Origin of the sequence: Rheinheimera baltica DSM 14885, assembly GCF_000425345.1 — a bacterium.
GTDB lineage: Bacteria > Pseudomonadota > Gammaproteobacteria > Enterobacterales > Alteromonadaceae > Alishewanella > Alishewanella baltica.
The window spans coordinates 1-41455 of sequence record NZ_AUDG01000036.1; the positions used below are offsets into that span (position 1 = coordinate 1).

32 protein-coding genes, 1 tRNA gene and 1 pseudogene are annotated in these 41455 nt (G+C 44.7%); 19 read left to right on the forward strand and 15 right to left on the reverse strand.

The window, feature by feature from the left end; genetic code table 11:
- The coding region (locus tag H595_RS0112450; protein ID WP_027671509.1) for an IS66 family transposase at positions 1-288 on the forward strand (288 nt) is incomplete at its 5' end.
- 1 nt (position 289) lies between these two features.
- Here H595_RS0112450 and H595_RS0112455 read toward each other — a convergent pair.
- A pseudogene (locus H595_RS0112455) lies at positions 290-1305 on the reverse strand (IS3 family transposase); the annotation flags it as partial.
- A gap of 624 nt (positions 1306-1929) precedes the next feature.
- Between H595_RS0112455 and H595_RS0112470 the strand changes: the two are divergent.
- The gene (locus H595_RS0112470; protein WP_027671511.1) at positions 1930-3042 is read left to right on the forward strand and encodes a DUF3592 domain-containing protein; all 1113 of its coding nucleotides are present in this window, start codon (positions 1930-1932) and stop codon (positions 3040-3042) included.
- A 298-nt stretch (positions 3043-3340) separates the two neighbouring features.
- Here H595_RS0112470 and H595_RS23495 read toward each other — a convergent pair whose 3' ends face one another.
- The gene (locus tag H595_RS23495) at positions 3341-4153 is read right to left on the reverse strand and encodes a LytTR family DNA-binding domain-containing protein (protein ID WP_027671512.1); all 813 of its coding nucleotides are present in this window, start codon (positions 4151-4153) and stop codon (positions 3341-3343) included.
- A gap of 130 nt (positions 4154-4283) precedes the next feature.
- Between H595_RS23495 and H595_RS0112485 the strand changes: the two genes are divergently transcribed.
- The 3 genes from H595_RS0112485 (at position 4284) to H595_RS0112495 (ending at position 5673) form a co-directional block, all read left to right on the forward strand.
- Positions 4284-4910 carry an outer membrane protein gene (locus H595_RS0112485; RefSeq protein WP_169338553.1) on the forward strand — a complete coding sequence of 209 codons (627 nt, stop codon included), beginning with the start codon at positions 4284-4286 and terminating at the stop codon, positions 4908-4910.
- 150 nt (positions 4911-5060) lie between these two features.
- The gene (locus H595_RS0112490; protein ID WP_156885979.1) at positions 5061-5435 is read left to right on the forward strand and encodes a nuclear transport factor 2 family protein; all 375 of its coding nucleotides are present in this window, start codon (positions 5061-5063) and stop codon (positions 5433-5435) included.
- A 19-nt stretch (positions 5436-5454) separates the two neighbouring features.
- Entirely contained in the window at positions 5455-5673 is a 219-nt protein-coding gene (locus H595_RS0112495) for a DUF6500 family protein (RefSeq protein ID WP_027671515.1), read from the forward strand.
- Here H595_RS0112495 and rraA read toward each other — a convergent pair.
- The 6 genes from rraA to H595_RS0112525 form a co-directional block, all read right to left on the reverse strand.
- Positions 5657-6139: a ribonuclease E activity regulator RraA gene (rraA, locus tag H595_RS0112500; RefSeq protein ID WP_027671516.1), complete on the reverse strand. Its 483-nt coding sequence runs from the start codon at positions 6137-6139 to the stop codon at positions 5657-5659. The two genes, H595_RS0112495 and rraA, sit on opposite strands and share 17 nt — an antisense overlap.
- Positions 6140-6395: 256 nt before the next feature.
- A complete protein-coding gene (locus tag H595_RS0112505; RefSeq protein WP_027671517.1) occupies positions 6396-7808 on the reverse strand; it encodes an FAD-dependent oxidoreductase in 1413 nt (470 codons plus the stop codon).
- A 9-nt stretch (positions 7809-7817) separates the two neighbouring features.
- On the reverse strand, positions 7818-12278 hold the full coding sequence (gltB, locus tag H595_RS0112510; protein ID WP_027671518.1) for a glutamate synthase large subunit: 4461 nt from the start codon (positions 12276-12278) through the stop codon (positions 7818-7820).
- Positions 12279-12669: 391 nt separating this feature from the next.
- Positions 12670-13848 (reverse strand): beta-aspartyl-peptidase, encoded by a 1179-nt coding sequence (iadA, locus tag H595_RS0112515; protein ID WP_027671519.1) that lies wholly within the window; start codon positions 13846-13848, stop codon positions 12670-12672.
- Between the two features lie 30 nt (positions 13849-13878).
- Entirely contained in the window at positions 13879-15363 is a 1485-nt protein-coding gene (gene yfcC / locus H595_RS0112520) for a putative basic amino acid antiporter YfcC (RefSeq protein ID WP_037054717.1), read from the reverse strand.
- 52 nt (positions 15364-15415) lie between these two features.
- Positions 15416-18325, reverse strand: coding sequence for a TonB-dependent receptor domain-containing protein (locus tag H595_RS0112525; RefSeq protein WP_027671521.1), 2910 nt, complete (start codon positions 18323-18325; stop codon positions 15416-15418).
- Positions 18326-18696: 371 nt separating this feature from the next.
- On the opposite strand from H595_RS0112525, the gene H595_RS0112530 reads away from it, so the two are divergent.
- Both H595_RS0112530 and H595_RS0112535 read left to right on the forward strand, forming a co-directional pair.
- Positions 18697-20547 (forward strand): cyanophycinase, encoded by a 1851-nt coding sequence (locus H595_RS0112530; protein ID WP_027671522.1) that lies wholly within the window; start codon positions 18697-18699, stop codon positions 20545-20547.
- Between the two features lie 23 nt (positions 20548-20570).
- Entirely contained in the window at positions 20571-22859 is a 2289-nt protein-coding gene (locus H595_RS0112535) for an ATP-binding protein (protein WP_051219878.1), read from the forward strand.
- Between the two features lie 3 nt (positions 22860-22862).
- On the opposite strand, the gene arcA is transcribed toward H595_RS0112535, so the two are convergent.
- Both arcA and H595_RS0112545 read right to left on the reverse strand, forming a co-directional pair.
- Complete coding sequence (arcA, locus tag H595_RS0112540; RefSeq protein ID WP_027671524.1) at positions 22863-23570, reverse strand: two-component system response regulator ArcA; 708 nt, start codon at positions 23568-23570, stop codon at positions 22863-22865.
- Between the two features lie 194 nt (positions 23571-23764).
- Positions 23765-25393 (reverse strand): sensor histidine kinase, encoded by a 1629-nt coding sequence (locus H595_RS0112545; RefSeq protein WP_027671525.1) that lies wholly within the window; start codon positions 25391-25393, stop codon positions 23765-23767.
- A 144-nt stretch (positions 25394-25537) separates the two neighbouring features.
- On the opposite strand from H595_RS0112545, the gene H595_RS0112550 reads away from it, so the two are divergent.
- Positions 25538-25936, forward strand: coding sequence for a DUF3293 domain-containing protein (locus H595_RS0112550; protein ID WP_051219879.1), 399 nt, complete (start codon positions 25538-25540; stop codon positions 25934-25936).
- Here H595_RS0112550 and H595_RS0112555 read toward each other — a convergent pair.
- Genes H595_RS0112555 through trmB form a run of 3 tightly spaced genes read right to left on the reverse strand, consistent with a single transcriptional unit; the run spans position 25933 to position 27996 of the window.
- Positions 25933-26241 carry a hypothetical protein gene (locus tag H595_RS0112555; RefSeq protein ID WP_027671527.1) on the reverse strand — a complete coding sequence of 103 codons (309 nt, stop codon included), beginning with the start codon at positions 26239-26241 and terminating at the stop codon, positions 25933-25935. The genes H595_RS0112550 and H595_RS0112555 overlap by 4 nt on opposite strands.
- Positions 26242-26250: 9 nt before the next feature.
- Complete coding sequence (locus tag H595_RS0112560) at positions 26251-27270, reverse strand: methyltransferase (protein ID WP_027671528.1); 1020 nt, start codon at positions 27268-27270, stop codon at positions 26251-26253.
- Positions 27271-27996, reverse strand: a complete 726-nt coding sequence (gene trmB, locus H595_RS0112565) for a tRNA (guanosine(46)-N7)-methyltransferase TrmB (RefSeq protein ID WP_027671529.1) — start codon at positions 27994-27996, stop codon at positions 27271-27273. It lies immediately after the preceding gene.
- A 128-nt stretch (positions 27997-28124) separates the two neighbouring features.
- On the opposite strand from trmB, the gene mutY reads away from it, so the two are divergent.
- From mutY to rlmM, 6 genes are all read left to right on the forward strand, one after another.
- Entirely contained in the window at positions 28125-29222 is a 1098-nt protein-coding gene (gene mutY, locus H595_RS0112570; RefSeq protein WP_027671530.1) for an A/G-specific adenine glycosylase, read from the forward strand.
- Complete coding sequence (locus tag H595_RS0112575; RefSeq protein WP_027671531.1) at positions 29219-29491, forward strand: oxidative damage protection protein; 273 nt, start codon at positions 29219-29221, stop codon at positions 29489-29491. Before mutY ends, H595_RS0112575 begins: the two co-directional genes overlap by 4 nt.
- Before the next feature lie 82 nt (positions 29492-29573).
- Entirely contained in the window at positions 29574-30509 is a 936-nt protein-coding gene (locus H595_RS0112580) for a transcriptional regulator GcvA (RefSeq protein WP_027671532.1), read from the forward strand.
- Positions 30502-31128 carry an alpha/beta family hydrolase gene (locus tag H595_RS0112585; protein WP_240474889.1) on the forward strand — a complete coding sequence of 209 codons (627 nt, stop codon included), beginning with the start codon at positions 30502-30504 and terminating at the stop codon, positions 31126-31128. The genes H595_RS0112580 and H595_RS0112585 overlap by 8 nt, the downstream gene beginning before the upstream one ends.
- Positions 31103-31477, forward strand: a complete 375-nt coding sequence (locus H595_RS0112590; protein ID WP_027671534.1) for a DUF423 domain-containing protein — start codon at positions 31103-31105, stop codon at positions 31475-31477. Before H595_RS0112585 ends, H595_RS0112590 begins: the two co-directional genes overlap by 26 nt.
- Before the next feature lies 1 nt (position 31478).
- The gene (gene rlmM, locus H595_RS0112595) at positions 31479-32561 is read left to right on the forward strand and encodes a 23S rRNA (cytidine(2498)-2'-O)-methyltransferase RlmM (protein ID WP_027671535.1); all 1083 of its coding nucleotides are present in this window, start codon (positions 31479-31481) and stop codon (positions 32559-32561) included.
- 26 nt (positions 32562-32587) lie between these two features.
- On the opposite strand, the gene H595_RS0112600 is transcribed toward rlmM, so the two are convergent.
- Positions 32588-33712, reverse strand: a complete 1125-nt coding sequence (locus H595_RS0112600) for an endonuclease/exonuclease/phosphatase family protein (RefSeq protein ID WP_051219881.1) — start codon at positions 33710-33712, stop codon at positions 32588-32590.
- Positions 33713-34089: 377 nt separating this feature from the next.
- Between H595_RS0112600 and H595_RS0112605 the strand changes: the two genes are divergently transcribed.
- The 5 genes from H595_RS0112605 to H595_RS0112625 all read left to right on the forward strand — a co-directional run bounded on the left by H595_RS0112605 (position 34090) and on the right by H595_RS0112625 (position 40385).
- A complete protein-coding gene (locus tag H595_RS0112605; RefSeq protein WP_027671537.1) occupies positions 34090-37233 on the forward strand; it encodes a TonB-dependent receptor in 3144 nt (1047 codons plus the stop codon).
- Between the two features lie 114 nt (positions 37234-37347).
- The gene (gene udk, locus H595_RS0112610; RefSeq protein WP_027671538.1) at positions 37348-37980 is read left to right on the forward strand and encodes a uridine kinase; all 633 of its coding nucleotides are present in this window, start codon (positions 37348-37350) and stop codon (positions 37978-37980) included.
- A gap of 20 nt (positions 37981-38000) precedes the next feature.
- On the forward strand, positions 38001-39209 hold the full coding sequence (locus tag H595_RS0112615) for a NupC/NupG family nucleoside CNT transporter (protein ID WP_027671539.1): 1209 nt from the start codon (positions 38001-38003) through the stop codon (positions 39207-39209).
- Positions 39210-39225: 16 nt separating this feature from the next.
- Complete coding sequence (locus H595_RS0112620) at positions 39226-40176, forward strand: isopenicillin N synthase family dioxygenase (protein ID WP_027671540.1); 951 nt, start codon at positions 39226-39228, stop codon at positions 40174-40176.
- 123 nt (positions 40177-40299) lie between these two features.
- Positions 40300-40385: transfer RNA gene (locus H595_RS0112625), tRNA-Leu, on the forward strand.
- Between the two features lie 112 nt (positions 40386-40497).
- Here H595_RS0112625 and H595_RS22285 read toward each other — a convergent pair.
- Positions 40498-41286, reverse strand: coding sequence for an ATP-grasp domain-containing protein (locus H595_RS22285; RefSeq protein ID WP_240474890.1), 789 nt, complete (start codon positions 41284-41286; stop codon positions 40498-40500).
- Positions 41287-41455: the final 169 nt, after the last annotated feature.

The window sequence follows — 41455 nt, forward strand, 5'->3', positions numbered from 1 at the left end:
ACCTACAGCCTTAATCAATGGCCGAAGCTGATAGGTTATCTGGAAGATGGCAGGCTGAACATCGACAACAATCGCGCCGAACGTGCTATTAAGCCATTCGTCATCGGCCGTAAAGCCTGGCTGTTTGCAAACACCACATCAGGTGCCAACGCCAGTGCGACACTCTACAGCTTGGTCGAAACTGCCAAAATCAACGGATTAGAACCTTATGATTACCTGACCAGGTTGTTTAAAGAGCTGCCCACCGCAGATACACCAGACAAGCTGACAAAGCTGTTGCCATTCTGATCTACACGGCAATCACGCCGACGGTGTGGTTGCTGCAACGCTTACATTCAAAATCATTTGGACTTTGATAATCCAGATAAGAATGAAGCCTATGGCTGTTGTACCACATTGTTATGTAATTCATTACATCTTGCTGCGCGTCGTAGCGTGTTTCATAGTTGCGCCAGTGAACTCGTTCTTGCTTCAAGCTACCAAAAAAACTTTCGGCAACGGCATTATCCCAACAACAACCCTTTTTACTCATGCTGCCAATAAAGCCATTTGATTTGAGTAACCGACGATATTGATGGCTGGCATATTGAACCCCTTGATCTGAGTGAACTATTAATCCTGCTTTGGGTTGTCGCTGCCAAATAGCCATCGTTAACGCATCACAAACAAGCTGGGCTTTCATTCTTGAACCCATGCTCCAGCCAACAACCTTACGTGAATATAGGTCAATCACTACGCATAAATATAACCAGCCTTCTGACGTCCAAACGTAGGTGATATCACCTACCCAAGCTTGATCTGGCGCGGTTACAGCAAAGTCTTGTTCAAGCTCATTTTGATACACGGGCTTTTTATGATCGCTGTTGGTTGTTACCTTGTATTTCTTTTTATAACGAACCCAAACATTCGCTTCTTTCATTAACTGAGTTGTCTTTCGTCGACTCACCGGAAAACTCAACGTATTGAGCACTTTTTTAATGCGCCTAGCGCCATAAGTATTATCACTGAACTTAGCAATATCTTTGACTAAATCAATCATTTCTTGATGTGTTGAATCATCAGGTATATTTGCTTTACGCTTTTGATAACTATAATAATTATTACTTTTAACACCCAGTACATGGCATATGACTACCACAGGCCAGATCTTCTTATGTTGGGCAATAAACGAATACTTTACTTCGTTTCTTTGGCAAAGAAGACCGTTGCCTTTTTTAAAATTTCACGCTCCATTTCTAGACGTTTTACTTGCGCTTTTAAGTTACGGATTTCTTCTTGCTCTGGTGTTAATTTACCGTTACCACGACCTAATTTGCGACCGACTTTAACATATTGTGTCGTTCACCTTCAGACGCACTTCGAGAATGTTACCTGTTTGGTGTTCCTTATATAGTCAGTTTCATTTTAGGGCAGCTAAACTGCATATATATCAATGGCATTGACGTTATAAAACCTGTTACGGTGATGCCAAAAATAACCGCAGGAACGACTGCACCATGCGCGATGCATTAAGACAAAAAATTATTGCTGTTTGTGACACCAAAATACGCGCAAAAGGCGAAATGGTAGGGGTATCGTTTTAGCTCAGCCTTGATATCCGTGTTGATGGCCGCCGGCCTCTGGGAGTTTGGGTAGGTAATGTTGCAATCTGAAAATAATGGACTGATCCTATGTAAAAAATTGTTAAAAAGGTTAATTTGTACCAGCGCTAAAGCACTGAATAAGCAGTGGGTTGGTGTTATCCAGCGCCTAAAATGGCAGCTTGGCTTTTAGCCAAAGTGCAGCTAAGTCGCTAAAAACTTAACCTATTTAACTGTTTAACGTTGTTTAATTTTGAGGTGAAAGTGGATTTAAATGGTTTTCTGAGGTAAATATATTTGGCGAGATAAAACCGTCTGCAGTTAATTGAAAATAATAAGAAGAAAATAAATGGAAAAAACAAAAAGTTATAAAAGTGTTGCTCAACAAAGAAAGGTGAAGCTGCGACTAATTATTGCAGTCCTGGGTATCCTGGCATTATTCGCGGTGGCTTGGATAAAGGGGATTAGTTCGGAAAAGGCTGCCAAATTAATTGCGTCGCATCAGGTTGCTCAAGCCACAGTTCTGAGCTTGCAGCATAACCAGATTAAGGCGGCAAAAACAGATGAGCAGGATTACAAAAATATTTATAGCCTGCAGTATCAATTTACTGCGAATGGCAACACTTATGAAAAAACACTACTACTGTCATCTTTTGATTACGAATCGTTTCAGGGTATTGAGCAGATTGAAGTATGGTACGACCCTAGCAATCCTCAGCATAATTCAACTGAAAAGGAATTAAAAAAGAAAGCCAAAACCAGCAGTTTTACCTTGCGCCTTGTTAGTGCTGCAATATTTGTGTTCCCGGCAATGCTGTTTTTATTTAAATTTATTGCTTTCTTTTACGTGCGTGAACCTAAAGGCGCGCTGCCAATTGGTTTCTATACTGATACCAGCTGGTTAGATATTGAAGACTATTGCCTCACCGAAATTGAAAACGACACTTTACGGGTGGCAAAGTTTGATAAGAAAAAAGTTAGCAAGGTACAGTCGTTGTATCAGTCAGGTACAGCTTTTTCAGAAATCGTTGCTGCAGTTAAAGCAGATGAAACGGTAGTTCCACTAAACAAGGTAAGCTTACTGGAAAGTAAGCATTACAAAGATCAAATTAGCATAGAATGGCAGGATAATGACGAAGAGCATGATATACGGGTACAATTTCTTTCAGTTGCAGCAAAAGAACATGCGCTTGCCCGGATTAGCGCTTTGATACCTGGCTCGCTAGTACACCAAGTTGTTGCCAGAGGCCCTGTTCAATCAGCCAGTGCCTCATTCGTCGGTGTAATTCTAGGTGCTGCTGTTATAGCAACAGCAATGCTATATGAGTTTTCAGGGAAGAATTTGGATGTGGTACTGTTTGCGTTTGGCGGATTGATAATATATTTTGCACTGCCAAGCATGATTGCAAGACTGTTAGATCCCACCGTGATCACATCCTGGTCAGATGGCTCTGCCAAATAATGTACCAATGGTTAGCTGGGGGATACAAATCCACCAGCTAACCGTTTTGAAAAAGCGCTGATGATAAAGCAGTTGGTTACAACAGGGCTTTAGTCGCCACCAACACGCCATTATTGTCGGCATAAACAAACTGGCTGGGGATAAAATCTACCCCGGTTGATATCACCTAAATCCCGCCAGAGCGGGCCAGCAGTTCGCCAAGCGGCGCATGATGTCGAAATTAAATTTGTTTTAAAAGCTCACGGCTTTGTTGCCGAATATGTTTAAAAGTACTCTGCTTCCAATTATTTCTTTTAACCTAATCGCCGCAAAAGGCAGTCACTTGGCTGAGTTTGTGCCGGCTTATCGGAATTTCCAGCCCATTGTGTAATATTAAGACACCCTCGCGGCCTGCCTTGCGCAGTGTTTTGATGGCTGTTTTACTAACCCAGTATGAACGATGCGGTTGAATGCCCTCAATGTGTGCACAAAGTACAATGGCATCTTTCAAATTAGCCAGGATAAGTGTTTGCCCCGCTGAAGTGACCACCAGTAAATAATGTAACTCCGACTTTAAATAAAGCAGTTCGCCTTGTTTGGCTTTAGGAAGTAAGGCTTGTAAGGCGTCAGACTGACTATTCGTTAACACTTCATCTTGCAATGAATTGGCTGGTGATGGCTTAGTGCTGGGGATGACGATTTTAAACCCCAAGACCCAAGGCGTATTGATCGCCAGCCAACACAAAACAACAGGCGGAACGACACCACTGATCTCATGCCCCAAGGCTTGTCCTAAGCTAGGTAGGTTGGTCGGAACTGCTTCAAGCTTTAGTAATAAATCGATGCCTAGTGCCAAAGGTACAAAGCATATTGCGCCAACCAAACCAGACAATAGTAACTTTAACCAAGGATTGAGCGTATTAAAACCAGCAAAATGCGCCAAGCCTTTATGGCTTAACAGCATAAAAGTCATAGGAACAAAACTTTGATACAACCAAAGTGGCAACTGCAGGTAAAAGGGTAAATTGTAGTTGCTGTCAATCAGTGCAAAGAGCAAGGCTAATACCAACGCTATTGCAAAAAAATAGCGGATTGGCGAAATGTCGCCGAAACCGAAGGTCTGTTCATTCATAAGGTTAGATTTGCCGGCAGTTTGTTAGTCCATTCATGTAAAAGTTTGCCACTTCGTACAAAAGTCCTATCTGGCGAGCACTATAGCAGCATAATAAATGGGAGTGTTGAAAATCAATTTAGGTGTCAAAATGAAATTACAGTATTTAGTACCGGGTATTGTCTCTTTTTTGTTGTTTTCTGGTGGCCCTATAGCAGAGGGCTATTATGTAAAACCTTATGCTGGTTTAAGTTATATGAATGATGTCAGTACCACACGTGCAGCTGAAAGTGTAAGCGTGGAGCTGGAGCAAGGCATGGTATTAGGGGCGGCTTTGGGGTATCGCTACAATGCGGATTTTGCGGTAGAGCTGGCCTGGGAGTATCGTTCTAACGAAAGTGAAACTCAGTTGGGTACCACTTTTTATCCAGAAGGCAATTATGCGTCTAATATTTTCTTTCTCAATGGCATCTACTCCTTCAACAGTTGGCAAGAGATTACGCCTTATGTGGGTTTTGGTCTGGGGTGGATGCAAGAAATCGATATTGATTTAGAGCTCGCCGGCGTAGAAAGTTCTTATTCCAGCAGTGGTAATTTTACCTATCAAGGTTTTGTGGGGCTGGAGTATCCAATTGCTCAGCGCTGGGTGCTGCATACAGAGTTACGGCATGCCGGAGGTAAATCGGGTGATTTAAAGAGCGAAGCTGGTGCGGATGTCTTGGCTAACTTGAATTACAAACCCTTTACATGGCAAGTCGGCGTTAAATATTTATTTTAAAATACTGTAAATAGAAAAGTTCGGAGTTAATTCAAGTCGGAGCTGCAGGGGCAGGTCTTTTGCCTTTGCTGTTTAGGCGTATGCGCGGATATCAAAGTTGTGGTGTTATTATTCGCCTGAACAGCCTGGCTTTAGCGGAGATTTTAAAAATTGCATACTAACACCATTAAACAGCAAATAATGGAACTGGAACAACTGCTGGTGCAGCCCGCTACGCGGTTGTCTGCCGAACTGCTAAACCACTATCTGGCCGATGATTTTTATGAAATTGCCGCGACTGGCCGCTGTTTTGGTAAAGCCGATGTGCTTGAGCGCCTGCCAGCTGAAATGCCGCCTGTTATTAGCCAGCAAGATTTTGACTGCAGAGTTTTGGTTGAAGGCCTAGCGCAGTTGACTTACCGCGCCACGATACAGCGTGCTGAAAACCAAAGCCCGAGCTACTCGATTCGAAGCTCTATCTGGCGCTTTGATGGTGAAAAATGGCAGATGATTTTTCACCAGGGCACTGCTTGTAATCCATTTTAACCGCAGGAATTACCACACTATGCGCGATGCATTAAGACAAAAAATTATTGCCGTTTGTGACAAGAAAATCCTCGCCAAAGGCGAGAGCGTCGGCGTGTCGTTTTACGCCTTCTTCGCCAATCAAAACGACGACCCGGCGTTACTAATGGAAGCGGCAACCTGGTGGATCCAAACCCACCGGCTGGATCACTTTGAAAAAGCGCTGAAGATAAAGCAGCTCGTTACAGCAGGGCTTTAGTCGCCACCAGCACGCCATTATTATCGGCATAAACAAACTGGCCGGGGATAAAATCTACTCCGGCAAAAGTCACCGTTAGGTTGATATCACCTAGATCGCGCTTGTCGGTTTTCATCGGGTGAATACCCAGTGCCTGCACGCCAAGCGGGGTTTGGCGTATCTCGTCTATGTCGCGAATACAGCCGTTGATAATAATGCCTTCCCAGCCGTTTGCTGCCGCTTGCTCTGCCAGCATATCGCCGAGCAGTGCATGGCGTTTCGAGGTGCCGCCGTCTACTACCAGCACCTTACTCTGGCCCGGTGTGGCGACCAGCTGCTTTACCTTGGAGTTATCTTCAAAGCATTTTACCGTAACAATTTGCCCGCCAAAGGCGATTTTGCCACCGTAGTTGGTGAATATAGACTCTGCCACGCGGATATAAGCTGCATGGGCGTCGCAGAGGTCGGGTAGGGTAAATGGCGGCATAACGAACTCCTTGTATAGGTGCAGGCTGTAAGACATGTAGATTCGGGCGGTTGAGTAGCAGGCTCGAACCGGTTTGCCCACGCCAACACGCCGTGAACCCATCCCTGGGGGCTCGTCTATGCCCGTCCGGGGCATAGACGGTTGGCTTAGGGCAAACCTAATCTCGCTTACAAAGTTATCTGCTGCGGATGGTAACAGCCGGTTCGGGCATTTCGCCTAAACCGGCAGTTTAATCCCGCTGTTTATACTTCCAAGCTTATACTTCTAAGTAATCCAGTATCCCCTCGGCGGCTTTACGGCCCTGGGCGATAGCGGTAACTACCAAGTCTGAGCCTAATACCATATCGCCGCCGGCGAAGATCTTATGCTGGTTGGTTTGCATAGCAAAGGTACTCTTTTCGCTGGCGATAACACGGCCTTTAGCGTCGAGCCCCACACCCATGTCCACCAACCATTGCGGCGGGCTGGGTTGAAAGCCAAAGGCAATAACCACGGCATCGGCTGGCAGTATTTGTTCAGAGCCGGCAACCGGTTGTGGGCTGCGTCGGCCTTTCGCATCGGGTGCGCCCATTTCGGTGGTGACCACTTTAACGCCGCATACCTTGCCTTCGCTATCCACTTCAATGCCCAGCGGTTGTAAGTTAAACAAAAACTCGACGCCTTCTTCGCGCGCGTTTTGTACTTCTTTACGTGAACCCGGCATATTGGCTTCGTCGCGCCGGTAGGCGCAGCTTACCTTGGTGGCGCCCTGGCGAATGGAGGTGCGTACACAGTCCATTGCCGTGTCACCACCGCCTAACACCACCACGGTTTTATCTTTTAAGCTGACATACGGATGTTCGGTTTGCCAACCCATCAGATTATTGATATTGCCAATTAAAAACGGCAAGGCTTCATATACGCCCGGCGCGCTTTCATTGGCAAAGCCACCTTTCATGGGGGTGTAGGTGCCAAGGGCTAAAAACACCGCATCGTATTCATTTAGCAGGCTATCAAAGCTAACATCCACGCCAACGGTGGTGTTTAAGCGAAACTCTATGCCCATGTCGGTGAATATTTCACGGCGCAGGCTAAGCACGCTTTTTTCCAGTTTAAACGGCGGTATACCAAAGGTAAGCAGGCCGCCAATTTCTGGATAACGGTCAAATACCACCGGGGTAACACCATTTCGCACTAAAACATCAGCACAGGCTAAACCGGCAGGGCCGGCGCCTATTACCGCTACACGGCGCTCGGTTTTAACTACGGCAGATAAATCTGGCCGCCAGCCCATTTCAAAGGCTTTGTCGGTAATGTATTTTTCAATACTGCCGATGGTAACTGCACCAAAGCCTTCGTCTAGCGTACAGGCGCCTTCGCATAAACGGTCTTGCGGGCATACCCGGCCGCACACTTCCGGCAGGCTGTTGGTTTTGTGTGCCAACTCAGCCGCTTCGACAATTTTGCCCTCGTTAGCCAGCTTTAACCACTGCGGAATATAGTTGTGCACCGGGCACTTCCATTCGCAGTAAGGGTTGCCGCAGTCAAGACAGCGGTCGGCCTGACCTTCCACCTGGGTATGGGTCATGGGCTGATAAATTTCAACGAACTCAATAGTGCGTTCGCTGTGTGAGCGTTTTGGCGGATCAATCCGTTTTACGTCAATAAACTGGTATACATTCTGTGCCATAACGTCTCCCTACATCGCCTGAACCCGCAGCTCTGCTGACGAGCGTGCGCGGTGTCCCAGCAAGGTGTTTACATCGCTGGTTTTTGGTTTAACCAACTTAAATTTGCTTAAGTAGTTGCCAAAATCATTTAAGATTTTTTGCGCTTTGTCGCTGCCAGTTTCTTCAACGTGCTGGTGCAGCAAGCTACGTAAATGCTCTTGTAATATTGGCGTGGAAACATCCAACGCTTCTATTAACTCAGGGTTTAATCGCAGTGACAGATCGTCTTGCTCGTCTAGCAAATAAGCAAAACCACCCGTCATACCGGCACCAAAGTTAACCCCGGTGCAGCCTAGTACCACCACCACGCCGCCGGTCATATATTCACAGCAGTTATCGCCAGTGCCTTCTACTACCGCTAACGCGCCGGAGTTACGTACCGCAAAGCGCTCGCCTACTTGCCCGGCAGCGTATAAACGCCCGCCAGTGGCACCATACAAACAAGTATTACCGGCTATGGTAAAACCGTTTTTGGCGAAGCTGGCGCCCTTGGCCGGGAAAATGGCCAACTGGCCGCCGGTCATGCCTTTGCCGACATAGTCGTTGGCGTCACCTTGCAACGACATATGTAAGCCGCCAGCATTCCACACGCCAAAGCTTTGGCCGGCGGTGCCATTAAAACGAATGCGGATGGGGTCGGTTGCCATACCTTGATTGCCATGCTGGCGTGCAATAAAACCCGATAACGCAGCGCCTACGGAACGGTCGGTATTGCGAATGTTCAGGCTAAGCTGACCACCGGTTTTATGTAGCACCATTTGCTCGCAGCGTTTGACTAAATCCTGGTTTAACTTGCCTTCGTCAAACGGCGTATTGTTTTGTACACAAAACAGCGCTTTGTCTGACGTAACACCACTGGCTTGCAAAATAGGCGTTAGATCCAGGCGGGCCTGCTTTTGTGTTTCGCTGTCTTTGATTGCCAGTAAATCAGTGCGGCCAATTAGCTGGGTAAGCTCTGTAACGCCTAACTGCGCCATTAGTTCCCGTACCTCAAAAGCTAAGAACTTAAAGTAGTTCATTACCATTTCAGGTAAACCGGTAAAGTGGTCACGGCGCAAGGTTTCATCTTGTGTAGCAACACCGGTGGCGCAGTTATTTAAATGGCAAATACGTAAAAACTTACAGCCCAACGCCACCATTGGGCCAGTGCCGAAGCCAAAACTTTCAGCACCTAAAATAGCCGCTTTAATAACATCTAAACCGGTTTTTAAACCGCCATCTACCTGCAAACGCACGCGGTCACGCAGGCCGTTTTCAACCAGGGCCTGGTGTACTTCGGCTAAGCCTAATTCCCATGGGCTGCCGGCATATTTTACTGATGTCAGTGGGCTGGCACCGGTGCCGCCGTCATAACCGGAAACAGTGATTAAATCGGCATAGGCTTTGGCCACACCAGCGGCGATAGTACCAATGCCGGGTTCTGACACTAATTTCACCGAAATAAGTGCCTGCGGGTTAACCTGCTTTAAATCAAAAATAAGCTGGGCTAAGTCTTCAATAGAATAAATATCATGATGCGGCGGCGGTGAAATAAGCGTTACGCCAGGCACCGAGTAACGCAGCCGGGCAATTTCGGCAGTAACTTTTTCACCCGGTAACTGGCCACCTTCGCCTGGCTTAGCGCCCTGGGCTACTTTAATTTGGATAACTTCAGCGTTAACCAGGTAATGCGGCGTAACACCAAAGCGGCCCGATGCCACTTGTTTAATTTTAGAGTTTTTCTCGGTGCCAAAACGGCGAGGGTCTTCACCACCTTCACCTGAGTTAGAGCGCCCGCCTAAACGGTTCATTGCAATGGCTAAGGCTTCATGTGCTTCGGGGCTTAAGGCACCGATAGACATGGCGGCGCTGTCAAAGCGCGGATACAGGTTTTGCTCGCTTTCCACCTGTTCCAGCGGCACCGGTGTGCTGTCTGCCAATTTAAACAAGTCGCGTAAATGGGCAATAGGGCGCTGATTCACAATACTGCTGTACTGCTGATAATCTTCATATTTGCCCGAACGCACGGCTTTTTGCAGGGTTTGCACCACGTCGGGGTTGTAGGCATGGTACTCGCCATCGTGTACGTACTTTAATAAACCACCGTGGTTTAGTGGCTTGCGTTTTAGCCAGGCCACCTTGGCTAATTGCTGTATATCTTGTTCAAAATCGACAAAACCTGCACCGCCAATGCGTGACGGAATATCAGCGAAGCATTGTTGCATTACGGCTTGATCTATACCCACTGCCTCAAACAGGTTTGAACAACGATAACTTGCGACCGTTGATATACCCATTTTCGACATGATTTTATACAGGCCTTTATTAATGCCTTTGCGGTAATTAAGTACTGCATTGCGGGCTGTTAAGGTAATAACGCCTTTTTCAACCAGCTGCTCTACCGTTTCGTACGCCATAAACGGATAAACACCAGTAGCGCCTAAACCAATTAATACAGCAAAATGGTGTGAGTCACGGGCAGAAGCGGTTTCAACAATGATGTTAGAGTCACAGCGCAGCTGAGCATTAACCAGTGCATGCTGTACCGCACCCACTGCCATTGCAGCCGGGATAGGTAACTTGCCTTGTTCAATACGGCGGTCGGTTAATATTACCAGTACCACATTGTTGTCACGTACGGCACTGATAACATTGTCACACAGTTGCTTTACGGCTTGCTCAAGGTTGAGTGTGGCCGGGTCGAAGTTCAGTGAGAAAATCTGATGCTTGTAATACTTTTCATCGGCTTGTTTTAGCTGTTTTAAGTCAGAATACATCAGCACCGGTGATTCAAACTGAATACGACGGGCGTAACCGGCGGTTTCTTTAAATACGTTATGCTCACGGCCAATACTGGTGGCCAGCGACATAACATGAGATTCACGCAGTGGGTCGATAGGCGGGTTAGTTACCTGCGCAAACTGTTGGCGAAAGTAATCAAACAAGGTACGAGGCTTACGCGACAGCACCGCCATTGGCGTGTCATCGCCCATAGAGCCAACTGCCTCCTGGCCATCTTTGGCCAGTACGGTCATTACCTGATCAATTTCTTCGTAGCTGTAATTAAACAGCTTGTGATACACCAGCATGTCATCATCGGTAAATACCCGCTTGCCAATTAAATCAGTTTCGTACTGCTCATAAGGCACTAGCCGCTGCACGTTAGCATTTAGCCAGTCGCGATAGGTATGACGCGCCATTAAATCGGTGTCAATTTCATCTGAGCGCCAGATTTTGCCGGTAGTGGTATCTATTGCTAACATTTCGCCCGGGCCTACGCGGCCTTTTTCGACCACTTCATCTGGCGTGTAGTCCCAAATACCTACTTCTGAGGCTAGTGTAATCAGTTTGTCGCGGGTTATAACAAAGCGGGCAGGGCGCAAGCCGTTGCGGTCAAGATTACAGGCTACGTGTTGCCCGTTGGTCATAACAATGCCGGCCGGGCCGTCCCACGGCTCCATATGCATGGAGTTAAATTCGTAAAACGCTTTTAAGTTGTCATCCATTACGCGGTTGCCCTGCCAGGCTGGTGGCACTAACAAACGCATGGCGCGGAATAAATCCATGCCGCCGGCTAACAGCAGCTCAAGCATATTATCCAGTGAGCTGGAGTCAGAGCCACTTTGACTGACAAACGGCGCGGCGTCTTGTAAATCGCTTAACAACGGTGAGGCAAATTTATATTGCCGGGCACGGGCCCATTGGCGGTTGCCGGTAATGGTATTAATTTCACCGTTATGCGCTAAAAAGCGAAATGGCTGTGCCAACTGCCAACGTGGCATGGTGTTAGTGGAAAAGCGCTGATGGAATACGCAAATAGCCGTTTCCATGCGAATGTCGGCTAAATCGAGATAATAACGCGGCAAATCTGCCGGCATCATCAGGCCTTTAAAAACGGTAACCAGTGATGAAAAGCTAGGGATATAAAAATCGGCATCGTCGCTAAGTTGTTTCTCAATGCGCCGACGCACCATATATAAGCGGCGTTCTAAGTCGTGATCGCCCCAGCCGTGCGGGGCATTGACAATAACCTGCTCTATGGACGGCATAGAGTTAAGCGCCAGCGGGCCAAGCACGCTGCTGTCTACTGGCACAGTTCGCCATGCCACCAGCGTTAGGGTTTCGCTGGCTATTTCACGGGCGATAATTTTTTTGGCTAAAGCCGCCTTTACTGGATCCTGGCTGAAAAAAATCATGCCGACGCCATATTTTTTTGCCAGATTCCAGCCGTTCTCTTGTGCAATGGCGCGGAAAAAACTATCCGGCTTCTGCATCAATAAACCACAACCATCGCCGGTTTTACCGTCAGCGGAAATGCCGCCGCGATGTTGCATCCGGTCAAGGCCGTTAATTGCGGTTCTGACGATCCGGTGGCTGGCAGCGCCTTCCAAATGCGCTATCAGACCGAAGCCACAGTTTTCTCTTGCCTGACTGTGTTGGTACAACGCCATGACTCACCTCCAAACTTGTCCTGATATTTAATAAATATTAATTATTTATGAATTATTATTCTTTTAAGTGATTTTTTTGCTGCTGAAAGAAAATAACGGTTACTCTTTCAGAGGTCAATGCGCTGTAGAGTATTTGCTCTGGAAGTTTTTAGCCATCTAAACGTTCAAGAACTGACATGTATACCTTTAATAGATTAAAAAAGCAAGCTGACTTTAAAGTGCTATACCTTGCACTAATCGCAGTTAGCATACTTTTCAAAATGAAAATTAATTACATGAATTGGCGATATTTTTGCCGTTTATAACGGTTGGCACAAAAAAAAAGCTGCAAATGCAGCTTTTTTAATAACTATTGTATGTGCAGATGCGCCATATTTATGCGCTTCTGCTTTTACTCAAAAGTACCTTTTACTATGGCGTTGCCCTGTTGAACTAATAGGGTTCCTTTGCCAATAACATCACGGATCTGCAAGTTATCCTTGTGCAGTAATACGATATCTGCGTCACAATTTTCAGCAACACGTCCTTTGTGTTTTAAGCCTAATATTGCTGCGGGTGAGGCAGATATACTACAAATAGCATCTGACAGTGATACCTTGTGCTGCATTACCGCGTCGCGGGCGGCCTGATACAAGCTTTGTACACTGCCTACTTGTAAGCCCAATAGTTCGCCTTCGTCATCGTAAATAGGCAAGCTGGCATTGCCATCGGAACTGAGTGTTAACTGCATGATATTAATGCCATGCTGAAGTGCTTCTGCTAATGCTGCAGCAGCGGCTACTTCACCGTGTTTGAGATCAAATTCCGTAGTGCTGGTGGTAAAGTCAATTACGCCACCTTTTAATGCAAACTCAAGCCCGGCTTCAAATACCCTGCGGTTGCGGTTCATGTGCGTTGGGTAAAACTGTTTTAGTTTTAACTCGGTACCGGCAACGGCTTGGTATATCGGTTGTAAAATACGTTCACCAGCGCCCATATGCACGCTCACCACGCCACTTTTACCGGCTAATATGCCACCAACGCGAGCAGCTGCCGCCACTTTGCGTATTTCATCAGTGGTGGGCTGAGACGAACGATGATCACTGATGGCAATTTCGCCAACACCAATAAATTTATCGATGAGAATTAAATCATCCGTAATATTGCCCATCAAGGTGCGACAAGGAATTTCATACGAGCCGGTATGGCAATAGGTGGTAATGCCTTCAGATTCCAGCGCATGGGCCTTAGCCAGTAAATTTGTCAGGGTGCGGGTAGTGGCATCGGTACCCAGCACACCAACTGCTGTGGTGACACCACCTAAAGTTGCATCGGTAAGCTGCATTTCGGGTGTGCGGGTAGCAAAGCCACCTTCGCCACCGCCGCCAATAAAATGCACTAACGAGTCAACAAAGCCAGGGGTAAGATAGCAGTCTGTTGCATTTATAACCTGAACGGGCAGGTTACTACTTGCCAGATTAAAATTAGTGCCAATAGCAGCTATTTTACTACCGGCGATAACTACGTCCTGTCTGCCAAGTGACAGCGGTGCTATCAGCTCAGCATTCTTTATTAGAATTATAGCGTTCAAAATTTTTACCTCATTATTGTCGCTGGGCGATTACTGATAGCCGATGGCGACAGCGAGTAACATAAAGGAGCTGGCGAGCAAGAACAGCCACAGCTGTAATTTCCAGACAAACTTGAACCACACTGTCCAGTCAACGCGGACTACACCCAAGCAGCCAATTAACGCGGCAGAGGTTGGAATAATGCAATTGGTTAAGCCATCACCCAGCTGAAATGCTAATACGGCAATTTGGCGGGAAAGTCCGACTAAATCGGCCAGTGGTGCAATAAGCGGCATAGTTAACGCCGCTTGACCTGAGCCAGAGGCAACGAAAAAGTTAAAAATGGACTGAATAACGAGCATTAGCCAAGCCGATAAATAGGTAGGTAAGTCTCCCAGTGCCTGGCCGGAGTAATACAGCAGGGTGTTAAGCACGGAAGGGTCTTCCGGGTTTTCTCCACCTAACATTAACACGATGCCTTTTGCCATGCCGACGATCAGTGCCGCCGGTAATAGCTCTGCAGCGCCTTGTTTAAAACCATCTGCGGCTTCGTTCATACTTAAGCGTTTGCCTAATACGGCAATAACGGCGATAACGATACCTATAGTAAAAAACTGGCTGGCAATTTCTGGTATATAATATTTGCGCGTTGTAACGCCCCAAATAATCCAAACCAAACCGGCGAAAAATGCCAATAAAATAGTGCTGTCTAACGCACTGTATTGGTGTTTAGCGTCGGCGGTTTGTTGGGCACGGAGCTTCTGATCCGTGTGATAACTTAATGACGTTTCAGGGGCGGTTTTTATCTTGGCGGCATAACGCATGGTAAAAACAATGCCAAAGGTGGTAAATACCAACCACATGGCTATGCGCAGGTTTGCACCAGACATTAGTGGTATTTCGGCAATGCCTTGGGCAATAGAGACATTAAAGGGGTTCATCCATGAGGTGGCGAAACCAATTTGTGTCGCAACATAGGTCACCAACACTGTGGTGATGGCGTCGTAGCCCAACGCCAGCATTAATGGCAGCAATACAATGCAAAATGCTATTGCTTCTTCGCCCATACCAAATACGGCACCGCCTAAAGAAAATAAACCAAACATTAATGGAATAAATAAAAACTCCATCCGTTTCGTCTTTTCTATTAAGGCAAGTATGCCGTTATGAATGGCACCGGTTTTCATGATTATGCCAAAAGCACCACCAGTGAGCAGAATAAAGGCCACTACACCAACAGCTGAACCCCATTTATTGCCCGAGACCAATCCTTCAAAAGCATAATTAAAAAAGCCAATACCGCCGCCTTCTGCAAACAGAGGCACACCTTGTTGGCTGTCCTGCACCAATGTGAAGCTATTAGGATCAATTTTGCCTTTTAATTTAGTCGCACCTTCAGCAACGGGAGCGGGTTCGGTTAGGGTAAAAACCCCGGCCGGAATAAGGTGTGATGCAATAGCAGCCAGTATCATTACGAAAAATAGAATGATAAAGGCGTCAGGCATCGACACCGGTTTATTGTGTACGGTAGACATAAAAGTTACCTGTGAAAGTAGATAAAACGGGGGAGCATGCTCCCCCTACGACTTAGAAGCGATAGCTAAATGATACCCGATAGTTACGGCCCAGTGCATCGTGATTGATAGAGTCAAAACCACGGCTGGAACCATAGGCGCGAGGTGGATCACGGTCAAATAGATTATCCACATTCAAACTTATGCTAGCGTTGGCAAAGTCATATCCTATGTTTGCCCTAACTGTGGTCCACGCGGAGACATCTCGCTCGCCATTTTCATTAAGCGCGCCTAATGCATCCAACTCGTCCATCTCGCGACCGCGTAAGCCGCTAATATCATCAGCGTATGCTGAGGTGTAATATGCTGTAAGGCTGGTAAAGAACGCATCACCCGACCAGGATAAACCCAGGCTGGCAATATTCTCCGGATAACGCCAGGTACCTGCCAGCTCTTCGATGAAATCTGAACCGGGTCTGTTACGTTCAAACGACAGGTAATGAGTAGCATCAAATGAAAGCTTTAAGTTGCCTGAAGCAAAATCAAAACGCTGATCAAAAGCAATATCGATACCACTGACATTTTGCTCACCGGTATTTTGTAGTAGTAACACATGGTCACGATACAGTGGCAATTCATTAAAGCGTGGTTCGTCATAATCTATCCAAGCTGCTAGAATTTCGCTTAAGTTTGCCCCAGCATCTTCGATTGTGTTGTCAGAAAGGTCAGTAACATCACATAGATCTGGATCATATGATATACCTTGTTCACCATCCGGCACTAAACCACAGTGACGTAGTGATGAGTCTGTTATTGCAGCTGCAAGCACAGCGGTCATGTCAGTATCTACTAAGCGGTCGTGTTTAAACTGCCAGTAATCAACAGTAAGCGTGGTATTTTGAGTTGGACTCCAACCAAAACCAACACTTACCGATTCGGATTCTTCAGCCTGCAATGATGGATTACCTAATTCCAATACGTTGTTGCTGCGCTCCGTACCGTCACCTTCACAGTAAAGGTCTGCCACAGCCTGATTGGCTCCGCAGTCGAAGCTGGCTGTTGTTGTTCGCAGTTTAACACCGGCTTGAGTCAGTGAAGGTGCACGGAAAGAAGTTGCCCATGATGCACGCACAACCAACTCTTCAACAGGACGCCAGCTAAAGGCTACTTTAGGATTAAATGTACTGCCAAAATCATTATAGTTGTCATAACGCCCTGCTACTTGCAGGTCTAATGTGGACGTTAGCGGAATATAAAACTCAGCAAATGCGGCCCATTGACTGCGATCTGCTGCAGACTCGCTTGAACCAAAGCCAAAGACATCTACCAGATAACCATTGGCGGCGTTGGCTTTTGAATTGGCTGATGGGCTGTCTGTGATTTCTTCCTTACGCAGTTCAACACCAAATGCAGAACCAATAATATTGCCGTTGAATTCGCCAATGTCGCCACTGATACGTGCATCCCAGCCATAGACTGTACTTTCACCATCGCGGGTTGGGCGTTCTTGCGCTAAGGCCAATAAGGCATCATTGGCACTATCACCGAACAAAAACGGATTATAAATGGGGCCAGAACAGGACAAGCTATCGCTGTTTTCGTCATAGCTTGCAATGGTGCCATTGCTACAAAGTTCGCCGGCCAAGGCTGCATGAAATTTATACCGATTGTATACCCCGGCTATAGCGGTTTGTTCGGATTCAGAACGCGAAAGCGTAACGGCTGTCTCCCAGCTCCAATCACCGAGATCTCCTGCTAAAGCACTGACCAAACGTAGCGAGGTGTTATCAATTTCAACGGTACGGGGTGTAGCGAAGCGGGCGTCAAATTGAAAACCATACAATGTGCGTCCTGCAATAGTATCGAATGGGTCAACATTGATTCTGTCCAGAATATCGTTACGAACAGCGTCAGAAAAAATATCTAATACGGTTTCATCGGCAAACGGGCCTTCACTATCATCGACCTGATCAATTGGCGCCGGGCTAGACTGCGAGGTTGATTTAGTTTTACTGATAAACACATCAGTAGTCCAGTTAACATCTCCTAGTTCTACATCGAAGATAAAACCAGCAGAGGAGCTTTCAAATGGCGTGTCTAGCTGGTCGTCTTCGTTAGGGTAATATGCGCAAATTTGTTCGCCAAGTTCGGTTGTTACCAGGGCGGTTGGACAACCAGGAGTGGCAAATTCATTGCCGTCTACCGCAGAATAATAATAGATATTAGGCGCGGTTTTTGGCAAATATGAATAAGAGCTCTCTAGTAAAGGAGTGCGGGTAACGTCACGGTCTTGGGCTGAAAATCCTTTGCGGTCAAAATGATCGGCAAAAAATGTCAGGTTACCGCCCGCGAGCTCTGTGCCAACCACCAAATTAAGATTGTACTTGCCTTCATTAGATGATGCGGTGCTATTGCCATAGGATGCATTAAGTTCAGCACCCTGATAGTCTTTCTTCAAAATATAGTTAATAACACCAGCAACAGCGTCGGCACCGTAAATAGCTGACGCACCGGTAGCAAGCACTTCAACCCTTTCAATAGCGGCTAATGGAATACTATTGATATCAACAAAGTTTTGTGTACCTGAAGCAAATGAGCTGGCGGCAACGCGTCGACCGTTGATCAATGTCAAGGTTGCAGCCGGGCCTAAGCCTCTGAGTGACGCTACCGCTTGGCCTGCTGGTGTTGAGTTAGAGGTTGCACCACTTTCTGACGTCGAGAAGGTACCTGAGCCACCACGTAGCTGACCAACATCTTTTAGTAAGTCATAGACGGTACTTGCGCCGGAATTTTTAATATCATCGGCAGAAATAACCACCAGTGGCTGAGTACCTTCGAGGTCGACGCCTTTGATACGTGAACCCGTTACCTGAATTTTTTCAATTTTCTGCTCTTCTTTTGTAACGTCTTCAGCAGAAAACACTAATGGGCTAACAAAAAAGCTACCAGCCACAGCTAGTGCTAAAGGAGATAATTTATGCATAGATACACCTGTCTTGACATGACACAGCCTGCGATATTGTCCGCATGAATGTGCTTATAATTATTTATATTAATTTTTTATGGTGCAGGAATAGAAGCCTGCCAGACACGGTTTAGTGTCTGACATGTTTCTACTCGTTAAACCACTCTGACAGGTAGTAAGACGAGTAGTAATATGAGCTTAGCGCGAAGGCTTTTTTTAACATATCACTACCAAAAACATGAGATGATGAGAATTAAACAACACTATTAGATTTACTGCTAATTGGCAAAGAAGTCAATACAGGATAATCTATGCATAAAAATATTTGACGTTGCTATCTGTCGCACCGGTAGTTGAACATTTGTACGCTTAGGATAAGAAAGAGAATAATGAAATCATTTAGCTTTTATACAGCCGCTGCCATACTTGCCTGCAATGCATCTGCTGCTAATGTGAACGATACCAAGAGTTTTCCGGATTATTCGATGGTATTAGTTGGTGGTGGTTTGCAAACCTGCAGCTCCGTTGATGTTCGATATTGCAGTGGGCCTGAGCCGTTTACTGCTGCCTCAAAATCTGACGAGGCATTTATGTTATCGCCAGAGCATTTGGCAAATATTGCTGACAACGCATTTTGGACCGAAGAACGTGTTATTGAGCAGCAGCAAACTTTAGCACTGCTAGAATATATGCGCAGTAAAGTGAAGAGTGAGCGAGTCTCAGAACGCGAACTTTTAAGAATGTGGCGCTCTGCTGAGATTGAAATTGATGGTATCTGGGTTTCCGGTAGAACGAATTATAGCGCTTTGAGTGATCGTGAACGAAATTTTGTGCTTGATCAACTGCAAGTAATGGCTGTTGTTAGCACTGATTCAGCCCGTAGTACGCCAAAGCGGCAAAAAGAATTTGCTGATTTGTCTAAAACTAAAGATGGTTTTACCGTTGAAATATATAAAAAAATAGTTGAGTTAGCTCAGCAAGTTGCGGGTAGTCAACGCAAACCACGTATATTGGTGGTAACCGCGTCAGGACGTGATCCTTTTGCTGCGGTAGATATGTATGTCAACGTATTTAAAGAAGCGGGAGCTGATGTAAGTTGGTTGCCGTTAAATGCAGCCTATCAAGCCGCACAGCACAGCTTGGTTAATGATGCTGCAAGTTGTGATCAACTCCCTCAGTATCTTGCTGCCTACCATGGCACCTTCCAGCGAGGCCGGGTGTATCCGGATTTAATGCAGGAATTGAATAACTTTTGCAAGCAAGGCAGTGACGGTGCGGTAGAGCAAATACGCCGGGCGGATGCTGTTTTTATCAGTGGTGGTGATCAAAGTTTAGCGGTGCAAGCGTTTCGCCAGCCTGATGGTTCTGCCACGCCAGAGTTAAAGCAAATTGAATCGATGATAGCCGCGGGACAGATTATTGTTGCAGGCACAAGTGCCGGCACCGCTGTTATGGCTGGTGGCAGTTATCAGGGCAAAAGAACCCCAATGATAACTAATGGTGATAGCTACAACGCCATACAATACGGTGCTTTTGACTTACCAGCACCGCAGCCGGGTTGTGATAGAGATCAAAGCTGTACCAATGGTTTAGCTGAAAATCATCTGACATTTAATGGTCAGGGGGGGCTTGGCTTATTCAACTGGGGCATTTTGGATACCCATTTTTCTGAACGCGGCCGTCAGGGGCGCTTAGTTCGTTTACAAAATGATACTCAAACTCGATTTGGTTTTGGTATAGATGAAGCAACCGCTTTATTAGTTGCTGCCGGTCGTGGAGAGAATTCGCCAGACGTTGTCATGGAAGTTATCGGTGCTGCGGGTGTGTATATTGTGGACAACGAGAAATCGCAAAGTTCTGGTGAAGGTGCTGCAACGAGCATTACTAATGTAAGTACCCATTACCTTACCCGTGATGATAAATTAGAAATTAAAGATGGGTTTCTACGTACGCGTTTTGCCGATTGGAAATTTGCTGCAAACAACACTTTATCGCCAATGTTAAGCTCTAGCGAACTGTTTGAACGAAACAATTACAAGCAGCTGGCTCAGTTACTATGTACAACGCAAAGCCGTCGTGCTGATGCCAAGGCCGTACGCATTGGTCAGGGGCATACAGTTAATTTATATAAGGATATGTCATCTTATACCCGTCAAGGCGTTTATCGTCAGCAAGGTGTAGACATTGAGTATTGTTCATATCGTAACCTGATGTTGGATATACAGCCTGCTAATCAATAGCCGTATGGTGAGGTGAAAACCTGATGCAAGGACCTATTCATCCACAGGTTAAAACCTTCGCCAGTTGGATTCGTAAATGGGGAAAGCTTAAGCTGGCGCTATTGTGCCAGCTACTGTTTGTTGGCATTGCATTTGTTGTAGGTGCGGTTTTTGGTCTTGTCGTAAACAATACAATTAACTGGCAACAAATTCAGGGAGCACTGATTTTTTCTGTGTTGCTTGGACCGGTATGCATCTCTTTTCTATTTTATCTTGTGCTGCATTTAGATGCGGCTTTATCTTATCTGGAAGACTCTGCCCACCAAGAGCGTTTGTTAAATGAAGGTATGCAGGACAATATTCGTCAGCTTAACTTTGAGATAGAAGAACGTAAAAAAGCGTTTCAGGCTAAACGTCGTGCTATTGATGAATTACGAAAAGAAATTGCTGAGCGAAAAAAAGCGCAAATTGAACTGGAAGAACAAAGCTTATTGATCCGCTCCATTGTTGATAGTTCTCCTGATTTATTTTATTACCGCGACGAAACTGGACGGTTTGCCAGTTGCAATAAGATGTTTGAAGTGATTATGGGCAAATCGGCGGTAGAGTTGATTGGTCATTATCCAGCAGAAATTTATACAGACGATAGTGCGCAGGCTGCGATTCTAACGGAATATGAAGTTAGCATGCAGCCATCAGAGCTAACACTTGACGTTGAATTTGTAAAAGACGACGGCCAGGTTCTGTGGTTTGAAATGCGTAAAGTACCATTTTATGACCGTCATGGCCGCTATATTGGCTTATTGGGTTTTGGTCGGGATATTACGTCGCGTAAGCTAGCTGAGCAGGCGTTGGAAAAAGCCTATCAGGATAAAGGTAAGTTTATTGCAACGTTAAGCCACGAGCTGAGGACACCGCTTAACGGTATTGTCGGTTTGAGTCGGCGTTTATTAGAAAGCCGTTTGACTAAGCAGCAACATGGTTGGGCAAATACCATTTTTAGCAGTGCCGAAACACTTGGCAATATTTTTAATGATATTATTGATTTAGACAAAATTGACCGTCAGGATCTGGATATTGTTTATCAGAGTGTGGCACTAAAGCAGTTCATTAGTGATATTGCCAATTTTGCAGAATTACTATGTCAGCAAAAAGGATTGCAGTTTAAATTAACCTGTCAGGGCGATCTTGATGTTTTTTTACGGTTGGACCCAACGCGTTTGCGACAGGTACTATGGAATCTTTTAAATAACGCCGTCAAATTTACTGCCAATGGGCTTGTAAGTTTACATTGTGAAATAGATAGTGCTGAGCATGAGTTACATTTCTTAATCGAAGATACCGGCATAGGTATTGCGAAGCAGGAACAGCAGCGCATTTTTGACATGTACTACAAATCTAATGATGGCCGTCGCCTAAGTATTATGGGGTCGGGAATCGGATTATCTGTTTCGCGTGCGCTTATTGAAGCGATGCAGGGCGATATACACGTTAGCAGTAATATTGGTGAGGGTAGCCAGTTTAGTGTCAAATTACCTGCCCAACAGCTTGCACAAGAGGCACAGCACGAAATAGCCTGCCCAGAATTGACTATTTTGTTGGTTGAAGATATCCCCCTCAATGCTGAGATTGCAATAAGTTTGCTTGAACAACGAGGTCATACAGTTTTGCACGCTGAAACGGGAGAAGATGCGCTGGCATTTTTGGAAACAGAAGATGACATTGATCTAGTACTGCTTGATATGCAATTGCCTGATATGAGTGGTGAGCAAATTGCAAAGTATATACGGCAAGAGCCCCATTTGGCATCTCTGCCTATCGTTGTATTAAGTGCCAATGTGCGTAAAGCAGAACATCAATTAGACGGTGTACTGATCGAAGGGGCACTGGCAAAGCCAATTAACACAGGTAAACTTGACCAGATGTTGGCCCGGTTGTTTTCACCAAGCGTTGTTAAGCTATTGCACACAAATGAGCCGGTTGTATCGGCAGAGTCACAGATACTTGATGAAGCAATTTTGAATGACTATTTGCAATCGCTTGGTAAGGAAGTTGTTCGACGCAGTGCCCAGTTGTTTGCGCAGTTGTTACCTGGCTATATGAATAAGTTAGTAGAAACCGCAGTACAACGTCAAGAAAAAGACTTTCAGGAAGCCGCTCATAAACTTAAAGGTGCTGCTGCATCTGTTGGGCTTTTATGGGTGCAAAAACATGCGAAGAGGTTAGAACAAGAGCCGGTAAACTGGCATGGGTTGGAACGGCAATTGGTAGACTTTCATCTAAAAACAGAGCAGCACATGGCTGCTCTGTCTGAGTTCATAGAACAAGCTTAATACTTATTTTTCTAACTTACCCACAAAGCGGTAGCCTTCACCATGGATAGTGCTGATTAACTCTGGGCTATCAACATCTGATTCAAAATGCTTACGGATACGGCGAATAGTAACATCTACTGTGCGATCGTTTGGACGTAAGTCACGGCCAGTCATATGACGGATTAATTGCTCACGGGTAAAAATCTTACCTGGTGTGTCCAGCATTAAACGCAAAGCGCGATACTCACCTTTCGGCAGGCGACGGGCAACATTTTTTGGTGAAGTTAGGTTTCTGCTATTTTCATCTAACGTCCAGCCGTTAAATTTAACAACGCTCTTATGCTCTTCAACCACAGGTTGCGCTACAGTGCGGTTTAACAAATTGCGGGCACGGATAGTAAGTTCGCGTGGATTAAACGGCTTGGTTAAATAGTCATCCGCACCAATTTCAAGACCTAAAATACGATCAACTTCGCTGTCGCGGCCGGTTAGGAAAATTAAACCAATATTTTCTTTCTGGCGTAACTCTCTTGCCAAAATTAGGCCATTTTTGCCTGGCAGGTTAATATCCATTACCACCAGGCTTACCTTGTTGTCGGTAAGTTTTTGATTCATCTCTTCGCCATTTATTGCTTCGATGACATCATACCCTTCACCTTGAAACAGGCTTACGAGGTTTAAGCGGGTTACTTCTTCGTCTTCAACGATAAGAATCACAGGTGTTTGCATTGGATTTGTACCTTGTGTAAATTCTGTTAAGTTAATGGCTGGAATATGTTTTCTATATATGACGATCAATTGTCAAATAATACGCAATTATAACCATCAGTCCAATTGTTAACAAGTTTTTTGTTAACAATTGGACTATCCAAAGTGTGTATTAAACAAGGTTTGTTATTTTTCTCTTGCTAAGTCTATGATTTTTATGTTTTGTTTTCGATTGTAATCACTGGGAAGTCTATTTTAATTCGAACGCCCTGACCTAAAGTACTATCTAATAGAATTTTCCCGTTTAGTGCTTGTGTCACAAGGTTGTAGACCAAATGCATACCAAGACCGCTACCTCCTTCACCACGTTTAGTGGTGACAAAGGGGTCAAAAATACGTTTTTTGATTGACTCGGGTACACCTGCACCATTATCAGTGTAAATTAACTCACAATTGTTGTTACCCACTACTACATCAATATTGATTATGCCTTGCTCAATATACTCGAAGGCATGTATTAGACTGTTCATAATTAGATTAATTAAAATCTGGTTTATTGGCCCGGGTTTACTATCCAATTCAAGTTGCGCAGGACAATTGACAATAACTTGATGTTGGGTTTTTTTAAGATTTGGTCGAAGTGATAAAAGAACTTCGTTTATAAGCTGTAGCATATTAAACTGACGACGGTTGTCATTAGATTGGTCGACAGCAACGCGTTTAAAGCTAGATATCAGGCTGGCTGCGCGTTCCATATTGCGATAAATAATGCCTAAATTTTCTTTACTTTCCGATAGGAATTTAGCCAATTGTGAAGAAGTTAGTTTCTTTTCATCAAAGGCCTTTTGAATATCAGTAAGCTTGTCTTGTAACAAGGTTGATGCGGTAACACCTAAACCAATAGGGGTATTAACTTCATGTGCCACGCCAGCAACCATTTGGCCGAGACTAGCCATTTTTTCAGTTTCGACAATCTGATTCTGGTATTGGTGTAAGGTGGCCAAGGTGTTGAGTAATTCCTGATTAGATGTTTTTAATGCATCTGTACGTTGTTCTATTTTTTGCTCCAAACTTTGCGTTAACTGGCGATTTTCTTGCTCAGCAAGTTGTAATTTACTGATTTGCTGCTCAATTCTATCAAGCATCGTATTAAATGCCCGACCCAGCATATTGTATTCTTTGATTGGGGTTATTGGGGCTCGAATTTGGTAGTTTTTTTCTTTAGATACTTTTTGCATTACGTTTAGCAATGATTCAATCGGGGTGGTAAAACGTTGTTGTAGCTTCGCACTAACAAACAGCGCACTGCCCAGTGCTACGAGCGCAATAATGATGTCTAACAGAATTCTTGCCTGTATATAGTCATTTAACTCCTCCTGGCTCGCTCTAACGTATACATATCCTATGGTGCTGTCGCCATCAACTATTGGTTTGGTTAGCTCAATATAGTTATCGCTGACATAAGGTTTCAGAAACTGCTTTACTCTGGCGAACTGCACGGGGAATGGACCAACACCCTCATGATTGTAGATGGCGAAGAGGCGAAGCTCGTCAGAGTCAGGTTGCTGCTTATAAATGTGGATATTGTGCAGTATATGCACAGCTTTAAAGGAGTTTAGCCGGTTATCTTCTGTGTCGGCATCATCTTGCAAAATACTGTCTTTTGCATTGAATGCGATAATGCTGACATAGCCTTCAAGCTGCGCAACTAATTTCTTTTGCTGTAACTTCACATCCTGTGTGGTTGATATCAACATCGCAAGGCACAATGTCAGACTACAGATAAGCATAATCACCCAGATCAGTGCACTTTTAATGGAAGTGGTTTTATCTATTGCGATCATTCAGTTATCTCAATCACTTTTATAGCCAATGCCATTTGGCAACCTGTATTGATGTTATGCATATTCATGAAAATTAGCAAACAGCACTGGTAAATTTACTAAAGCCGATTATAGTTGAAACACTTGTTATACATGGAACGGATTATGAGTCTGTGGGAAAGTTATAAAACGAGTATTTTTCTTTGTCATCAAGCGCTAAATTGCGATATGGATTTTGCAATTATCAGCGCACAAAACCCCGCTGGTGTTACTGAGCATCCCTACCTTAATTTACGTCGAGATAAAGAATTACAAGCATATCTGAACCAGCAGCGGCTACCTCACCGCTCGGTTATTGGCAGTGCACCTGATCGCAGTTTCGAAGAAAAGAGTTGGATTGTGCTGTGTGATAAAGGTAACGCCATTGCACTAGCGAGACAATTTGAACAGAATGCGATTTATTGGGTAGAACAGGGTGAGTTGTTTTTAGTGCCTGTTCTGCTCTCATTTGGTGAGGAGAAATTAGGACGTTTTACCGAGCGCGTGATATTGCTACCTGATTAATTTTTCCGCTGCAATATATCTAAAATCCCTTGCAAGTTGTTGCCATAAATTACCTCCATCTGACGCTTTGTCATATTCCAACGTACTTTTTCGGCTTCCGTTGTTGGTTGCTTTAACAGTGCATTAAAATCACTGGCGCAGATACAAACAATAGCTGGCGCTGACATTTCTGCAAATTGCGCCGAACGATATAAAAGATGAGGGCAGGCTTTGGCGCGTTTTGGGTGCTGAATACACTGCAAGCTTTCAGCCGCTGTTGCCGGTGTTAACCACAGTAACAGAAACAGAGCTGAAAGTGCGCGCATAGGGTTTCCTTAGTTTTTTTGGCTCGCGCGGTAAATAATAAAGCCGTTTGCTTTGGCTTTAATACTAACCTGTTTAAAGGATTGCTGTAACAACTCCATGTACGCTAAATGACTATTGGCGACAATGGTAAGGCTACCGTTGTTACTCAAACGAACAGCACTTTGTGCAATAAACGTTTCTACAATACTGTAGTCAGTTTTAATCCCGGTGTGAAATGGTGGATTACTAATAATACAATCAAATTGTTTGGGATTGTCCGGTAAACCATCTGCTGCTATTACCTGTGCGCTAAGGTTATTTGCAGCGAGTGTCATTTGCGTGGCGCTAACGGCCAGACTGCTAATGTCAGAGCTAAATAGCTCAATTTTAGGATGTTTGCGTTTAAGAACGGCGCCTATAACACCGCAACCACAGGCAAAATCTAATACTTTGCCTTCGGTGATATTTGGCAAGTTATCCAGTAGCAATGCCGTACCAACATCTAACTTGCCATGATTAAATACGCCCGGTAAAGAATAAAGTGTTAACGTTTCGCCTGCGGCGTTAATGGTAAAACTTAACGCTTTAGTCGCAGTTAATTGCTGAAAGTCGCCATGCAGCGAAAACCATAAGCAATGCTTGGCATTGTCCAGTTTGTTGGCGTTTAAGCCCAGTTTTTGCGCATGGCTGCTTAGGCTCTTAATGCCGCCTTTGTTATCACCTGTGACAAATACGTCGGTACTGCTGGAAATAACAGATTTTAGTTGCGCAAGGGTAAAAGCAAGCTGCTCTTTACTTTTAGGATAAAAAATAACCACGGTGTCAAATGCGGTAGTAAAGTTAGGGCTTACCTCTGTATGCAATGTTACGCCAAGGTGCGACCAACACGCTGCTACGGCGGCGTCCGTGCTGTAGCAACTTAGCGTGAGTTCAGGCGCAACATGCAATATTTCAGCTGCCAGGCTATCAGCCATAGGCTCGACGATTAATACCTTGCTGCGCAGATCCTTGATGTTACGTAATACCAGTTGACTGGCTGTTGCTAGCATTTAGCTTTCCTTTTTAAACATCAGATCCCACACACCATGGCCCAAACGTTGGCCACGTTGTTCGAATTTCGTTAATGGTCGATGCTCTGGCCGCGCGACATAACTATTGTCAGCAGACATATTGGCAAAACCGCTAGCACCTTGCATAACTTCCAGCATATGTTCTGCATAATTTTCCCAGTCTGTGGCCATATGAAATACGCCGCCAGGCTTAAGTTTTCGGCGCAATAGCTGCACAAATTCGGCTTGTACAATGCGTCTTTTATGGTGGCGTTTTTTGTGCCATGGATCAGGGAAAAACAACTGCACGGTATCCAGGCTATTGTCTGCAATTGTATGCTCTAAGATTTCAACTGCATCGTGTTCAAACACTTTCAGGTTTTTGACCTGCTGGTTAGCTGCGTCAGACAGGCAAGCGCCTACACCAGGCCTATGTACTTCTATACCGATGAAATCTTTCTCGGGGGCTGCTTTGGCCATTTCGACCAGCGATTTACCCATGCCGAAACCAATTTCCAACACTTTTTCATTACTGCGGCCAAATACGCTATCCAGCGCCAGAGGGTTAGCTTGATATGTTAAACCATAGTCTTGCCAGTAAGTGTCAAGCGCATGTTGCTGCCCTTTAGTTAACCTGCCTTCACGCAGTACAAAGGAGCGTATTTTTCGCATATAAGTATTATTGTTCTCAGCTTGTTCGCCTTGCTGCTCGGTACCGTCAGTCATCAGTTGCTCCGCTATTCGTTTATGATGCGTATTATCCTTGTATTAGCCGCATTGCTCAACTGCGTTTGTAGTTGGCAAGCAATTCTGTGCTGCTTATACTGCGCGCATTGTTTAATTTTGGGGCCGTTATGTTGCAGCAAAAAGATGCAGTTTGGTTTTCAAATCAGTTGGTTAGCTGGTATCAGCAGCATGGCCGTAAAACATTACCATGGCAGCTGGATAAAAGTGCTTATAAAACCTGGCTTAGTGAAGTTATGTTACAGCAGACGCAGGTTGCAACGGTTATTCCGTATTTTGAGCGCTTTATGAGTCGTTTTCCTAATATCAATGCATTAGCCCAAGCGCCGCTGGATGAAGTGTTGCATATGTGGACAGGTCTTGGCTATTACGCCAGGGCCCGAAATTTACACAAAGCGGCTCAAACGATAGTGGCGCAACACAACGGCGAGTTTCCAAGCAGTTTTGACCAGGTTTTGGCATTGCCGGGTATAGGGCGCTCGACAGCTGGTGCCGTATTGTCATTGGCTTTGGGGCAGCATTACCCAATTCTGGATGGTAATTGTAAGCGTGTGTTAGCCAGGTTTGCTGCAATTGACGGTTTGCCGGGAGAAAAAGAAGTAGAGCAACAGTTATGGCAACTAGCAGAGCAATTAACGCCTGACAAAACCGGAGCCGAGTTTAATCAGGCGATGATGGATTTGGGTGCAAGTTTGTGTAGTCGCAGCAAACCAAACTGTGTGGAGTGCCCGCTTAAACTTCGATGTAAGGCCGCACTGCAAGGTGATCAAACCCTGTACCCAGGCAAAAAAGCTAAAAAGGCTTTACCTGAAAAACAGAGTTTTTGGTTGTTATTGCAACATGATAATAAAGTGCAATTAGTGCAACGTCCCGCTGTTGGTTTATGGGGTGGCTTGTTTGGTTTTATTGAATTTAATACATCAGATGAACGAGAAAACTATATTCAGCAGCTTATTCAGCAGCACGCGTTAGCTATCAATACAAAAGAAGAGCTTGCCGGTTTTCGCCATACGTTTAGCCATTTTCATTTATGGATCCAACCACTTTGGCTAACACTTAAAGCGATGCCCCTAGCAGTACAGGAGCAATCGGCAGCAACTTGGTTTACAATAGACCGCATTCCTGAGGTTGGCTTGTCGGCGCCGGCAAAACACCTGTTTCAACAACTCATTCGCACAGCCCCAATGCATAAGGACAATTCAGTATGAGCCGTACTATATTTTGTGAGTACTTAAAGAAAGACGCCCCCGGTTTGGATTTTCAACTGTACCCTGGTGATTTGGGTAAGAAAATTTTCAATAGTATTAGTAAAGAAGCTTTCGCCCTTTGGCAGGCAAAACAGATTATGCTGATTAATGAAAAAAAACTTAATATGATGAACTCTGAACACCGGCAGTTTTTAGAAACTCAGATGGAAGCCTTTCTGTTTAAGGGTGAAGACGTTGAGATAGAAGGTTACAAACCAGTAGAAAAGTAAGCTGATATAGGTACTTTACTAGCTAACCAGCTTTACCAGCGCTATAATTCGGATTAGAAAATTTAATAACTAATGAGATGTTATGGCGCGTCGTTTGCCCCCGTTAAATGCCTTAAAAGCGTTTGAAACTGCCGCCCGGCATTTAAGTTTTACTAAGGCGGCGGAAGAGATGTATGTCACTCAAGCCGCAATTAGTCATCAAATAAAAGCGCTGGAAGATCATCTTGGGCTAAAACTATTTATGCGTAAAAACCGCTCTTTACTGTTAACGGAAGAAGGGCAGAGTTACTTCCTTGATATTAAAGAAATATTTTTACAGCTGCATGAATCTACAGAAAAGCTGTTGGCACGCGGTGCTAAAGGATCTCTTACCGTAAGTTTACAGCCTAGTTTTGCTATTCAATGGTTAGTCCCAAGGTTAAACCAATTTAGTGAACAGCATCCTGACATTGATGTACGGATAAAAGCAGTAGACCTTGATGAGGGGTCGCTTACCGATGATGTTGATGTGGCAATTTATTACGGGCGCGGCACCTGGCGAAATTTACATGCGGATAAACTGCACACAGAATATCTGTTACCGGTTTGCTCACCGCTATTATTAAACAGCAGTAAGCCATTGGCCGAGCCGACAGACTTGCAATATCACAATTTGCTGCACGATGGTTCTCGTCGTGCCTGGAAAGCGTGGTTTACCACGCAAAACTTTAAGCATTTTAATGTTAATCAAGGGCCTATTTTCAGCCACTCATCGATGGTGTTACAAGCCGCTATTCATGGGCAGGGGGTAGCGCTTGCCCACAATGTTCTGGCCAGGCCTGATATAAACTCCGGGCGTTTAATTGTGCCGTTTAACCATGTACTGATTTCTAAAGATGCCTATTACTTAGTTTGTCGGGAAAGCCAGACAGAGCTTGGCAAGATCACCGCCTTTAAACAATGGATGATGTCGATGGTTGAGGCAGAGCAGGCAGCGTTTGCCGAGCAGCAATTCACAAATGCGGTTGCCCTTGACTGAGTTTATTATTGATAAAGCGCTAGCGCCCAAAGCTTGCTTGCTACTTTCACATGGTGCCGGTGCAGGCGCAAACAGTGAATTTATGCAGCAGCTTGCCAAGCAGCTTACGTTGAACAATATAGAGGTATGGCGCTTTAACTTTACCTACATGCAGCGTTTTATTGCGTCAGGTAAACGCAGTTTACCTGACAAAATACCGCAATTATTGCAGCAGTTTTGTGCAGCAATTGATTGTTGCGACACATCGTTGCCTAAATTTGTGGCGGGAAAGTCGATGGGGGGCCGCGTTGCTAGTATGCTACCGGCAGATATAAACATCTTGGCGGCATTTGCATTTGGTTATCCATTTCACCCGCCTAAGAAGCAAAGCTGGCGCACTGAACATTTTAACCAACTGCCGCGGCCGTTATTTATTATGCAAGGTGAGCGCGATGCTTTTGGTAATAGTGATGAGCTAGCAGATAAGCAATGGCCAGGCGTAACCCTGCATTGGCTAAATGATGGTGATCATGATTTTAAACCCAGAGTAAAAACCGGGCTAACACAAGCCGAGTTGATTGCGCAGACGGCACAATTTTGTAGCAGGATGATTGATGAAATACTTTTGGCCGTTAAGTAATAGTATTACTGCATTGTATGGTGCCGCCGTTGTTGGCCTTAGTGCTGTACTCATGCATCTTTGGCAAGCAGCTTTGAGTGACATTAATACGGCACGGGTTATTAGTGCTTTAGCAATATTTGCATTTCATACGTTAGCGTTAATGGCGCTAGGACAACAACGCCGGGACGCTAAACTGACTAAATTAGTTGCCCTGTTGTGGCATCTTGGTTTGTGGTGTTTTGTTTGGACTATACTGGCGGGTGTATTTTCCCTGCCGTTTTATTATGCACAACTGGCTCCGATTGGCGGTCAGTTACTTATAGCTGCCTGGTTACTATTTGCCGTAACAGCCTGGCAGCGGAGTTAACATGAAACAATTATTATTATACTGTCGTGCAGGTTTTGAAAAAGAATGCGCGGCTGAAATTCAGCACCAGGCCGGGCAGTACGATGTGTTCGGGTTTTGTAAGCTAAGTGCCAACAGCGCTTTTGTGGTCTTTGAAGCATATGATGCCGACAGCCTTGCACAGTTTTATCGTGACTTTCCGTTTGAGCAGTTTATTTTTATCCGCCAGTGGAGTCTGTTACAGGCGGAACTGCTGGAACTGCCGCCAGCTGACCGCATTGCGCCTGTAATTGAGGCGGTATTGGCTGCAGAGCTTAGTGGTTGCGGCGAGTTAAGGGTTGAGTATCCGGAAACCAATGACGGTAAAACACTGTCGACGCTGGCACGCAAACTTACTGTGCCGCTGCGTCAGGTACTGCGCCAGGCTGGTGTTATGTTGGCAAAAGAGCAAAAGCGCGCCCCGGTACTGCATGTATTTTTACTGACCGGCCAGCAGGGGTATGTCGGTTTGTCATATCCGGAGAATAACAGCCCACTGGAAAACGGCATTATGCGGCTTAAATTCCCCAACGAAGCCCCTAGTCGCAGTACGTTAAAGTTGGAGGAAGCCTTTTTACAGTTTATTCCGAAACACGAATGGGATAAACGCTTAGGTGGCGGGTTAAATGCGGTAGATTTAGGTTCGAGCCCCGGCGGCTGGACTTATCAGCTGGTTAAACGCAGTATGATGGTTACTGCCATTGATAACGGCCCTATGGCAGAGTCGCTAATGGAAACCGGCCAGGTTAAGCATTTAACGGTAGATGGTTTTAAGTTTGAACCACAAAAGAAAAATGTGTACTGGGTGGTTTGCGACATGATAGAGCAGCCACAGCGGGTTGCTGAGCGTATGGGCGATTGGTTAATTAACGGCTGGTGTCAGGAAGCCATGTTTAATTTAAAGTTGCCGATGAAAAAACGCTATGAAACAGTAACAGAAATTTTAGCGCAACTTGAACAACGCCTCTTTGAGGCCGGCATTAAATACCGGCTACAGGTAAAGCATTTGTACCATGACCGTGAAGAGGTTACGGTACATGTGCAAAATTTAGTCTTAAAATTCTGATATGTAGTTTGATGACTCAGTGCTGATTAATCAGCGCTGAGTTCAAGTTTTACCCACACCAACCGGTGATCTGAGCTGGCACCGCGCGAACCCACAAGTGGGTATAACGGATCTGCTTTTACCGGCCAGAACACACCACTGTCTTTAAGCGTGATGCCTGCTTTTGACGGCAGCACGTAATCGGCCCGCATACGCCAGCCGGCTGTATGATGTGCTGCGTTGGGATTATCCGGGGTGTGTTCGGCACTGCCTTTGCTTTGAGGCGGTTGGCTGTTATTTATACGGGGATGGTTGTACAGCGTTTTAATCGCTGCATGTATCGCATCGCCCTCTCCATCAACAGATGAATTTTGATCCCCCATTAACACAAAACGTGCTGTGTTATCTAAGCCACCTTTAACGCCGTTATCGTCATAAATGTATGCGCTGTGAGCGGGGGTAAGATAATCGACCCAAAAACGAATTTCATCGTGATTGCGAATGCCATTGCGGTTTTCAGGCCCGTCAAACACCGGTGGAGTAGGGTGGCTAACCAATACATGCACCGTTTTACCGTTAATATTTAAAGGCACATCCCAATGGCTTTTCGATGATAACGGAAATTCAGCCCAAGCCTCGCTACTGTACCAAGCATTGCCATCGGCTTTTTTAGTCGGCATAAAGCCTGGCATATCTTTCCATTTAAAATGCTGGAAGGTGCGGACCTTAGCGTTATCTATCGGGTATTTAGACAGCAGTACCATGCCATATTGCCCCGGATAAAATCCAAAGCCCCAGGCATCTGCGCCAATGCCGGTTATTTGGCCGTCATTGTCCAGATCATAGGGGCTGGGTTGGCCGGTATTAACTGTACTGTAATAAAAATAGGGATAATCGATAGCTGGCGCGGTACCTTGTGGTTTATTCAGATAATTACGAATAAACGCTTTTATGCCATGCTCCGGGTTTGCAATGTAATCAAACTCGTTGAGTAGTAGCACGTCTGGTTGCGCTATTTGAATAATGTGCGCAATGTTTTTAATTTGTGGCTGTTCGTCATTTCGAAGCAAGGACGGCAGCACGGTACCATCACCGAGTTTACCCTGAGGCAAATAGTTTTGTGCTTCCATACTGACGTTAAACGTAGCAAAGGTAACTTCAGTGGCACTCATATCTGATGCGGCTCCAAGGCTGAGTATAGAGCTAAGAAAAAGTGTATTGGAAAATTTAGTCATTAATCGAGAACTTATAAACCATATGGGTGTATAGCATAAAGCCCGCAACAGACAAAAACCAGCGTATGTCTGCAAATGCAGTAAAAGTCATTTTTTAGTCAATTTTAAGCGACATAGTGCGCAACTCTGACCAGCTATGTTACACTTGTATGGCAATCGCCTAAGACAATGAGAGGAACAAAAAGTTCCCACAAATCGGATTGGCGTAAGAAAAATGTAATATGGTTTCGTTACCATTATCTCCCAAATTGAACGCAACATTTGTTTTCAAGTGGATTTAGATAAATACCTACAACTACCAGGTGAAATACGATATGAAAATTAAAAATATAGCTTTAGCGGTAACGCTCGCACTTGGCGTTAGCAATATCGCTTTTGCACAGGAAACCTCATCAGCTGTTCGTGGTGTTGTCACTACTGAAGCCGGTACTACGGTTTCTAATGCAACTGTTACTGTTACTGATAAGCGTAATGGTACAGTTAGAACGTTAACAACTAACGATTCAGGTACGTTTTCTGCACGCGGTTTACAAGTTGGTGGTCCATACTTATTAAGCGTGGTCGGTCCTGAAGGTCGCATCGAAACTATAGATAACGTTTTTCTTAATTTAGGTGAAACTCAAAACCTGAATGTTGTTATCCAAAAAGAAGCTATTGAACGCATTGCAGTTACTGGCTCATTAATGACTAACTCTGCTTATGGCAGTAAAAGCCCGGTAGCTAATTTTGGTTTGGAAGATTTGCAAACCATACCTTCAATTAATCGTGATATTACAGATATCGTAGCTGCTGACCCTCGTATATATGTTGATGCTGGTTTTGCTCGTGGTATTCAATGTAACGGTGCCAGCCCGCGCTTTAACAGCTTGACTGTTGATGGCGTTAAAATGAATGACAACTTCGGCTTGAATAACAATGGTTACCCAACCGAACGTATGCCATTTTCATACGATGCGCTCCAACAAGTTTCTGTAGAATTCGCGCCGTTTGATGTTAAATATGGCGGTTTTACTGCTTGTAATATTAACGCTGTGACAAAATCAGGTGAGAACGAATTTAAAGGTTCTTTCTTCTATGATTACTCAAACCAATCTTTAGTTGGTGATAAATTAGAAGGTGAAAACGTACCTCAGGATGATTTCAGTGAGAAGCGCTTTGGCCTGAATATGGGTGGCGCTTTAGTACAAGATAAATTGTTTTGGTTTGCAGCTTACGAAAAATATGAAGGCGCTGATACCTTCACGCGTGGCCCTGAGGATACGCCAGCTGGTACACAAGTTGAAGGTTTAACTCAGGCGAATTTAGATCGTATAGCACAAATTGCGCGTGATGTTTATGGATACGAGGTTGGCGCACCTATTGGTTCATCTCCTGTTGAAGATGAAAAATTATTAGTTAAGTTAGATTGGTATATAAATGATGCGCATCGCGCGGCATTTACTTACAACTATAATGATGGTGGCTCGGTAAGAGAATCTGACCCGCGACCATTTAACTATGAATTTTCAGACCACTACTATGATCGTGGTGCTCAGTTTGAGTCATACGTTGCACAATTTTTTTCTGACTGGACTGATGAGTTTTCTACTGAAGTACGTCTTGGTTACTCAGAGTTAGATAACCGTCAAGTTAACATTGGCCCAGGTGGTATGGGCGAAGTTCAGGTAAGAGCAAGTAGCAGCCCACGTTCAACGGTATTTATGGGTGTGGACGATTCACGTCAGTCAAACAAATTAAACTATGACACTACTTTCCTGAAGCTTGCGGGTACCTATTCTTTAGGTGATCACTTGATCAATGCGGGTTACGAATTTGAAGAGTACAATGTATTTAACTTGTTCGTCCAGCATACAATCGGTGAGTACCGGTTCTATTCAATTGATGCTTTTGAAGCGGGTACACCTAACGAAATTTATTACGGAAGTGGTGCTGGCACAAACGACCCTAGTGATGCTGCGGCTAACTTTGGTTATGCAATTCACACGTTATATGCACAAGATGAATACTACATCTATGATTATGACCTGACTGTTACTTACGGTCTGCGTTATGACTGGTACAGCAGTAGCGATACACCTCGCGTAAACGATAACTTTGTTGAGCGTTATGGTTTTGCTAACGATGCAACTTTTGATGGCGAGGGTCTAATACAACCTCGTTTAGGTATTAACTGGAACTACAGTGATCAACTGGAAATTCGCGGTGGTGTTGGTTTGTACTCGGGTGGTAACCCCAATGTATGGCTAGCAAACGGTTATCAAAGTGATGGTGTTACACAAATTCAAATCACTGACCGTTCACCTGGCATCAATTTATTTGATGTACCATTAAGCGGTGCTGGAAACCCATTATTTGATATTCCACAGTCTTACTTTGACCAAGTTACAAATGCTACTGGTGATAGCGCGGTTAACGCTGTAGATCCAAACTTTAAGTTACCTGAAGAATGGAAGTATGCTTTAGGTGCTACTTATACCTTCGATGAAGGTTATGTGGTTATGGCGGATCTGATGTATACCGTGTCTAAAAATCAATCTATCGTACGTGACTTGGCACTAGTTCAATCGGGTACTTTGTTCGATGGCCGGCCGGTATATAAAAGTATCGAAGGTAATCGTGAAGGTGATTACATGTTAACCAATGCTAGCTCGGATGCTAAGCAGTTTTCATTTAGCACTTCTGTTAGCAAAGACTTTGATTTTGGTCTGAATATGTCATTTGCATATGCTTATATTCAAGCTGAAGATTCAAACCCAATGACAAGCTCTGTAGCTGGATCAAACTTTGGTAACTACGCACGTACTGACTTCAACAATCCAATGCCAGCAACATCAAATTATGAAACGCCGCATCGCTTTACATTCAGAGCAAGTTATAAGCACGATTTTGTTGATGGGTACACAACAACATTCAGCTTGTTAGGTTCTCACAACAAAGGTCGTCCTTACAGCTATACCTTTGATAGCGAAATCGCAGGAGATACATCGTCAGGGCGTCAACTATTGTATGTACCAACTGGTATGGATGATCCAAACGTTGTTTGGGGTGGTGTAACTGACAGAGATGGTGTTTACACGGCGTTTGATACTGAAGGCTTCTTTAATTATTTAAATGAACATGGTTTAAATAAATTTTCTGGTGGCATTGCAGGTCGTAACGAGTTTTACAGCGATTGGTGGACTAAAGTTGACTTGCGCATTCAACAAGAATTACCTGGTTTCATGAACGGTCATAAAGTGAAGGCGTTCTTTGTTATTGATAACCTAACCAACTTTTTAAATGATGATTGGGGTGTATTATACGAAGCGACGTTCCCACAAACAGCAGCGGTAGTTGATGCAGCTGTAAATGCACAGGGTCAATATGTGTTCAACGAATTTACTAATCAGAATCCACAAGGCCGTGTAGCAACGCCTTCACTGTGGCGCATGACAGTAGGTATTGAATACAAGTTCTAATGCTTGAACCTGTAACATAAATTAAATGCCCGCAATATGCGGGCATTTTTTTATTTCTTAATTAGCCTTTTTTAGCGATAATTGCCGGCTAATTTTATAAAAATGAAGGTTGAAGTGGGAAAAAATACCATTATTGCCATTGCCGGCGCGTCTGCATCAGGTAAAAGCCTTTTTGCTTCAACTGTTTACCAGGAGTTGGTTGCAGAGTTAGGTGGTGAGAGAATTGCGATTTTGTCTGAAGATGCTTACTATCGCGATCAAAGCCATTTATCGTTTGAGCAGCGTACTTTAACCAATTATGACCACCCCGCAGCATTTGAACATGAATTGCTGGCAACACATTTGCGTGCGCTGCGCAGTGGTAAAGCCATACAAATGCCTCAATACAGCTACAAAATACATACCCGTATTGATGAAACGATAACCGTACAGCCGGCTAAAGTGATTCTGGTTGAAGGGATTTTATTGCTTACCGATGAAAAGCTACGTGATCAGTTTGATATCACCGTATTTATGGATACCCCTCTGGATGTATGCTTATTGCGGCGGATTAAACGTGACTTAGAAGATCGAGGCCGAAGCCTTAGCTCTGTAACTGAACAATACGAAAACTCGGTACGGCCGGCATTTTTTGAATTTATTGCCCCGTCTAAGCAATATGCCGATTTGGTGGTGACCCGTGGCGGTAAAAACCAGATTGCGATCGATATAATAAAAGCAAAAATTCGCCAGTTACTGGCGGAATAACAATAATCAGGGAATAACGTATGATGGGATTAGTGGGCATTTTCGCCCTGTTACTTGTTGCTTATGCCGCTTCAGCCAATCGCAGCCGTATAAACTGGCGTACTGTAGGAGGCGCTTTTGCTATTCAGTTAGCCATAGGAGCTTTTGTTCTGTATGTGCCAGTTGGTCAAGAAGTGCTATACAGCATTTCAACTTTTGTTGCGGATATCATTAGTTACGCTACTTCAGGTATTGAGTTCCTTTTTGGTGACATTGGACGAAAATCTCAGGGGTTCATTTTTGCCATTCACGTTTTAACAATTATCATTTTCTTCTCGTCGTTAATTGCCGTGCTGTATCACATTGGTGTGATGACGTGGGTTATTCGTATTATCGGCGGCGGCTTGCAAAAACTATTAGGAACTAGCCGTCCGGAGTCTATGTCTGCTGCGGCAAATATTTTTGTTGGTCAGACTGAAGCGCCATTAATAGTGCGCCCTTTTATTCCAACGATGACACGCTCGGAACTATTTGCGGTAATGGTAGGCGGTTTAGCCTCTGTTGCCGGCTCAGTTCTGGCAGGATATGCCGGTTTAGGCATAGAGTTAAAATACTTAATTGCAGCAAGTTTTATGGCAGCGCCTGGTGGCTTCTTAATGGCGAAAATGATTTTGCCTGAAACTGAACAGCCCAAAAATGAGTTAAATGAAATTAAAACAGAAACAGAGCATACCAATCTGATTGATGCTGCTGCGGCCGGTGCTTCAAGCGGTATGCAGTTGGCGTTAAATGTAGGCGCTATGTTGCTGGCCTTTGTTGGTTTAATTGCACTGGTCAATGGCGCTATTGGCGGCATTGCGGGCTGGTTTGGTTATGAGGGGTTAACGCTACAGGTGATCTTTGGTTACGTATTCCAACCGTTGGCTTTTATTTTGGGGGTATCCTGGGATGAAGCGCGTATGGCAGGTAGTTTTATTGGCCAGAAGTTGGTTATTAACGAGTTTGTCGCATACCTCGACTTTGTGCAGGTGAAGGAGCAGTTAAGCGCGCATACCCAGGTAATCGTTACGATTGCGTTGTGTGGCTTCGCCAACTTTTCTTCTATTGCCATTTTATTAGGTGGTTTGGGCGGTATGGCACCAAGTCGCCGGGCTGATATTGCTGAGCTGGGTTTAAAAGCTTTGCTAGCGGCAACATTAGCTAACTTAATGAGCGCTGCTATAGCAGGGTTCTTTTTTTCTTTAGGCTAAAAAACAGGTCTTTTATATGACACAGCAAGTTCCAACGTTAGATATAAGACGGTTTGCCACCGACAAAGATAACTTTGTTGCCGAAATTGGCAAGGCCTACACTGAGTTTGGATTCTGCGGCATTAGCGGCCATGGCATTCCTGACGAAGTGGTAGATAATACATACAAAGCAATTAAGCAGTTTTTTGCTTTACCCAATGAATTAAAAGCGCAGTACTTCAAGCCTGGTCAGGGCGGTGCTCGCGGTTATACTGCCGTTGGTGTTGAAAAAGCGAAAGACTCAAATCATCCGGATCTTAAAGAGTTCTGGCATGTTGGTCGGGAGTTGGATGGGCCTGCGCCACATCCAAGTTTATATCCTAATGTTTGGCCAACCGAGGTTGCAGGTTTTAAGCAGGCAACTTATGCGTTGTTTACCGAACTTGAAAAGCTGGGAAATACCGTGCTAGAAGCATTAGCGCTATTTCTTGGCCAAGAGCAAGGTTACTTCGCTGATAAAGTGAATTACGGTAACTCCATTTTACGACCCATTCACTATCCACCAATTAAAGATACTTCTACGCAGTCGATTCGCGCTGGACAGCATGAAGATATAAACCTTATTACATTATTGGTTGGTTCCAATGAAGCCGGTTTGGAAATTTTGCGTCGCGATGGCAGTTGGTTACCAGTTACGACAATTGAAGGCACTATTGTGGTGAATATTGGCGATATGCTGCAACGACTGACCAATCATGTGCTGCCATCGACAACACATCGCGTAGTAAATCCTGCGGGCGTTGCTGCTGGTGAGCCACGGTACTCTATTCCGTTTTTCATGCACCCAAACCCGGATTATGTTATTGAAACACTCGAAAGCTGTATCAGTGCCGACAAGCCCAATCGTTATCCTGAACCAATTAACTCTAACGACTATTTAATGCAGCGTTTAGAAGAGATTGGTTTGCTTAAAAAGGCCAAATACTAGGCTACATGCTTAGTATTTGCTCGAACGATATAAAACCAGTCAAAATGTGTATTTTCGCAGTTGACTGGTTTTTGAAACTCGCTATACTGCACGCCATGTTAGACGCTCAGCGTAAAACATAACGCAGATGTGGTGGAATTGGTAGACACGCAAGCTTCAGGTGTTTGTGCCCACAAGGCGTGAGAGTTCGAGTCTCTCCATCTGCACCAAATTAACCGGCCTAGGCCGGTTTTTTTGTGCCTGCAATCCTTGCAGGCATCCCTTCGGGACCAGCCTTCGGCTGTCCAAAAATGTTCCGGACATTTTTGTGCCCCCCCAGACTTAACGTTTTAGTTCAATTCGGCGAATAAAGTCTTCTACCAGCATGTCATACAGTTTGTTACCCAAAAACAAATCTTCTACGCCGTCATCGATATTCGGGTTGTCATTTACCTCTATAACATAAACATTGTCGCCATCTTGCTTTATATCTACACCATATAAACTATCGCCAATCGGTGCGCAGGCACGAATTGCTGCATCAAGAACATGCGCGGGAACCTCGTTGATAGCGCAGGTGCTAAAACCACCACTTTCAGTTTTTGCTTTACCGTGTTTATATATTTGCCAATGGTTGCGGGCCATAAAGTACTTACAAGCAAAAATAGCCATACCGTTTAGCACACCTATACGCCAGTCATATTCGGTAAAGGTGTAACGTTGTGCCAAAATAATTGCACTTTGTTCAAACAACACACTAAGTTGTGAGCGCAGTTCTGTTAAGGTTTTTACTTTAACAACACCGCGGGAAAAGCTGCCATCCGGTATCTTCAGTACCAGCGGTAAACCTAACGTATCAGCAGCACGCTCTAAATTATCCTCATCCTGTTTAAACAGCATAATACCATCTGGCATGGGAACCTTATGTTGTTCAAACAAGGTTTGCAGATAGACTTTATTACCGCAGCGTAGAATGGAATTAGGATCATCTATTACTGCGAGCCCTTCGCGCTCTGCTTTCAATGCCATGTGAAAGGTGTGATGATTCACCCCGGTAGTCTCGCGAATAAATAGCCCGTCGAATTCTGCCAACCGATGAATGTCTTTTGCACCAATTTGTTCAGTATCCATTGCGGCTTTTTTAGCTGCTTTAGCAAACAGTTCAAGTGACTTTGGCGTACAGGGTGGGAATTTTTCTTTTGGATCAACTAGGGCTTGTTGATCTTTCGAGATGGATTATTAGACAGCATGATGGGCTGGTACAATTACTTTCGCCAAAAACTAACCATGACAACCCATC

What these genes read in the sequence shown, in the direction of transcription:
- H595_RS0112470 (WP_027671511.1), top strand. Translation starts at nt 1,930, where the DNA reads ATGGAAAAAACAAAAAGTTATAAAAGTGTTGCTCAACAAAGAAAGGTG.
- H595_RS23495 (WP_027671512.1), bottom strand. Translation starts at nt 4,153, where the DNA reads ATGAATGAACAGACCTTCGGTTTCGGCGACATTTCGCCAATCCGCTAT.
- H595_RS0112485 (WP_169338553.1), top strand. Translation starts at nt 4,284, where the DNA reads ATGAAATTACAGTATTTAGTACCGGGTATTGTCTCTTTTTTGTTGTTT.
- H595_RS0112495 (WP_027671515.1), top strand. Translation starts at nt 5,455, where the DNA reads ATGCGCGATGCATTAAGACAAAAAATTATTGCCGTTTGTGACAAGAAA.
- rraA (WP_027671516.1), bottom strand. Translation starts at nt 6,139, where the DNA reads ATGCCGCCATTTACCCTACCCGACCTCTGCGACGCCCATGCAGCTTAT.
- H595_RS0112505 (WP_027671517.1), bottom strand. Translation starts at nt 7,808, where the DNA reads ATGGCACAGAATGTATACCAGTTTATTGACGTAAAACGGATTGATCCG.
- gltB (WP_027671518.1), bottom strand. Translation starts at nt 12,278, where the DNA reads ATGGCGTTGTACCAACACAGTCAGGCAAGAGAAAACTGTGGCTTCGGT.
- yfcC (WP_037054717.1), bottom strand. Translation starts at nt 15,363, where the DNA reads ATGTCTACCGTACACAATAAACCGGTGTCGATGCCTGACGCCTTTATC.
- H595_RS0112525 (WP_027671521.1), bottom strand. Translation starts at nt 18,325, where the DNA reads ATGCATAAATTATCTCCTTTAGCACTAGCTGTGGCTGGTAGCTTTTTT.
- H595_RS0112530 (WP_027671522.1), top strand. Translation starts at nt 18,697, where the DNA reads ATGAAATCATTTAGCTTTTATACAGCCGCTGCCATACTTGCCTGCAAT.
- H595_RS0112535 (WP_051219878.1), top strand. Translation starts at nt 20,571, where the DNA reads ATGCAAGGACCTATTCATCCACAGGTTAAAACCTTCGCCAGTTGGATT.
- arcA (WP_027671524.1), bottom strand. Translation starts at nt 23,570, where the DNA reads ATGCAAACACCTGTGATTCTTATCGTTGAAGACGAAGAAGTAACCCGC.
- H595_RS0112545 (WP_027671525.1), bottom strand. Translation starts at nt 25,393, where the DNA reads ATGATCGCAATAGATAAAACCACTTCCATTAAAAGTGCACTGATCTGG.
- H595_RS0112550 (WP_051219879.1), top strand. Translation starts at nt 25,538, where the DNA reads ATGAGTCTGTGGGAAAGTTATAAAACGAGTATTTTTCTTTGTCATCAA.
- H595_RS0112555 (WP_027671527.1), bottom strand. Translation starts at nt 26,241, where the DNA reads ATGCGCGCACTTTCAGCTCTGTTTCTGTTACTGTGGTTAACACCGGCA.
- H595_RS0112560 (WP_027671528.1), bottom strand. Translation starts at nt 27,270, where the DNA reads ATGCTAGCAACAGCCAGTCAACTGGTATTACGTAACATCAAGGATCTG.
- trmB (WP_027671529.1), bottom strand. Translation starts at nt 27,996, where the DNA reads ATGACTGACGGTACCGAGCAGCAAGGCGAACAAGCTGAGAACAATAAT.
- mutY (WP_027671530.1), top strand. Translation starts at nt 28,125, where the DNA reads ATGTTGCAGCAAAAAGATGCAGTTTGGTTTTCAAATCAGTTGGTTAGC.
- H595_RS0112575 (WP_027671531.1), top strand. Translation starts at nt 29,219, where the DNA reads ATGAGCCGTACTATATTTTGTGAGTACTTAAAGAAAGACGCCCCCGGT.
- H595_RS0112580 (WP_027671532.1), top strand. Translation starts at nt 29,574, where the DNA reads ATGGCGCGTCGTTTGCCCCCGTTAAATGCCTTAAAAGCGTTTGAAACT.
- H595_RS0112590 (WP_027671534.1), top strand. Translation starts at nt 31,103, where the DNA reads ATGAAATACTTTTGGCCGTTAAGTAATAGTATTACTGCATTGTATGGT.
- rlmM (WP_027671535.1), top strand. Translation starts at nt 31,479, where the DNA reads ATGAAACAATTATTATTATACTGTCGTGCAGGTTTTGAAAAAGAATGC.
- H595_RS0112600 (WP_051219881.1), bottom strand. Translation starts at nt 33,712, where the DNA reads ATGAGTGCCACTGAAGTTACCTTTGCTACGTTTAACGTCAGTATGGAA.
- H595_RS0112605 (WP_027671537.1), top strand. Translation starts at nt 34,090, where the DNA reads ATGAAAATTAAAAATATAGCTTTAGCGGTAACGCTCGCACTTGGCGTT.
- H595_RS0112615 (WP_027671539.1), top strand. Translation starts at nt 38,001, where the DNA reads ATGATGGGATTAGTGGGCATTTTCGCCCTGTTACTTGTTGCTTATGCC.
- H595_RS0112620 (WP_027671540.1), top strand. Translation starts at nt 39,226, where the DNA reads ATGACACAGCAAGTTCCAACGTTAGATATAAGACGGTTTGCCACCGAC.
- H595_RS22285 (WP_240474890.1), bottom strand. Translation starts at nt 41,286, where the DNA reads ATGGATACTGAACAAATTGGTGCAAAAGACATTCATCGGTTGGCAGAA.